This window comes from Nonomuraea zeae (genome assembly GCF_005889725.1).
Lineage (GTDB): Bacteria > Actinomycetota > Actinomycetes > Streptosporangiales > Streptosporangiaceae > Nonomuraea > Nonomuraea zeae.
The window spans coordinates 1-52,064 of sequence record NZ_VCKX01000052.1; the positions used below are offsets into that span (position 1 = coordinate 1).

The 52,064-nt window shown below is 72.1% G+C and carries 47 protein-coding genes; 27 read left to right on the top strand and 20 right to left on the bottom strand.

Features of this window, described 5'->3' with window-relative positions; genetic code table 11:
• Positions 1-45: 45 nt before the first annotated feature.
• The 8 genes from ETD85_RS18680 to ETD85_RS18715 all read right to left on the bottom strand — a co-directional run bounded on the left by ETD85_RS18680 (position 46) and on the right by ETD85_RS18715 (position 10,038).
• Positions 46-1,314, bottom strand: coding sequence for an MFS transporter (locus ETD85_RS18680; protein WP_240779228.1), 1,269 nt, complete (start codon positions 1,312-1,314; stop codon positions 46-48).
• Positions 1,315-1,399: 85 nt separating this feature from the next.
• On the bottom strand, positions 1,400-2,233 hold the full coding sequence (locus ETD85_RS18685; RefSeq protein WP_138691007.1) for an MOSC domain-containing protein: 834 nt from the start codon (positions 2,231-2,233) through the stop codon (positions 1,400-1,402).
• Positions 2,230-3,429: a Cmx/CmrA family chloramphenicol efflux MFS transporter gene (locus ETD85_RS18690; RefSeq protein ID WP_138691008.1), complete on the bottom strand. Its 1,200-nt coding sequence runs from the start codon at positions 3,427-3,429 to the stop codon at positions 2,230-2,232. Before ETD85_RS18690 ends, ETD85_RS18685 begins: the two co-directional genes overlap by 4 nt.
• Positions 3,430-3,481: 52 nt before the next feature.
• Complete coding sequence (locus tag ETD85_RS18695; RefSeq protein ID WP_138691009.1) at positions 3,482-4,054, bottom strand: TetR/AcrR family transcriptional regulator; 573 nt, start codon at positions 4,052-4,054, stop codon at positions 3,482-3,484.
• A 49-nt stretch (positions 4,055-4,103) separates the two neighbouring features.
• Positions 4,104-6,296, bottom strand: a complete 2,193-nt coding sequence (locus tag ETD85_RS18700; protein WP_138691010.1) for a serine/threonine-protein kinase — start codon at positions 6,294-6,296, stop codon at positions 4,104-4,106.
• 129 nt (positions 6,297-6,425) lie between these two features.
• A complete protein-coding gene (locus ETD85_RS18705) occupies positions 6,426-7,826 on the bottom strand; it encodes a YlbE family protein (RefSeq protein ID WP_138691011.1) in 1,401 nt (466 codons plus the stop codon).
• Positions 7,823-9,187, bottom strand: a complete 1,365-nt coding sequence (locus ETD85_RS18710; RefSeq protein WP_138691012.1) for an FdrA family protein — start codon at positions 9,185-9,187, stop codon at positions 7,823-7,825. Before ETD85_RS18710 ends, ETD85_RS18705 begins: the two co-directional genes overlap by 4 nt.
• Entirely contained in the window at positions 9,184-10,038 is an 855-nt protein-coding gene (locus ETD85_RS18715) for an oxamate carbamoyltransferase subunit AllH family protein (RefSeq protein ID WP_240779229.1), read from the bottom strand. Before ETD85_RS18715 ends, ETD85_RS18710 begins: the two co-directional genes overlap by 4 nt.
• A 130-nt stretch (positions 10,039-10,168) precedes the next feature.
• Between ETD85_RS18715 and ETD85_RS18720 the strand changes: the two genes are divergently transcribed.
• The 10 genes from ETD85_RS18720 to ETD85_RS18765 all read left to right on the top strand — a co-directional run bounded on the left by ETD85_RS18720 (position 10,169) and on the right by ETD85_RS18765 (position 20,654).
• Complete coding sequence (locus ETD85_RS18720; protein WP_138691014.1) at positions 10,169-11,770, top strand: PucR family transcriptional regulator; 1,602 nt, start codon at positions 10,169-10,171, stop codon at positions 11,768-11,770.
• An 11-nt stretch (positions 11,771-11,781) separates the two neighbouring features.
• The gene (locus tag ETD85_RS18725; protein ID WP_138691015.1) at positions 11,782-11,985 is read left to right on the top strand and encodes an RNA-binding S4 domain-containing protein; all 204 of its coding nucleotides are present in this window, start codon (positions 11,782-11,784) and stop codon (positions 11,983-11,985) included.
• A gap of 112 nt (positions 11,986-12,097) precedes the next feature.
• Positions 12,098-13,444 carry a uracil-xanthine permease family protein gene (locus ETD85_RS18730; RefSeq protein ID WP_206058395.1) on the top strand — a complete coding sequence of 449 codons (1,347 nt, stop codon included), beginning with the start codon at positions 12,098-12,100 and terminating at the stop codon, positions 13,442-13,444.
• A 143-nt stretch (positions 13,445-13,587) separates the two neighbouring features.
• Positions 13,588-15,018, top strand: coding sequence for a uracil-xanthine permease family protein (locus tag ETD85_RS18735; protein ID WP_138691016.1), 1,431 nt, complete (start codon positions 13,588-13,590; stop codon positions 15,016-15,018).
• Positions 15,015-15,887, top strand: a complete 873-nt coding sequence (locus tag ETD85_RS18740; protein ID WP_138691017.1) for an FAD binding domain-containing protein — start codon at positions 15,015-15,017, stop codon at positions 15,885-15,887. The genes ETD85_RS18735 and ETD85_RS18740 overlap by 4 nt, the downstream gene beginning before the upstream one ends.
• Positions 15,877-16,353: a (2Fe-2S)-binding protein gene (locus tag ETD85_RS18745; RefSeq protein WP_138691018.1), complete on the top strand. Its 477-nt coding sequence runs from the start codon at positions 15,877-15,879 to the stop codon at positions 16,351-16,353. Before ETD85_RS18740 ends, ETD85_RS18745 begins: the two co-directional genes overlap by 11 nt.
• A complete protein-coding gene (gene cutA / locus ETD85_RS18750) occupies positions 16,350-18,707 on the top strand; it encodes an aerobic carbon-monoxide dehydrogenase large subunit (protein WP_138691019.1) in 2,358 nt (785 codons plus the stop codon). The genes ETD85_RS18745 and cutA overlap by 4 nt, the downstream gene beginning before the upstream one ends.
• An 18-nt stretch (positions 18,708-18,725) precedes the next feature.
• The gene (locus tag ETD85_RS18755) at positions 18,726-19,733 is read left to right on the top strand and encodes a leucine-rich repeat domain-containing protein (RefSeq protein ID WP_138691020.1); all 1,008 of its coding nucleotides are present in this window, start codon (positions 18,726-18,728) and stop codon (positions 19,731-19,733) included.
• 32 nt (positions 19,734-19,765) lie between these two features.
• Entirely contained in the window at positions 19,766-20,185 is a 420-nt protein-coding gene (locus ETD85_RS18760) for a hypothetical protein (RefSeq protein WP_138691021.1), read from the top strand.
• Between the two features lie 46 nt (positions 20,186-20,231).
• On the top strand, positions 20,232-20,654 hold the full coding sequence (locus ETD85_RS18765; RefSeq protein ID WP_138691022.1) for a hypothetical protein: 423 nt from the start codon (positions 20,232-20,234) through the stop codon (positions 20,652-20,654).
• A 65-nt stretch (positions 20,655-20,719) separates the two neighbouring features.
• Here the strand turns inward: ETD85_RS18765 and cydB are convergent, their stop codons facing one another.
• From cydB to ETD85_RS18780, 3 genes are all read right to left on the bottom strand, one after another.
• A complete protein-coding gene (gene cydB, locus ETD85_RS18770; protein ID WP_138691023.1) occupies positions 20,720-21,604 on the bottom strand; it encodes a cytochrome d ubiquinol oxidase subunit II in 885 nt (294 codons plus the stop codon).
• A 10-nt stretch (positions 21,605-21,614) separates the two neighbouring features.
• Positions 21,615-22,958, bottom strand: coding sequence for a cytochrome ubiquinol oxidase subunit I (locus ETD85_RS18775; RefSeq protein WP_138691024.1), 1,344 nt, complete (start codon positions 22,956-22,958; stop codon positions 21,615-21,617).
• A 193-nt stretch (positions 22,959-23,151) separates the two neighbouring features.
• On the bottom strand, positions 23,152-24,072 hold the full coding sequence (locus tag ETD85_RS18780; RefSeq protein WP_240779230.1) for a polysaccharide deacetylase family protein: 921 nt from the start codon (positions 24,070-24,072) through the stop codon (positions 23,152-23,154).
• Positions 24,073-24,198: 126 nt separating this feature from the next.
• On the opposite strand from ETD85_RS18780, the gene ETD85_RS18785 reads away from it, so the two are divergent.
• Together ETD85_RS18785 and ETD85_RS18790 are read left to right on the top strand one after the other, a co-directional pair.
• Positions 24,199-24,900 (top strand): SRPBCC family protein, encoded by a 702-nt coding sequence (locus ETD85_RS18785; RefSeq protein ID WP_138691026.1) that lies wholly within the window; start codon positions 24,199-24,201, stop codon positions 24,898-24,900.
• A gap of 238 nt (positions 24,901-25,138) precedes the next feature.
• Positions 25,139-26,035: a hypothetical protein gene (locus ETD85_RS18790; RefSeq protein WP_138691027.1), complete on the top strand. Its 897-nt coding sequence runs from the start codon at positions 25,139-25,141 to the stop codon at positions 26,033-26,035.
• Between the two features lie 62 nt (positions 26,036-26,097).
• On the opposite strand, the gene ETD85_RS18795 is transcribed toward ETD85_RS18790, so the two are convergent.
• From ETD85_RS18795 to ETD85_RS18805, 3 genes are all read right to left on the bottom strand, one after another.
• A complete protein-coding gene (locus tag ETD85_RS18795; protein WP_138691028.1) occupies positions 26,098-26,493 on the bottom strand; it encodes a hypothetical protein in 396 nt (131 codons plus the stop codon).
• Positions 26,494-26,532: 39 nt separating this feature from the next.
• The gene (locus tag ETD85_RS18800) at positions 26,533-26,907 is read right to left on the bottom strand and encodes a hypothetical protein (RefSeq protein ID WP_138691029.1); all 375 of its coding nucleotides are present in this window, start codon (positions 26,905-26,907) and stop codon (positions 26,533-26,535) included.
• 129 nt (positions 26,908-27,036) lie between these two features.
• Positions 27,037-28,038 carry an ArsR/SmtB family transcription factor gene (locus tag ETD85_RS18805; RefSeq protein ID WP_138691030.1) on the bottom strand — a complete coding sequence of 334 codons (1,002 nt, stop codon included), beginning with the start codon at positions 28,036-28,038 and terminating at the stop codon, positions 27,037-27,039.
• 126 nt (positions 28,039-28,164) lie between these two features.
• Between ETD85_RS18805 and ETD85_RS18810 the strand changes: the two genes are divergently transcribed.
• Complete coding sequence (locus ETD85_RS18810; RefSeq protein WP_138691031.1) at positions 28,165-28,836, top strand: DsbA family oxidoreductase; 672 nt, start codon at positions 28,165-28,167, stop codon at positions 28,834-28,836.
• A 58-nt stretch (positions 28,837-28,894) separates the two neighbouring features.
• A complete protein-coding gene (locus ETD85_RS18815) occupies positions 28,895-29,299 on the top strand; it encodes a MarR family winged helix-turn-helix transcriptional regulator (protein ID WP_138691032.1) in 405 nt (134 codons plus the stop codon).
• A 34-nt stretch (positions 29,300-29,333) separates the two neighbouring features.
• Here the strand turns inward: ETD85_RS18815 and ETD85_RS18820 are convergent, their stop codons facing one another.
• The gene (locus ETD85_RS18820) at positions 29,334-29,942 is read right to left on the bottom strand and encodes a thymidine kinase (RefSeq protein ID WP_240779231.1); all 609 of its coding nucleotides are present in this window, start codon (positions 29,940-29,942) and stop codon (positions 29,334-29,336) included.
• 232 nt (positions 29,943-30,174) lie between these two features.
• On the opposite strand from ETD85_RS18820, the gene ETD85_RS18825 reads away from it, so the two are divergent.
• The 5 genes from ETD85_RS18825 to ETD85_RS18845 all read left to right on the top strand — a co-directional run bounded on the left by ETD85_RS18825 (position 30,175) and on the right by ETD85_RS18845 (position 37,147).
• Positions 30,175-32,175, top strand: coding sequence for a hydantoinase/oxoprolinase family protein (locus ETD85_RS18825; protein WP_138691034.1), 2,001 nt, complete (start codon positions 30,175-30,177; stop codon positions 32,173-32,175).
• Positions 32,168-33,976, top strand: a complete 1,809-nt coding sequence (locus ETD85_RS18830) for a hydantoinase B/oxoprolinase family protein (protein ID WP_138691035.1) — start codon at positions 32,168-32,170, stop codon at positions 33,974-33,976. The genes ETD85_RS18825 and ETD85_RS18830 overlap by 8 nt, the downstream gene beginning before the upstream one ends.
• 47 nt (positions 33,977-34,023) lie before the next feature.
• Positions 34,024-34,908 carry a Gfo/Idh/MocA family protein gene (locus ETD85_RS18835; protein ID WP_138691036.1) on the top strand — a complete coding sequence of 295 codons (885 nt, stop codon included), beginning with the start codon at positions 34,024-34,026 and terminating at the stop codon, positions 34,906-34,908.
• A 78-nt stretch (positions 34,909-34,986) separates the two neighbouring features.
• Positions 34,987-36,003 (top strand): NAD-dependent epimerase/dehydratase family protein, encoded by a 1,017-nt coding sequence (locus ETD85_RS18840; protein ID WP_138691037.1) that lies wholly within the window; start codon positions 34,987-34,989, stop codon positions 36,001-36,003.
• Positions 36,004-36,091: 88 nt separating this feature from the next.
• Positions 36,092-37,147, top strand: a complete 1,056-nt coding sequence (locus ETD85_RS18845) for a dihydrodipicolinate synthase family protein (RefSeq protein ID WP_138691038.1) — start codon at positions 36,092-36,094, stop codon at positions 37,145-37,147.
• A 17-nt stretch (positions 37,148-37,164) separates the two neighbouring features.
• On the opposite strand, the gene ETD85_RS18850 is transcribed toward ETD85_RS18845, so the two are convergent.
• Positions 37,165-38,370, bottom strand: a complete 1,206-nt coding sequence (locus tag ETD85_RS18850; protein WP_138691039.1) for a response regulator — start codon at positions 38,368-38,370, stop codon at positions 37,165-37,167.
• 74 nt (positions 38,371-38,444) lie between these two features.
• On the opposite strand from ETD85_RS18850, the gene ETD85_RS18855 reads away from it, so the two are divergent.
• The 5 genes from ETD85_RS18855 to ETD85_RS18875 all read left to right on the top strand — a co-directional run bounded on the left by ETD85_RS18855 (position 38,445) and on the right by ETD85_RS18875 (position 43,634).
• Complete coding sequence (locus ETD85_RS18855) at positions 38,445-39,581, top strand: DegT/DnrJ/EryC1/StrS family aminotransferase (RefSeq protein WP_206058396.1); 1,137 nt, start codon at positions 38,445-38,447, stop codon at positions 39,579-39,581.
• Between the two features lie 95 nt (positions 39,582-39,676).
• Positions 39,677-40,921 carry an ABC transporter substrate-binding protein gene (locus ETD85_RS18860; RefSeq protein ID WP_138691041.1) on the top strand — a complete coding sequence of 415 codons (1,245 nt, stop codon included), beginning with the start codon at positions 39,677-39,679 and terminating at the stop codon, positions 40,919-40,921.
• A gap of 19 nt (positions 40,922-40,940) precedes the next feature.
• A complete protein-coding gene (locus ETD85_RS18865) occupies positions 40,941-41,807 on the top strand; it encodes a carbohydrate ABC transporter permease (RefSeq protein WP_138691042.1) in 867 nt (288 codons plus the stop codon).
• Positions 41,804-42,670: a carbohydrate ABC transporter permease gene (locus ETD85_RS18870; protein ID WP_138691043.1), complete on the top strand. Its 867-nt coding sequence runs from the start codon at positions 41,804-41,806 to the stop codon at positions 42,668-42,670. The genes ETD85_RS18865 and ETD85_RS18870 overlap by 4 nt, the downstream gene beginning before the upstream one ends.
• Before the next feature lie 10 nt (positions 42,671-42,680).
• Positions 42,681-43,634: a dihydrodipicolinate synthase family protein gene (locus ETD85_RS18875; RefSeq protein ID WP_206058397.1), complete on the top strand. Its 954-nt coding sequence runs from the start codon at positions 42,681-42,683 to the stop codon at positions 43,632-43,634.
• Here the strand turns inward: ETD85_RS18875 and ETD85_RS18880 are convergent.
• The 4 genes from ETD85_RS18880 to ETD85_RS18895 all read right to left on the bottom strand — a co-directional run bounded on the left by ETD85_RS18880 (position 43,621) and on the right by ETD85_RS18895 (position 48,421).
• On the bottom strand, positions 43,621-44,490 hold the full coding sequence (locus ETD85_RS18880) for an NAD(P)-dependent oxidoreductase (protein WP_138691044.1): 870 nt from the start codon (positions 44,488-44,490) through the stop codon (positions 43,621-43,623). The two genes, ETD85_RS18875 and ETD85_RS18880, sit on opposite strands and share 14 nt — an antisense overlap.
• A gap of 193 nt (positions 44,491-44,683) precedes the next feature.
• Positions 44,684-46,666 carry a PQQ-binding-like beta-propeller repeat protein gene (locus ETD85_RS18885; protein ID WP_138691045.1) on the bottom strand — a complete coding sequence of 661 codons (1,983 nt, stop codon included), beginning with the start codon at positions 46,664-46,666 and terminating at the stop codon, positions 44,684-44,686.
• A gap of 109 nt (positions 46,667-46,775) precedes the next feature.
• The gene (locus ETD85_RS18890) at positions 46,776-47,492 is read right to left on the bottom strand and encodes an amidohydrolase family protein (protein ID WP_138691046.1); all 717 of its coding nucleotides are present in this window, start codon (positions 47,490-47,492) and stop codon (positions 46,776-46,778) included.
• Positions 47,489-48,421, bottom strand: a complete 933-nt coding sequence (locus ETD85_RS18895) for an amidohydrolase family protein (RefSeq protein WP_240779232.1) — start codon at positions 48,419-48,421, stop codon at positions 47,489-47,491. The genes ETD85_RS18890 and ETD85_RS18895 overlap by 4 nt, the downstream gene beginning before the upstream one ends.
• Positions 48,422-48,505: 84 nt before the next feature.
• Between ETD85_RS18895 and ETD85_RS18900 the strand changes: the two genes are divergently transcribed.
• Genes ETD85_RS18900 through ETD85_RS18910 form a run of 3 tightly spaced genes read left to right on the top strand, consistent with a single transcriptional unit; the run spans position 48,506 to position 52,039 of the window.
• Entirely contained in the window at positions 48,506-50,470 is a 1,965-nt protein-coding gene (locus ETD85_RS18900) for an NHL repeat-containing protein (RefSeq protein WP_240779233.1), read from the top strand.
• Between the two features lie 19 nt (positions 50,471-50,489).
• Positions 50,490-51,296 carry an amidohydrolase family protein gene (locus ETD85_RS18905; protein WP_138691049.1) on the top strand — a complete coding sequence of 269 codons (807 nt, stop codon included), beginning with the start codon at positions 50,490-50,492 and terminating at the stop codon, positions 51,294-51,296.
• Positions 51,293-52,039, top strand: a complete 747-nt coding sequence (locus ETD85_RS18910; RefSeq protein ID WP_138691050.1) for an amidohydrolase family protein — start codon at positions 51,293-51,295, stop codon at positions 52,037-52,039. Before ETD85_RS18905 ends, ETD85_RS18910 begins: the two co-directional genes overlap by 4 nt.
• The last annotated feature ends 25 nt before the right edge of the window (positions 52,040-52,064 follow it).

Here is a 52,064-nt window from a genome sequence, read left to right on the forward strand (position 1 = left end):
GTGTGAGGGCGGGTGGTGGTCGGGTGTGGAGTGGGGTCGGATGGGTCAGGCTGGGGTGCGGCGCCAGACGGCGGTGTGCCAGAGGCCGGCCGCCGCGACCATGATGCCGACGACCAGGCCGAGCACCCCGTAGCCCAGCACGCCCACGATGGCGCCAGCGACGATCGTGCCCGTGGCGCCGCAGACGTTCATCAGCAGGTCCGACAGACCCTGGACGGCCGCGCGCCGCTCGATCGGGACCGACTCCGTGACCAGGGCGGAGCCGGCCACCAGGCCGCAGGACCAGCCCAGCCCGAGCAGCACCAGCGCGGCCGTCACCTGCCAGACCCGGTGCCCCGCCGTGCCGGCCAGGGCGCTGGCGCTCAGGAGCAGCCCCATGCCGAGCACCAGCACCGGCACCTTGCCCGCCTTGTCGGCCAGCCAGCCCACCACCGGCGACAGCACGTACATGCCGGCGATGTGCAGGCTGATCACGAGGCCGATGACGTCCAGGTTCGAGCCGTCGTGGTGGAGCTTGACCGGGGTCATGGACATGACGGACACCATGGCCGTGTGGCTGGTCGCGATCATGATGAGCGCCCGGCGGGCCATCGGGGTGGTGCGCAGCGTCTGCCAGGCGGTCCGGATCGTCGAGGTCCGCCCGGTCACGGTGCTCTCGCCGCCGTCCAGCTCGCGGGCCAGCTTGAGCGGGTCGGGGCGCAGGAACACCATGATGATGGCCATCGCCACGGCGAAGGCCAGGGCGGAGAACGCGAACGGCCCCGCCTTCTCCACCATCCCCAGCCGCATCCCGATCTGGTCGGCGGGCTTGGCCAGGTTGGGGCCGGCCACGGAGCCGATCGTGGAGGCCCACACGACCAGGGACAGATGCCGGGCCGCGCGTCCCTTCGGCGACAGGTCGGTGGCCGAGTAGCGGGCCGCCAGGCTGCCCGCGCTGCCGCCGCCCACCAGCACCAGCCCGGCCAGCAGCAACGGCCAGTTGTGCAGGCTGATCGCGGCCACGGAGATCGCGCAGCCGCCGAGCGCCGCCAGGTAGGCCAGCGTCAGGCCCGCGCGCCGGCCGCCCCTGCCCGACGCCCTGGCCGTGGGCAGTGCCAGCAGCGCCGCGCCGAGCACGGTGGCCGTCCCGGCGAAGCCGCTGATCACCGTGGAGCCCGACAGCTCGTCCACGACCACCGAGCTGAGCGCCAGCCCGACGGCCACTCCCACGCCGCCGACGATCTGCGCCGCGGCCAGGACGCCCAGGGTGCGGCGCTGGATGACGGCAATACGGTCGGGGGCCGAGGCAGCGGGTTTCGTGGGGGCGCTGGTCACGGGTGAAGTCTCCCATAGCCCCCGACATCACCCCAAAAGGGACAACCGCCCTTTTTAATTGGGAATGAAGTTTTTTCGCGATATTTCAGAGAATGACGACTGGATCTCCCACCGCGATCCGGCCCGGCCCGTCCGGAATCAAGTTGATCCCGAACCACACCTTGCCGTCCCACTTGCGGTGTACGGAGAGGGTCCTGATGGGCTCCTTGCCCTTTGTGTAGGTTGCGGTGTCGACGGTGGTCAGCACGCAACGATCGCAGCCTTTGGTCACGCGGAACGTCACCTCGCCGATGCGCACCTGCTTCCACTCGTCCTCGGCGAACGGCGTGCCGACGTCGTCGATCACCACGTTCGGCCGGAACCTGCGCATGGGGAGCGGCGCGGGCACCTCCTCGCCGCGCTCCACGGCGCCCTCCGCGATCCAGTCGTTGAGCTGCGCGAGCGAGGCGTTCGACGTGAGCAGCAGCGGATAGGCGTCGGCCAGGCTCACCCGGTCCGCCGGCGTGCCGTAGGCGGGATCGACCGGGCGGCGCCGCGGGTCGTCGAGCCACTTGAGCCGGACCGGCCGCCCGGCCAGCTCCGACAGCCACCGCGCGGCGTCGTCGCCGCAGTCGGTGAGCTCCACCGGCGTGCCCCACACGTCCACGGTGGACATCGCGGACGCCGCGGGCATCTCGGACGCGCGGGCGATCCGCAGCGGCTCGGCGTGCGGGCCGGTCAGCGTCAGCGTGTCCCCGTCGAGCAGAGGGAGGCAGGCCAGCAGTCTCGGCTCGTCGCGGGCCGTGAGGACGGCTCCGCGCTCGTCGGCGACGAGGTAGCGCCGGTCGCCGGCCAGCCCCCAAGGCTGCACCTCAGCCTCGTGAACGTCGTGTCCCGCGGCGGACTTGACGGGGTAATAGTGGATGCTCGCGAGCTTCATACGGCCGACCGTATCCCAATCTCCTCCGCTGCTCCGGCGACTGCGGACGCCCTGCGCTGCAGGCCCGCGGACAGCGCGATCGTGCCGAGTGAGACGACGCCGATCGCGGCCCCGACCCAGGCGACGGACGGGTAGCCGAAACCCCCGCCGATGGCCAGCCCGCCCAGCCAGGGGCCGATGGTGATGCCGACGTTGAAGGAGGACACGTTCACGGCGGCGGCCAGCGTAGGGGCGTCCTTGGCGAGGGCGAAGACGCGGGTGTTCAGCGCCGGGTTGGTGGCGAAGCCGAACGCGCCGAGCAGGAAGATCAGCGGCACGGCCACCGCCGCGGCCGACGCGCCCATCGCCAGCGCCGCCGAGGTGACGATCAGGCCCGCGACCCCGGTGTAGAGGGACAGGAACGGCCGGGCGTCGGCGCTCCTGCCGCCGATCGTGATCCCGATCAGCGAGCCGGCGCCGTACAGCGCCAGCACCGCGGGCACCCAGGCGGACTCGATGCCCGTGGTGTCGACGAGCATCGCGCTCAGGTAGCTGAAGGAGGCCAGCAGCGCGCCGGTGGTCAGCGCGGTCGTGCCGTACGAGAGCCAGAGCCTGGGGGCGGCCATGGCGCGCAGCTCGGCGGACAGGCGCGGGGTGGCCGCGTGCTCCGGCCGGCCACCGGGGATGGTGGCCCAGACCCCGGCCGCGGCGAGCACCGACAGCGCGGCCACCGCCCAGAACGCGGCCCGCCAGCCGAGGTGCTGGCCGATGACCGTGCCCAGGGACAGCCCGAGGATGGTGGCGACGGTCAGCCCGCCGGCGACCACGCTCATCGCCTTGCCGCGGGCGTTCGGAGGCACCAGGCCGATCGCGGTGGTCGCCGCCACGGCCCAGAACCCGGCGTAGACGAAGGCGCCCGCCACGCGGGTGGCGAACAGCATGCCGTAGCTCGTGGTCAGCGCGCCCACGACGTGCGACAGGGCGAAGATCCCCATGAACGTCAGCAGCGCCGTACGCCGGGGCCAGCGCAACGTGACGACGGCGAGCACCGGCGCGCCGACCAGCATCCCCATCGCGAACGCCGAGATCAGCAGGCCCGCGTCGGGCACGGACACCCCCAGGTCGGCGGCCAGCTCCGGGAGCAGTCCCGCCAGCATGAGCTCCGAGGTGCCTTGAGCGAAGATCGCGAGACCCAGTATGTAGACCGCCAACGGCATGGCGCCCCTCCAAATTTTAGATTGATCAGTTCAAAACGAGGGCATGGAAAAGTCAGAAGACGCTCAGCGCGGTTCGCGCGATCGATTCGAGCGCGGGGCGGTCCGCGCCGCCGCGGGCGGCCACCCGCAGGCCGCTGACCGTGGCGACGACGAAGTGGGCCAGGGCCTGCGGGTCCTGCTCCGCGCCGAGCTCGCCGCGCGAGCGGGCCAGCTCGAACGCCTCCCGCAGCATCCGCAGCCGCCTGCCGTGGTCGCGGCGCAGCAGCTCCGCCACCTCGGGGTCGCGGGGGGCCAGCTCGACCAGCGAGTTGACCACCAGGCACCCGGCCGGGTCGCCGGGCTCGGGATCGACCGCCCACCACAGGACCGTGCGCACCTTCTCCCCGACCGGGAGGTCGCCGTCCATCAGCTCGGCGAGCGCGGCGTTGCGCTCGTCCATGTAGCGGCGCAGGGCCTTCTCGAACAGGTCGTGCTTGCTGGCGAAGGTGTTGTAGATGCTGCTGCGGCCCAGGCCGGTGGCCGTGCACAGGTCCTGGGTCGAGGTAGCTTCGTAGCCGGCGGTCCAGAACGCGCGCATGGCCGACTCGATCGCCCGGTCCTCATCGAACTTCCTCGGTCGTGCCATGCCCTGCAACGTAGCATATTTTGGACTGATCACCACAAAACGCGGAGGATCACGCCGTGTGGCGGAAGGTGTCCAGGAAGACCTTGCGGGTGTCGGCCTGGTCGTCCCACTTGAGCTCGGGCAGGTCGAACGTGATCTTGAACGCGGACTTGTCGTCGATCGTGACGTACCGGGTCAGCGCGTGCATCGGGACGCCGTTGGGCGTCGTGTAGGTGTACTCCCAGTCGGCCGACTGCCAGTTGCGGTAGTCCACGGCCTGGAGCTGCACCTGGATGTAGCCTTCCACGCCGCCCGCGGCCTCCTGCTTGCCCAGCTCGGCCAGCCCGCCGTCGGCCTGCGGCGTGGCCGGCTCCACCAGGATCCGCATGCCGGAGTCCTTGGGGCCGTTGAACGTGGCCTTGTCGCCCGAGGCGGCCAGTTTCCAGTCGGCGGGCACCGCGGCGGCGAACCCGGCCGGAGCGTGCTCCTTGTAGCCCTCGGGCGCGGCGACCGCCTCGGTGCGCTCGGGAGTCGTGACGCTCTCGGAGGAGAGCGGCGCGCTGACCGGCGTCACCTGGGGTGAGCCGCCCGACATGATGATCACGACGGCGCCCACGACGACGGCCACCGCCACGACGGCGCTGATGATCGTGAGCGGGGTCGGCCGGCCGTCGCGCGTCCAGGGGCCCTCGTCCTCGTCCGGCCTGCGCCTGCTCCGCCCCGTGCGCGGGGCCGCGTCGGGCAGCGACAGCAGGCGGTTGTGCCCGATGTCCTGCGCCAGGTCGCGCGACTGGTCGCGCAGGTCGTCGGCGGAGGCCAGCGGCCACGGCGTCGCGGCCGAGGAGGCGCGGCTGTCGGTGGTGAGCGGCAGGATCGGCTGGGGACGCGGGCCGGTGGGGGAGTCCAGGTCGTCGTGGGAGTCGTTCGCGATGCGGTGCGGCGCGGGCGGGCCGCCGAACGGCGGCTGGGCATGAGGCCCAGACGGGCTTCCCAGGGGATGTCCACCGGACGGGCTGCTCAGCGGGTGCCCACCTGACGGGCTGCTCAACGGGTGGCCGCCTGAGGGGCTGTTCAGCGGGTGCCCGCCGGGCGGCGGCATGGGCTGCGGGCCCGACGGGCCGCCGAACGCCTCGAAGCCGCCGGGTGGCTGCGCGAGCTGGTCGGTCCGGTGGCTGCCCGACGGGCTCGTCAGGCCGTCGTACGGCATCGAGTAGCCGCCCGAAGGGCTGCTCGCCGGGTCGTACGGCACGCGTACCGGGCCCGATGGCGTCTCCACGATCCGCGAGGGCATCGGCCCCGACGGGGTGTCCAGCGGCGGCAGCAGCCCGGCCGGCGTCGGGTCGGCCTGGCTGGGCAGCGTCTCGGGAGCGCGCGGCCGGGCGGAGCCGTGCGCGCGCAGGACGGCCTCCAGCATCTCGATGACCTGCGTCGAGGTGAGCCGCTCCGCCGGGTTCTTGCGCAGCAGGCCCTCGATCACCGGCATGAGCGAGCCGGCCCGCTGCGGCGTGATCGGCTCCTGGGTGAGCACGGAGCCGAGCACCGCGACGGGATCGGGCCCCTCGTACGGCGGTCGCCCCTCGACGGCGGCGTACAGGGTCGCGCCGAACGACCACAGATCGGCCGCCTGCGTGATCGCCTGCCCGGACAGGCGCTCCGGCGGGATGTACGCCGGCGAGCCCATGAGCAGCCCGGTCTGCGTGATCGTCACGTCGCCCTCGATGGCGGCGATGCCGAAGTCGGTCAGCACCACCCGGTCCGAGGTCAGCAGCACGTTGCCGGGCTTGATGTCACGGTGCAGGATCCCGGCGGCGTGCGCGTGCCTGATCGCGTCGAGCACCCTGATGCCGATCTCGGCCGCCTGGATCACCGGCAGCGGCCCGCTCTGGCGTACGGCCTGCTCCAGCGACCACGCGCGGACCAGCTCCATCACGATCCAGGGACGGCCGTCCTCCTCGACCACGTCGTGCACGGTCACGATGCCGGGGTGCGTCAGCCGCGCGGCCGACCTGGCCTCGCGCAGCATGCGCCGGTGCGCCACCTGCTTGCCGGCGTGATCGAGCCCGTAGGGGAGGATCAGCTCCTTGACCGCCACGTCCCGGTCGAGCAGGACGTCGTGGGCGTGCCACACCATGCCCATGCCGCCCCTGCCGACCGGCGACATCAGGCGGTAGCGCCTGCCTATCAGACGGCCCTGGCTCTGCGGAGCGCCGCTCGGGGCACCACCCTCCGGGCCGGGCCCGCTGAGCAAGCGGTCGGCTGCCATGATCCCGCCCCCATTCGCCTCATCCGTCACGTGCTACTACGAGATTATGAGGTTCGATACGATATCGGCGCGAAATCGGTAATGGAAGTTGGTGCCCGCTTACAATGCTCCTGACGTGCAGATATGTCGCTATTCAAATGGATCACTTACTGCGGCGGCGAGCGCCAGCAAAGCGCTGATGAACGCCTCAGGCGGCGGTTTGACCAGGCCCGCACCCACCTGTCCCGTTCCGGCGAGGCGGCCCGCGATGCCGGTGTTGACGACGGGCAGCACGCCTGTCCGCGCCACGAGTGTGATGTCGATCCCCACCGGCGTGCCGCGGAAGCCGAGACCGGGAATCTGGTAGGCCGGATGCTCGGCGAGCGTGATCTCGTACATGGAACGGGTGGCGCGCACGGCGTCGGCCACCTCGCCGCCGACGAACCGGACGATGGCCGGTGAGGCCGCCATCGCGAACCCGCCCAGCCCCGACGTCTCGGTGATCGTCGAGTCGCCGATGTCCGGGTTCGCGTCCTGCGGGCCGTACGAGCCGAGATAGAGCCCGTCGGGCACCCCCGCAGGCCCGGTGAACCAGCGCCCGCCCAGCCCTGACACCTGCACGCCGAAGTCGGTGCCGTTCCGCGCCATGGCGACGACCATGGAGGAGCCGGGGATGTCGCGGGCGGCGTCGGTGCTGACCTTGGCCGCGGCCATGCCGGCGTTCAGGAAGAAGTGGTCGTTGCCGTTGATGAAGCGCAGCACCTGCGCGGCGGCGTCGGGAGCGGCCTCGACCACGTCGGGGGCCAGCTCGCGCAGCAGCAGCGAGGTGGCGGCGCGGTTGCGGTTGTGCAACTCGTCGCCCATCTGCAGCGCCTGCGCCATCAGCGCGCGCAGGTCGATCGGCCCCGTGCGCTCCAGCGTCGCCGCCAGGGCCGGCCCGAGCACCTCGTCCATCCAGCGCAGCCGCTCCAGGACCTCGGGCCCGTACGCGCCGTACCTGAGGACCTTGCCCAGCCCCTCGTTCAGCGAGCAGTACGCGGTGCCGCCGTGCTCCTCGTCACGCACCTCGAACAGCCACATCGACGGGCTCACCACGCCGGCCATCGGGCCCACGGCCCCGTGCTCGTGGCAGGGCCGCAACGCGATCGCGCCCGCCGCCAGCTCGCGCTCCGCGTCCCGCGCGTCGCCCGCCAGGCCCTCCAGCAGCATCGCGCCGATCAGCGCGCCGCGCATCGGGCCCGAGGCGCGCTCCCACTCGATGGGCGGGCCCGCGTGCAGGAACGTCCCGTCGGCCAGCACCTCCGACGCCCGCCGCACCCCGACCAGGTGCGGGCGCGCGGAGGTCAGCCTGCGCACGGCCAGCTCGTCGGCGGCCTGCCTGCGCGGGTCGGCGAGCACCGTGGCCAGGGCCTCGGCGGTGCCGGGCAGCGGCGGCCGCCAGGACACCGGCGTCGTCGGCACGGCCTGCGCCTTGAGCGCCTCGTCGAGCAGGCCGGCGCCGACCGTGATGACGCGGGGCCCGGCGGACAGCAGCGGAGAGGACCGGGTCACATCAGGCTCCTGGCGTGCCGTGCGGCCTGGGCGTTGGAGGTGAAGACGGCCGCGCCCGCCTCGCGGAAGGCGGCGGCCTGGCGGTGCAGGTCCTGGGGATCGCCCTCCGTGCCGACGAGGGCGACCACGACGGTGGCGGGGGTGCGGGCGACGGCGTGGGCGAGCGAGGCGGCGGGGTCGGGGTCGGCGCCGTGGCCCAGCACGACGTCCATGAGCACCACCTCGGTCTCCCTGGCGCGGGAGAGCGCCTCCACGCGCAGCGTCGGGTCGATCATCGGATGCGCCCTGCCCCTGGTGTACGCGTCGTCCCCGTAGTCGACGAAGTCGCCCTGGCCGGCGACCGCGCCGACGATCCGGGCGGCCTCCACGCTCAGCGTCCCCCCGGCGTACAGACCTTTGATCGTCTTGTGCGGCGCGCTCCTGCCCGTCCAGGCGGGCCAGGCCGGCCACTCGGGCACGGGCCTGCCCAGCGCGCGCAGCGCCTGCTCGGCCGCCTCGGTCAGGTCCGGCGCCCCTTCCTGGAGCAGCGCCCGCACCACCGGGGTACGCAGCCGCTCCTCGGCCGCGCGCACCGTCCGCGCCACCTCGGGGGAGGGCGGCTTGGAGACGAGCACGATCAGCTCGGTGGCCGGGTCCTCGTCGAGCAGGCGCAGGGCGTGCAGCGTGGACAGGCCGCCGACCTCGGCCGACAGGTCCCTGCCGCCCACCCCGAGCACGTGGCTGACGCCCGTGTCCGCCCAGTCGAGCAGGCAGGTCACCTGCTGGGCGCCGGTGCCGGAGGCGGCCACCACGCCGACGGGGCCGGGCGCGAGGACGTTCGCGAAGCCGAGGCCCACGCCGCCGATCACCGCCGTGCCGCAGTCGGGGCCCATCACCAGGACGCCCTTCTCCTCCGCCAGCTCCTTCAGCCGCCGCTCCCGCGCCACGGAGACGCCGTCGCTGAAGATCATGACCGGCAGCCCGGCCTGGATCGCGTCCAGCGCCTCGGCGAAGGCGTGCTCGCCGGGGACCGAGACCAGGACCAGGTCGGCCGGGGTCCCGGAGGCCCGGGCGGCCGAGAAGGTGGTCAGCGGCGGCTGCTCCGACGCGGTCTCCTGCGGCTGGAACCCGCTCAGCCGCCGGTCCGCCTCCGCCACGGCCGCCTCCGGGTCGCCGGCCCGCAGAGCGATCAGCAGGTCGCCCGAGCCGGCCTCGGGGACGGTGAAGCCCAGATCCCTGATGACGGAGACGTTCAGCTCGGTGGCCATCGCGACCATGGCCGCCTCCACGCCGGGCAGCTCGGTCAGCGCGCGGCTGACCCGCATGAGGGTGACCGAGTCGTAGTACGCGCCCCTGCGTACCAGGACCAGCTCCCGGCTCATCGGGGCCCGCTCAGGGACAGGACCGCGGCCAGGCCGATGCCGACGCCCTGGGCGAGGTCCGAGCCCGAGGTGTGGCCCAGGCGGTGCAGGCGGCGCAGGGCTGGTTCGAGTGCCTGCCGGCCGGTGATGCCGCGCAGCACCGCGATGACCTCGGGGCTGGCCTCGCCCCTGGCCGCGCAGTGCAGGAGCGTGGCCGACAGGGGAGTCGTCCGCGTGCGCGCGTCGAACGTGACGGTCGCCGCCAGCCAGTCGGCCAGCCAGATCGCCCGGTCCGCGCCGGCCGCCGCGCCCAGGTGCCGCAGCGTCACCAGCAGCCCGGCCAGGACGTCGTCGCCGCTCGGCGTGAGCCCGGGCCCCAGGCCCACGAGCTGCTCCGCCGCCGTCACCGCGCCGAGCAGCCAGCCTTCGGCGCAGCTGCCGGCCAGCATCTCGACCGCCCCGTTGCCGGACAGCCCCGGGTCCGGGGGGTCGCCGAGGCAGGCGGCGGCGTGTTCGAGGCGGGCCCGGTCGGTCCGGCCCAGCGGCGGGGCCGGGTCCCACCAGCGGCGCACGCTCAGGCTGAGTGAGCCCAGGTCGATGGCGCGGTCGCCCACCGAGGCGTCGTCACCCACCGTGACGTGCGGCAGCGGGCCGGCCAGCAGCACGGAGTTGGGCAGCCGGGTGGCCGCGCCCGTGATGACGGCGAGCACCGAAGGCTCCAACTCGGTCCTGACCTCCAGGTACACCCCCGCGGGGAACGCGGCGAGCACGCGCGCCGGGCGACGGGACCCCTCCAGCACGGGACGGACCGCCGCGCTGGCCGCGCCCGTGACGTGGATGCGGGCACGCCGCGCATGAGTACTGACGGTCACCGGACCTCCCATCCGACCTTGGACCTGACCGTAGAACGGGCCGGGAACCCTCCGTACGGGTAAATTTGCCAACAGTCAGCGGGAAGGTTGGCTCTTCCTGACAGACGGCTTCTGGGGTCACAATTTCCCCATGGAGCCCCCAGTCCGTCTCGCGAGCACCGGAACGATCATTCACGGAGTGTCCGTCGGAGAGGTGCTCGGCGTCTCGACGCTCGCGGACGCCAGGCTCATCGCGGGGGAGAGCGGGCTGGGCCGCATCGTGCAGCGGCTCAACGTCATGGAGGTCCCCGACATCCTGGCCTGGGTCAAGCCGCACGAGCTGTTGCTGACCACCGGCTACCCACTGCGCAACACGCCGCAGTCGCTCGGCCGGCTGGTGGCCGACCTGGACGAGCGCGGGCTGGCCGCGCTGGCGATCAAGCTGGGCCGGTACGTGGACGAGCTGCCCGGCGAGATGGTCGAGCAGGCCGACCGGCTCGGCTTCCCGCTCATCCTGCTGCCGAACGACGTCGGCTTCGACGACATACTCAACCAGGTGCTCACCGACATCCTGAACCGGCAGGCCGCCGTGCTGGCCCGCGCGGAGGAGGCGCACCGGGCGCTGGTCCAGGTGGTGCTGGCCGGCGGCGGGCTGAACGAGGTCACCGCCGAGGTGGCGCAGCTGCTCGACGTGTCGGTGGCGGCCGTGGACGGCTCCGGCCGGGTGCTGGCCACCGCTGGGGCCGACGGCCACGTCGCCGTGCTGCGCGAGTCGATCACCCGCGAGGGGCCGCCGTCGTCGCCCGCCGGGGGGCGGCTGCGGGCGTTCGCGTCGGTGCCCGTGCTGGCCGGCGGGCACCATCACGGCAGGATCGTCGCCTACAGCGCGTCGGGGGCCATCAGGGACAGCGACGTCGGCATCCTCGAGCGCGCCGCCACCGTCGCCGCGCTCGTGGTCACCCGGCAGGAGGCGGTCAACGCCGTCGAGAGCAAATACCGGGCCGACTTCCTGCGCGACGTGCTCACCGGGCGGGCGGGCACGGCCGAGCGGGTGACGACCAGGGCCAGGGCGTTCGGGTGGGACCTGTCGCGGCCGGTGACGGTGCTGGTGGCCGAGCTCGACCCGGAGGGGGACGAGCGCAGCGCGCAGGACCGGCTGGTGGCGTGCTGGACCGCGGCGATGCGGCGGCACGACCCGCGCGGGGCGGTGGCGGGGTTCTCGCACGAGGTGGTGGCCGTGGTGGACGCCTCGATCGACGCGACGAGGGTGGCCAAGGACGCCGCCTCGGCGTTCGCCGACGTGCCGCCCGCGACGTTCTCGACCGGGACGTCGCGGCCGAGCCCGCGGGCGGAGACGCTGCCCGAGGCGTACTCGCAGGCGCTGAAGGCGGCCAGGGTTGGGCGGCAGCTGCACGGCCCCGGCGCGGTGGCCCACTTCGACCAGCTCGGGGTCTACCGGCTGCTGTCCCTGGTGAACGACACCGAGGAGCTGCACGCGTTCGTACGGGAGACGCTGGGCCCGCTGGCCTCCGACGACGACGCCGAGAACGCCGACCTCAGGCGCACCCTCCAGGTGCTCCTGGAGACCAACCTGAACGTGGCGGAGACGGCCAGGCGGCTGCACTTCCACTACAACACGCTGCGCTACCGCATCGGGAAGCTGGAGCGCCTGCTCGGGAACTTCACCGACGACCCGCACCTGCGCCTCAATCTGACCCTGGCCCTGCACGTGCTGCGCATGCGGGGCATCTAGGCTTTGGAGTCGTGGACTTCGAACTGCGCTCCGAATACATCCCCCTGTGCGACCTGCTGAAATACTGCGGGATCACCGAGACCGGGGGCATGGCCAAGCACCTCGTGGCCGAGGGCATGGTCATGGTGGACGGGGAGGTCGAGCTGCGGAAGCGGGCCAAGATCCGGTCGGGCCAGGTCGTCAGCGGCGAAGGGTTCTCGATCCGGGTGGAGTGACGCGCCCCTACTCGCCGCCCACCGCACCGCGGCTGATCGCCACCCTCTATTGTGCTCTCCGACATCTGATGGGGAACATACCCGCTGGTCAGGCGGGAGATAGAGGTGGTTCGTGGCGTTCGGGTGGAAGTTGCACGGCGATGGCAAGCGCCTGACGCCCGGAGAGGTGGTCAAGCCGGACGAGCGGCTGAGCTGGCCCCGGATGGTGGGGTTCGGGGCGCAGCACGTGATCGCGATGTTCGGCGCCACGTTCGTCTTCCCGCTGGTCATGGGGCTGGACGCGAACCTCGCCGTGATGATGTCCGGCGTCGCGACGATCCTCTTCCTGCTCATCGTGCGCGGGAAGATCCCGAGTTACGTGGGGTCCAGCGCCTCCTTCGTGGGCGCGGTGACGGCCATCAGGGCGGCGGGCGGCGGCGACGCGACCGTCACCGGCGCGCTGCTCGCCGTCGGCCTCGTGCTGGCCGTGTGCGGATACGTCATCCACCGGCTGGGCGTGCAGGTCATCCACCGGATCTTCCCGCCGATCGTCACCGGCGGCGTGGTCATGCTCATCGGCTTCGGGATGGCCTACGTGGCGGCGGACGTCTACTGGCCGAAGGACCCGTGGGTGGCGCTGCTGACGATGGCGGCGACGTTCGTGTTCATCGGGCTGCTGCGCGGGTTCCTCGGGCGGATCGGTGTCCTGCTGGGCCTGGTCTTCGGGTTCGTGCTGTCGTGGGTGTGGGACCTCGTGGGCGGGAAGATCTCCGCGCCCGACGCCGCCGGCAACGTGACCGAGCACTTCCGGGTCAACCTGGACGGCGTCGCCGCGGCCGACTGGATCGGGCTGCCCAGCCTGCACGGGCCCGTCTTCGAGGTCTCCGCCATCGTGCTGGTGCTGCCCGTGGTGATCGCGCTGATCGCGGAGAACGTCGGGCACGTCAAGGCCGTCGGGGAGATGACGGGCGCGGACGTCGACGCCTACATGGGGCGGGCCGTGCTGGCCGACGGCGTCGGGACCGTGGTGGCGACGTCGGTCGGCGGGGCGGCCACGACCACGTACGCGGAGAACATCGGCGTCATGGCGGCCACCAAGGTCTACTCCACGGCCGCCTACTACATCGCCGGGATCATCGCGATCCTGTTCGGGCTGTGCCCCAAGTTCGGGGCGCTGATCGCCGCCACCCCCGACGGCGTGCTCGGCGGGGTGACGACCATCCTGTACGGCATGATCGGCCTGCTCGGCGCCAAGATCTGGATCGAGAACCGGGTCGACCTGTCCGACCCCGTCAACCTGCTGCCCACCGGAGCGGGGATCATCCTCGCCGTCGGCCCCGTCGCGTTCCCGATCACCGGCACGTTCGCGCTGAGCGGGATCGCGCTCGGCACGATCGTCCTGCTGCTGGGCTACCACCTGCTGCGGGCGGGCCGCCGCCGCGAGGAGGCACACCCGGAGACGCCCTCACCGGAGGGCTGAGCCCCATGTGCGTGAGGGTTCCTCTGGTCCGGGGCGCAGATTTGGCAGATCATGCCCGTGTAGGAGCGTGCCGGCGGTCCTAATGTGCCCGCAACGGAACGTGCCGCCGGCCCGTTGCAAGGCCCAGTACAAGAGGGGCTCTCATGGTTGTGGGATGGACCAAACACGGTGACGGCAAGCATCTGGCCCCCGGCGAGGTGGTCAGGCCCGACGAGAGGCTGACCTGGCCCCGGATGGTGGGGTTCGGGGCGCAGCACGTGATCGCGATGTTCGGCGCGACGTTCGTCTTCCCGCTGGTCATGGGGCTGGACCCGAACGTCGCCGTGATGATGTCCGGCGTCGCGACGATCATGTTCCTGCTGATCGTGAAGGGGAAGGTGCCCAGCTACCTGGGCACCAGCGCGTCCTTCGTGGGCGGGGTGTTCGCGATCAGGGCCGCGGCCGGCGGCGACGTCGCGAACGCCGACGCGCTCGTGACCGGCTCCATCCTGGTCGCCGGGTTCGTGCTGGCGCTGGCCGGGCTGGCCATCCACTTCCTCGGCGTGCAGATCATCCACCGCATCTTCCCGCCCGTGGTCACCGGCGCGGTGGTGATGCTGATCGGGTTCGGGCTGGCGTTCGTGGTGGCGGACGTCTACTGGCCGCAGGATCACTGGGTCGCGCTCGTCACGATGCTGGTCACGTTCCTGGTGATCGTGCTGTTCAAGGGGTTCATCGGGCGGATCGGCGTGCTGGTCGGGCTGGTGACCGGGTTCGTGCTGTCGTGGGTGCTGGACCGGACGGCGGGGCAGATCACCTCCGTCCTGCCCGGCGCCAACCTGCGGGACGCGGCCGGGGCGGCCTGCCCGGCGGAGGGCACGTACTGCGTGGCCACCGCGTTCCCGCACGACCGGGTGAGCTTCGACGCCGTGGCCGACGCCCCGTGGTTCGGGCTGCCCAGCTTCCACGCCCCCGACTTCAAGACCTCGGCCGTGCTGCTGGTGCTGCCCGCGGTCATCGCGCTCATCGCGGAGAACATCGGGCACGTCAAGGCCGTCGGCGAGATGACCGGGACCGACGTGGACCCGTACGTGGGCCGCGCCGTGCTGGCCGACGGCGTCGGCACCATGGTCACCAGCGCGGTCGGCGGCTCGCCCACGACCACGTACGCGGAGAACATCGGCGTGATGGCGGCCACCAAGGTCTACTCGACCGCCGCCTACTACATCGCGGGGATCATCGCGATCCTGTTCGGGCTGTGCCCCAAGTTCGGGGCGCTGATCGCGGCGACGCCCGGTGGCGTGCTGGGCGGCGTCACGGTCATCCTGTACGGCATGATCGGCCTGCTCGGCGCCAAGATCTGGATCGAGAACCGGGTGAACTTCGCCGACCCGGTCAACATGGTTCCGATCGGCGCGGGAATCATTCTCGCCATCGGACCTGTGCAGCATCTCATCGGGGGCGACTTCACCCTCGAAGGCATCGCGCTCGGCACCATCGTCGTGCTGGGCGGCTATCACCTGCTGCGCGCGATCGCCGGTCGCGCCGAAGAGCCGGCGCCTGTCCCGGAGCCGACGAGGAGCGATCCCGGGTGAAGCCGCCGCCCTTCGAGTACCACGCGCCCCGCGACGTCGGCGAGGCGCTGCGGACCCTCGCCGAGGTGGGCGGGAAGGTGCTGGCCGGGGGGCAGAGCCTGATCCCCATGCTCAACATGCGGCTGGCCGCGCCCGGGCATCTGGTCGACATCAACCGCGTCGCCGGCCTGGAGTCGATCGCCGCGACGCGCGGCGGGGTCGAGGTGGGCGCGCTGGTCAGGCACGCGCAGGCGGAGCGCTCGGGCGCGCACCCGCTGCTCGCGCGGGCGCTGCGGCTGGTCGCGCACCCGGTGATCCGCAACAGGGGGACGGTGGTGGGCAGCCTCGTGCACGCCGACCCGGCCGCCGAGCTGCCCGCGGTGCTGGCCGTGCTGGACGGGCACGTCCGCCTCGCCCGCTGGGACGGGTCCGCCGAGGTGGTGCGCGAGGTGGCCGCACGAGACTTCTTCACCGGGCCGATGGAGTCGGCGGCCGAGCCGGGCGAGCTGGCCGTGTCGGCCTTCTTCCCCGCGCTGGGCCCGCGGACCGGCGGCGCGTTCGAGGAGGTGGCCAGGCGGCACGGCGACTACGCGCTGGCCGGCGTCTGCGCCGTGGTCACGCTGGACGAGGACGGCCAGGTCGAGGCCACCAGGGTCGCCTGCGTCGGCGTCGGGCCGACGCCGGTCGTCGTGGACCTGAGCGGCGCGTGCGCGGGCACGCCCGCGCACGCCGCCGAGTGGGGTGCGATGGCCCAGATCGTGCGGTCGTGGACCGAGCCGGACGACGACGTCCACGCCTCGGCCGCCTACCGCGGGCACCTGGTGGGGGTGCTCGCCGAGCGGGCGCTGCGCAACGCGGCGAGAGAGGGGGCGGCGGCCCGTGGAGCATGAGATCACGCTCGTCGTGAACGGCACGGTCAGGCGCGTACGCGTGCCGGCGCGGCGGCTGCTGTCCGACTGCCTGCGCCACGACCTGGGCCTGACCGGCACCCACGTGGGCTGCGAGCACGGCGTCTGCGGCTGCTGCACGGTGCTGCTCGACGGCGAGCCGGTGCGCTCGTGCCTGACGTTCGCGGTGACCGTGGACGAGCGCGAGATCACCACCGTGGAGGGGCTGGCCGACGGCGAGCGGATGTCGCCCGTGCAGCGGGCCTTCGCCGAGTGCCACGGGCTGCAGTGCGGGTTCTGCACGCCCGGGTTCCTGTGCACGGTGACCGCGCTGCTGCGCGACAACCCGGCGCCGACGCACGAGGAGGTGCTCGAAGGGATCTCGGGCAACCTGTGCCGCTGCACCGGCTACCAGAACATCGTCAAGGCCGTACACCGGGCCGCCGAGCTGCTGGCGGAGGAAGCATGACGACCAGGCTCTTCGGCGAGCCCGTGGCGCGGCGCGAGGACCCCCGGCTGCTCACCGGGCAGGGGCGCTTCCTCGACGACCTGGGACAGGACGCGCTGGCCGCGGCGTTCGTCCGCTCGCCGCACGCGCACGCCCGCATCCGCGACATCGACGTGACGCCCGCGCTCGACGTGCCCGGCCTCGTCGCCATCTACACGTGGGAGGACCTGCCCGAGCGGGCCGGCCGGGCGCTGCCGCTGCTCATCCCGCATCCCGCGCTCACCCACGGGCGCACCGCCTACCCGCTGGCCAGGGACGTCGTCAGGCACGTCGGCGAGCCGGTGGTCATGGTCGTGGCCGCCGACAGGTACACCGCCGAGGACGCCTGCGGGCTCATCGAGGTCGACTACGAGCCGCTCAAACCGGTCGTCGGCCTGGCGGAGGCCGTCCAGGGCGCCCAGCTCGTGCACGAGGACGTGCCGGGCAACGTGGGCGCGCACCTCGTGCAGGAGGTCGCCGCGGCCGACGGGCGCGGCGCGCGGGAGGCCATAGAGACCGCGCCGCACACGCTCGCCTTCCGGCTCGACATCGAGCGCAGCGCCAGCATGCCGCTGGAGGGACGCGGCGTCTACGCCCGGTGGGACGGCCGCGACCTGCGGGTCTACTCCAGCACCCAGACCTCGACCAGCGTCAGGATGGCCGTGGCCGCCGCGCTGGGGCTGCCGCTGACCCAGGTCGAGGTGATCGCGCCCGACGTGGGCGGCGGGTTCGGGGTGAAGATCGTGCACCCGTGGCCCGAGGAGGTGCTCGTCCCGTGGGCGGCCATGACGCTCGGGCGCGAGGTCAAGTGGGCCGAGGACCGCCGCGAGCACTTCATCTCCTCGGCGCACGAGCGGGCGCAGATCCAGCACGTCCGGGTCGGCTTCGACGACGACGGGCGGGTCCTGGGGCTGGACGTGACGATCCTGCACGACCACGGGGCCTACACGCCGTACGGGATCATCGTGCCCATCGTGACTTCCACGCAGTTGCTCGGGCCGTACCGGATCGGGGCCTACCGCGTCGAGTTCACCGCCGTCTACACCAACACCGTGCAGGTCACGCCGTACCGGGGGGCCGGGAGGCCGCAGGGCGTGTTCTGCATGGAACGGACGATGGACAAGATCGCCCGCTATCTGGGCAGGGACCGCACCGCCGTGCGCGAGGTCAACTTCATCGGGCCGGAGGAGTTCCCGTACGACCAGGGGATGACGTTCCAGGACGGGCGGCCGCTGATCTACGACAGCGGGAACTACCCCGAGATGCTCCGCATGCTCAAGGAGCTGATCGGCTGGGACGAGCACGTCCGGCGGCCCGGCAGGGGGATCGGCATCGGCTGCTACGTCGAGGGCACCGGCGTGGGCCCGTACGAAGGCGGGCACGTGCAGATCACCTCCGACGGCCGGGTGCACGTGTCCACCGGGCTCACCTCGCAGGGGCAGGGGCACGAGACCGTGTTCGCCCAGATCGCCGCCACCGAGCTGGGCGTGCCCGTCGAGCGCGTCAGCGTGGTCACCGGCGACACCCGCAGGTTCGGGTACGCGGTGGGCACCTTCGCCTCCAGGGCCGCCGTCGTCAGCGGCAACGCCATCGCGCTGGCCTGCCGGAAAGTGCGCGACAAGGCGCTGCGCATCGCGGCCGAGGCGCTGGAGGCGGACCCGGCGGACCTGGACATCGCCGACGGGATGGTGCACGTGGCCGGCACGCCGTCCGCCGCGATCCCGCTGTCCACGGTCGCGGTGCTGGCCAACCCCCTGCGCTACGCCTTCGACGAGGAGACGGCCAAGGCCACCCAGTTCGCCGGCACCGCCGACCCCGGCCGCCCGCCGGTCGCCGAGGGCGAGGAGCCGGGGCTGGAGGGGCGCGACTACTACTCGCCGATCAGGGCCACGTTCGCCTCGGGGATGCACGCGGCGATCGTCGAGACCGACCCGGAGACCGCCGAGATCAAGGTGGTCCGGTACGCGGTCGTGCACGACTGCGGCCGGCTGATCAACCCCATGATCGTCGAGGGCCAGATCCACGGCGGGGTCGCCCAGGGCATCGGCGGCGCGCTCTACGAGCGCATGGTGTACGACCAGCACGGCCAGCTGGTCAACGCCTCCTTCATGGACTTCCTCATGCCGTACGCCACCGAGATCCCGCACATCGAGACCGCCCACCTGGAGACGCCCTCCCCGCTCAACCCCCTCGGCATCAAGGGCGCGGGGGAGGCGGGCGTGATCCCCGTCTCCGCGGTGATCGCCTCGGCCCTGGAGGACGCGGAGGGCATCGAGATCGACCGCATGCCCATCTCCCCGTCCGAGCTCTTCGCGTTGCGTGCCGGCATGCAGTGACATGGGATGATCGTCGGCATGCGTGCCCCCGCCGCGGGTCTGACCGCCTTCCCCGCCGTGCCCGACGACGTCCGGCTCATCGACCTGGCCTGGAACGAGCTGACCGAGGTGCCCGCGTGGGTGGCCGGGCTGGCCTCGCTGGAGGAGCTCAGGCTCGACGGCAACCGCCTGCGCGCGCTGCCCGATCTGCCGGGCCTGACCGCGCTGCGCGCGCTGCACCTCGACGGGAACGAGCTCACCGCCCTGCCGGCCCTCCCGCCGGGCCTGACGACCCTCTTCGCGTACGGCAACCGCCTGGCCGCGCTCCCTGACCGGTTCGGCCCCGGGCTCACGCACCTGGCGGCCGGTGGCAACGGGCTGAGCGCCGTGCCCGCCGCGCTGTGGAAGTCGACCGGCCTGGAGTCGCTCAACCTGGCCGAGAACGCGCTCACCGAGATCCCCGCGGCCATCGGCGGGCTGACCCGGCTCCGCATGCTCGACCTGGGCCACAACCGGCTCACGACGATCCCTCCGGAGCTCGGCGACCTCGGCCTGACCGACTACCTCTACCTCAGCGACAACCTGTTCACCGAGGTCCCCGACTCGATCGGGCGGCTGGACCGGCTGGCCTACCTCAATCTGACCGACAACCGGCTCATCCGCCTGCCGGAGTCGATCGGGCGCATGGCCGGGCTGGTGGAGCTGCGGCTCTACGGCAACCGGCTGGAGTCGCTGCCCGAGTCGATCGGCGGCCTGGCCCGGCTGCGGGAGCTGCACGCGCAGGGCAACCGGCTGTCCCGGCTGCCCGCCTCCATCGCGGAGCTGGCCGAGCTGCGCGTGCTCGACCTGCGTAACAACGTGCTGCGCGAGCTGCCGGAGACGCTGCCCGCCGGGCTCAGGCAGCTCGATCTGCGCAACAACCGGCTGCGGGAGCTGCCGGCGCAACTGCCGCCGCTGGAGAAGCTCGACCTGCGGTGGAACAAGCTCGACGGCGAGCCGGAGGTGCTGCGGCGGCTGCGCGAGCGCGGCTGCGTCATCCTGCGCTGAACCGGGGTGGCCGGGGCTGCGTACCTTCGCACATGACGACATTTCCACGTCTGGCCGCTTTCGCGCTGCTGGCCGGGCTGGTCGCCGCCTGCTCATCCGCGGGCTGGGGCGACTACGTCGCAGCAGGCAAGGACCAGAAGAACGTGAAACCGCTCACCGTCGAACAGCTCTCGACCATGGTCGGCTGCAAGCCGAAGATGCAGGTCGAGGCCTCTGAGCTCCGTACCGGGTACTGCAAGACCTCGGACGGCGAGTTCTTCGTCAACACCTTCGCCACGGAAGCGCTGAAGGACGAGTGGATGGATCGGGCTCCCGAGTACAACCCGCACCTGGTCGGCCCCCAGTGGACGGTCCTGGGCCCGCTGAAGGTGCTCAAGGCGCTACAGGAGCGGCTCAACGGCGACCTGCACCTGACCGATCACAGGACCTCCCAGATGCAGACGGCGAACTAACCGTTTCGCGCTGAACCGGGGAGGCCGGGGCTGCGTACCTCCGCACATGACGACACTTCCACGTCTGGCCGCTTTCGCGCTGCTGGCCGGGCTGGTCGCCGCCTGCTCCTCGGGGAGCGGGGGCGGCTATGTCGCAGCAGGCAAGGACCAGAAGGTCAACGCCGCGCCCCTGACCGTCGAGCAGCTCTCCGCCAAGGTCGGCTGCTCGCCGCGCATGCAGGTCAACGCCGCGGAGATCCGCACCGGGTACTGCAAGACGCCGGACGGCGAGTTCTTCGTGACCACGTTCAGGAACCAGGCGGGCAAGGACGCCTGGATGGACGCCGCACCCGAGTACAACCCGCACCTGGTCGGCAACCTCTGGACGGTCCTGTCCAGCCGGAAGGTGCTCGACCTGCTCAAGGAGCGGCTCGGCGGCGACCTGCACCTGACCGACCACCGCACCAAGAAGATGCAGGTCGTCGGCTAGCGTGACGCGGGCGGCGGGGCCGCGGGGGCCCCGGCCACCGGCCCTCGCGAGGTGCGGCGGGCCCGTCAGCCGGCGGGGACGGCCCGGACCCGCTTCCTGAACACCCAGTACGTCCATCCCTGGTACACCAGCACGAACGGGAGCGCGATCAGCCCGATCCAGCTCAGCATCGTCAGCGTGTACGACCCCGAGGCGGCCTCGGCCAGCGTCAGCCCCGGCAGCGGCCGGGCCCGCAGCTCGATGAACACGGCAAGCGTGGTCAGCACGATCGCGCCGGCCGTGGCCGCGAACGCCCAGCCCTCCCTGCGCCGCCAGATCAGCGCCGTGGCCGCGGCCAGCCCCGCCATGGCGGCCAGCGCGGGCAGCGTGCCCAGGTTCGACAGGGCCAGTACGGCCACCGGGATGACCACGGCCCCCGCCGTCATGGCCACCGTGCGGGCGCGGCGGCGGACCCGCCCGGTGGTCTTCAGCGTCAGGAAGACCGCGCCGTGCAGGGCGCACACGGCGAGCGTGAACGCGCCGCCGGCCAGGGCCGCGAGCGCGCTGCCGAACAGCAGGTCGGCGAAGACCGCGCCCCACAGGAACGCCGGCAGCGCGCTGCCGATCACGATGCCCAGGTCGCACCAGCGCGGGTCGCGGACCTTGCCGCGCCACTCCAGGCCCACGCCGCGCACGATCAGCCCGACCAGGATGAGCGTCACGGGCAGGTAGAACGCGCTGAACACGCCCGCGTACCAGGCGGGGAAGGCGGCGAACATGGCGCCGACGGCGGTGATCAGCCACACCTCGTTGCCGTCCCACACCGGGCCGATGGTCTCCAGGCTCTGCCGCTGCTCCGCTGAGCTCCTGCTCACGACCGGCGCCAGCATCCCGACGCCGAAGTCGAAGCCTTCCAGCACGAAGTAGCCGGTCCAGAGGAAGGCGATGAGGACGAACCACAGATCGATCATGTCCACTCCTTCAGTACATCAGCGACGGTTCGCGCTGCTCGGCCGCGGGGACGGGGTCGCGTTCCTCGGCGCCCTGGCGTACGTGCCTGGCCAGCAGCACGACCTCGGCGACGGCGAGCCCGCCGTACAGGAGCGTGAAGATCGTCAGCGAGGTGGCCACCTCGGCCAGGCTCACGCCGGGCGAGACGCTGGAGGCGGTCAGCAGCTCGCCGGCGACCGTCCACGGCTGGCGGCCGATCTCGCTCAGCAGCCAGCCCGCGATCACCGCGAGCAGCGGCAGCGGCAGGGCGAGCAGCATCGCCCGCGACAGCCAGGACGGGAACGGCCGCTTCCGGCGGGTGAGCCAGAGGCCGAGCACCGACAGGCCCACCGTGGCCAACCCGAAGACGATCATGATGCGGAACGACCAGAACACCACCGCCTGGTCCGGCCGGTAGTCGCCGGGGCCGAACTGCTGCTCGAAGCGCCGCTGCAGGTCCTCGGTGCCCTGGACGGTGGCGTTGGGGTCGTTGGTGGACAGGAAGCTGAGGAGGCTCGGGATCTCCAGGCCGGGGACCACGCTGAACGGCGCGCCGGCCGTGTCGCGCTCCAGGCTCTCGGCGGAGGCCAGCTTCATGGGCTGCTGCTCGTACATGAGCTTGGCCGACATGTCGCCGGTGCCGGCGACGACCGCCCCCGCGATCGCCGTCATGACCAGCGCGGCCCGCGCGGCGCCGCGCCACATGCCGGCGTGCGTCTTCAGCAGCTGGTAGCCGCACACGGCCAGCACGAACCCGCCCGCCACGACGAACGCCGCCGCGATCACGTGGGGGACCTGGGCGATCGCGGTGGAGTTGGTCAGCACGGCCCACAGGTCGGTCATCCTGGCCTTGCCGTCCACGACCTCGTAGCCGACGGGGTGCTTCATCCAGGCGTTCGCCGCAAGGATGAAATATGCCGACAAATTGGAGCCAATGGCGGCCGCCCAGATGCACGCCAGGTGCACCTTCTTCGGCAGTCGCTCCCAGCCGAAGATCCACAGCCCCAGGAACGTGGACTCCATGAAGAAGGCCAGCAACGCCTCCATGGCCAGTGGCGCTCCGAAGACGTCGCCGACGAACGTGGAGTATTCGCTCCAGTTCATCCCGAACTGGAACTCCTGCACGATGCCGGTGACCACGCCCATCGCAAAGTTGATCAGGAACAGCTTGCCGAAGAACTTGGTCAGCCTGAGGTAGTGCTCCTTGCCCGTGCGGTGCCAGGCCGTCTGGAGGCCGGCCACGAAGATGCCCAGACCGATGGTCAAGGGCACGAACAGAAAGTGGTAGACGGTGGTCACCCCGAATTGCCACCGCGCCAGATCAAGTGCGTCCATGTTCCCCGCCGACTCCTGAGCTCTACAAGCTGTAGTTTATCTACTTGAAGTAGTACTACACGTTGTAGAGCAACGGGATGCGACCTTGGTCACATCCCTTCCCCTTGGCTCCTGCGTACCGAGGATCCCGTGCGCGGAGGGCCCGCCGCGTCACCCGCCGGGCTGATTCCCCCGTACGCCGGGGGACGGACTTCTAGCGGGGTGTGGCGGCGTCCAGGTAGGCCTGGAGGTTGCCCAGCTCGTAACCCCTGCGCTTGATCTTGGCGACCAGGATGCGGAAGTCCCTGGCCAGGTTGGGGCGGAAGTGCAGGAGCAGGATGTCGCCCGGGCGCAGCTTCTTGTCCGGCACCTGATAGGCGATCTTGCCGCCGGGCTGGACGGTGGCGGTCCAGAGCAGGATCGAGGACACGCCGCAGCTCTTCGCGGCCTTCAGCGTGTCGGTGTTGTAGTTGCCGAACGGCGGCCGGAACAGCGTCGGCCTGGTGCCCAGCTCCTTCTTGACGAGCTGGGCCGAGCCGCAGATCTCGCGGCGCTGGGCGTCGTAGCCGAGCAGGCGGAGGTTGGGGTGGGTGAGGGTGTGGTTCTCGACGGGCACGCCGGCGTCCCGGAGTTGCCGGAAATATCCCCATTTTCCGGCCCCGACGTATCGGGCGGGGCCGCCTGACTCGTCCGGGGTGCCCTTGGCCTCCACGGCGTCGCGCATGGCGAAGGCGGTGATGGGGATGCGCTGGTCGCGTACCTGGCGGACGAAGCCGGGGTCCTGCTCCCAGCCGTCGTCGATGGTCAGGAAGACGACCTTGCGCTTGGTGGGGATGGAGCTGATCACGGGCGGGAGCGGGCCGGTGCGGCCGATCGGGCGTACCTCGCCCTTGCGCGGGCGCGCGCCGGGCGGGCCCTGGGGAGCCGGCGTCCCGAGGGTGCTCGTCGGGGTCGCGGTGGTCGAGGGGGAGCCGGACGTCTCGGCGGCCCCGGTCGTACCGGCCGGCGAGCAGGCCGACACCAGCGCCACCGCGAGCGCGCCCGCCGCGCCCGCCAGCCGCCTCCCCACCCGCCGGGCCGCGCCCGGCTGTTGTTCCGCGCGTGACGGGAGGGCCGCGCGGCTCGCCGACGTCACCTGCTGATCTTCGCTTGGCCCCCTGCGCATGGAGCACCATCTTGCCAGCCTTGATCCGCAAGCCAGGCCCGCGCTCTGGCAGGTGTTGCCCTTATCCCCCTGGTCGGACCTGCTTAGAGTGGCCACATGAAAGTGGCGGGCAGCGCCGTGATCGGCGTTCAGAGGGACCGGGTGTGGGCGGCGTTCCAGGATCCGGCGGTGCTGGTGCGCACCATCCCGGGGTGCGAGCGGCTGGAGGAGACGGGGCCGGACACGTACCGGATGACGGTCAACGCGGGCGTGGCCTCGATCAAGGGCGTCTACCAGGGCGAGGTCGCGCTGACCGATCCGCTGGCGCCGGACTCCTTCACGCTCAAGGCGCGCGGCCAGGGCGCGCCGGGGACGGTGGACGCCACCGTCCTCGTACGGCTGAGCGAGACCGACGGCGGCACCCAGGTGGACTACGAGGCCGACGCGGTGATCGGCGGCATGATCGGCGGGGTCGGGCAGCGGATGCTGGGCTCGGTGGCCAAGCGGACGGCGGGGGAGTTCTTCGCGGCGGTCGAAGAGCACCTGCGCGCCCCGGCGGCTCCCGCCGCTGAGGGCGACCTGGCCGTGGCGTTCCCCGGCTCTCCCGGCGCCTCCGCCGAGAGCGGCCCGGCCGGTGCGGTCCAGGGGCGTCCCGAGGCCGGTGCGGCGGCTGCGGTGTACGAGCGGCCGCCCAAGCAGCGCACCGAGACGCGTCCGTGGGTGATGCTGGCGTCGTTCGGCATGGGCGCGGGGGTCGCGCTCGCCGGAGCGGCGGTGGGCTGGCTGTTCGGACGCGGATCCCGGCACCGCCACTCCTAGGACGCGCGCCGGGCCCCGGCTTCCGAGGGCGTGGGGCCCCGGTTTCCGAGGGCGTGGGGCCCCGGTTTCCGAGGGCGTGGGGCCCCGGTTTCCGAGGGCGCGAGCCACCTGGGGATGAGTCGCGAAGTCCGGCCCGGACGGCATATGCCGTGCCGCTCGAAAATTCGGGTGATCAGGGCATTTTGGCGTGGCGTTCAGGACTCTCGCGGAAAAGGATCTCCAGGCGTAGCGTGGCTGTATGCGGCAGGCACACGCTGAAGACGCGCGGACGGAAGCCAGGCGAGTCGTACGCAACCTGCTGGGCGAGGAGCGTCCGACAGCCGACACACTGATCGGCGCGGTGCGGCCGGTGCTCGGGGTCGAGCGGACCGGCCGCACGCTGGAGCTCGCGCTCGGCGCCTCGCTCACCAGGCGCTCGGCCGAGCTGGCCGCCATCGCCGCCCTGCTGGTCGGCACCCGCGAGCTGGGCGAGGAGTGGTGGACGCGGCCCAGGGGCGGCAAGCTGCCGCCGCCTGACGAGGTCGTGCGCACGGCCGTGGCGATCGAGCCGTGGACCGACCTGACCGCGCTGGAGATGCTGGCCGCGTGGATCTCCGACGACGCCGCCGACCATCTCTGGGGTCAGCCCGTCGCGCAGGTCGATCTCAACTCCTGGCAGGCCGAGGACCGCTTCGAGCTGCCGCCGGGCGTGAAACCCGGGCAGCGGCTCGTCGTCCACTTCGACGCGGGAGGACGGCTCGACGCGGTCGTCACCCGGCGGGCCGACGAGGACCTCGGGTCCAACCTCGACTTCCACTCCCTGCGCTACTCGCGGCCGGCCGAGGCCCAGTGGAGCTGGGGCGTGGCGGCAGGGCTCGGGCCGCACCGGCTGCCCGGCGAGGACCCCGACCCCTACGCCCGCGAGGTGCCATCGGCGGCCGTGGGCATCCTGCGGGCCTGGGCGATGCGCCACGGGGCCTCCCGCGAGCAGCTCGGCGAGCGGTGGACGACGGTCGGAGACGTGGTGGCCGCCATCGAGCGGGTCGACTGGATGTGGCGCAGCGGCGAGTGGTTCGGCTGGTGGCGCGGCGCGTCGGCCCTGGTGGACGACTCGGCCTACCTGCCGTACCGGCTGGAGGAGCTGGCCGCCGGCTGAGCGCCCGCCCCGGCGGCCGGCCCCCGCTCCGGCCGCCGGCTGAGCCCCCGCGTCGGCGGTCGTCAGGGTTTTCCGCCGGCGTCCACCCGGCACTTGGCCATCCCGATCGGCGGGTCGTCCTTCGTGTGCACGTTGTTGGCGCCCAGCCAGCCCCACTTGCCGTACGTGTCACCCTGCGCGTAGTACCAGATGTCGTTCTCGCCGGCGTGCGGGGTGCCGCGGGCCCAGCACTTGAAGACGCTCGGGTTGCTGAGCAGGTTGTCCCGGAACCCCACCGGTGACGGCTTACCCTTCCAGCCCGCCCAGAGCTTGACCGGGGCGTCGTTGCCGCAGATCAGTTGCCTGTCGCTCCGGACGCCACAGGTCGCCCGGGCGCCGGCAGCGCCGGCCGCGGGGACGGCCGGGGCCGCCGCCGCGAGGATGGTGATGGTCACGAGCACCGCATGGCGCAGCTTCACAGCACAGACCTCTCTTCGTTCGAACGGTTCCCGGGTCACTCAGCAGAACTTGACGGTGTACTCGCGGAGCTTCTCGCCCTTCATCTCCCAGTACACGTACTCGCCCGCGCCGACGACCTTCCTCCGGTCGCGCAGCACGGTGGTCGTGAACCAGAACGTGACCGCCGGGCAGACCCACACATAGGTCGTGCTGCCGCAGTTCTTGTAGTAGAGGACGAAATTCCGGGCGCCGGGCTTCAGCGACGGGTCCCCGCTGGTGTAGCAGGGCGGCCGCTTGAGCAGGGCGCCGGCGCTGGTGCCGGTGCCGGTGGCGGCGGCGGCGGCCGGTGCCGGCAGCAGGGACGCGGCCGCGAGCAGGATCCCGGCCGCCGCGGCCGGTCCCCGTCCCCCTGCGAAGAATGTGCGCTTGCCCATCGTCGACCTCCATCGATCAGGCCCCGCCGGCCCCCCGGCGGGCGTCCCCGTGCAGTCTGCGGGGCCCGTCCCCGTGCGCTGAAGCCCTTGCGCCCACGCGCAAAGCCTTGCGGCGGCCACTCCGCCCTGCTATCCGCTGTCGCCTCTGAAGAGGGCCTCGCCCAGCCGCGTGCGGCTGTGCAGCACCCGCTGGCCCCGCCGGACGGTCCTGATCAGCCCGGCCTTGCGCAGCGCGGTCGCGTGCCGGCTGGCCGCCGACGGGCTGACCCCGAGCGCGCCCGCCAGCGCGGTGGTGGTGAGCCCCTCGTCCACCACGTTCAGCGCGGCGGCCCTGGTCGGGCCGAGCAGGTCCGACAGTACGTCCAGCCGGCCCTGCGCGCCGTCCGGCAGCTCCCAGAGCGCTTCCCGGCGGACGGGGTAGACCAGCACCGGGGCCTGGTCGCGATCGGCCAGCGTGATCAGGTTGTGCACCCCGAAGAGGGTCGGGATCAGCAGCAGCCCCCTGCCGTTCAGGTGCAGGTCGGCGTCCACCGCGTAGTCCACGCTCAGGACCGGCGACCGCCAGCGCGCCGACGGGTGCAGGCCGGCCAGCAGCCGTTCCACGCCGCCCGCGGCGAGCTCCCGCGTTCGCCCCGCCAGGTCGGCGCCGACGGCCGCGGCGAGCTCCCGCTCGTACGGCGCGAGCACGGCGTCGTGGTAGCGGCGCACCGCACGGCCGAGCCGGTCGAGCGCCCCCGGCCGCCCGTCCGCCAGGTCGCCGAACCAGGACGGCGGCCGGCGGTGGAGAGCCGCCAGCTTCCCGACCTCCGCGCGGATCCGCGCGACCGGGGTGGACAGCACGGCCTCCAGTCCTTCACCGACGCAGGAGCGCTGCCCGGCCGGGGTGAGGAAGTCGGGGAAGTACGCGGCGGCCGGCCCGAGCCGGGCCAGCCCGCGCACCACGGGCTCCAGCCCCTCCGCGCTCACCGTGCCGCCGGCCCGGCGCCGCCACCCGGCGAAGAAGGGGGTCCGCTGGGCCGGGAACGCGATCTGGTGCACGCTCAGCACCAGCTCCCACATCGCGTCGTACCCGGCGGCCAGGCGTACCCGGGTCAGATCCTCGCGCCCGAAATGGATGCGCAGGGTCTCCATCCGCTCACCTCCACGGCGAGGCTAGATCGAGCGGGTTTCGATTCGCTTCATACCGGGGCCGGCGCCCGAAAGCGCGGCAGGTGGAGGCGGGGAATCGGCGCCGGGGGCGGCGGGTTGACCCCAGGTATGAAGGTGGAGATTTTCTCTGATGTCGTGTGCCCCTGGTGTTACATCGGGCATGTCAGGTTCGCGCGGGCGGCCGAGCGGTTCCGCGCCAAGGGCGGCACGATCGAGGTGACGATGCGGCCGTTCCAGCTCAACCCCGACGCCCCGGTGGAGGGCGAGCCCCTCATCCCGGCGCTGGAGCGCAAGTTCGGGCCGAACGCCCGCCAGATGACCGATCGGGTCGTCTCCGCCGCCGCGGGCGAGGGCCTGGAGATGGACTACGAGCACGCCGTGAGCGCCAACACGCTCCAGGCGCACCGGCTGATCGAGGTCGCCTCCCGCCAGGGGCGCGGCGAGGAGATGGCCGAGCGGCTGTTCCGCGCGTACTTCGCCGAGGCCCAGAACGTGGGCGACGCGGGGGTGCTCGCCAAGCTGGCCGCGGAGGCCGGGGTCGAGGACGACGGCGCGGGGGACGAGGAGGTGCGCGAGCAGCTCGGCAGGGCGCGGGCGCTCGGGATCACCGGGGTGCCGCTGTTCCTGTTCGAGGGCAAGTTCGCGGTCTCCGGCGCGCAGCCCGAAGACGCCTTCGCGGCCGCGATCGACGAGGTGGCGGAGCGCACGGGGCAGACGCCGATCACCCAGCTCGCGGCCCCGGCGGACGGGTGCGACGACGACGGCTTCTGCGCCGTCTGAGCGGGTCGGCAGAGGCACGCTCGCGGGAGCGGCGGCGCCGGGGTGGGAGAATCGTGAGGTGTCGAGACCTCGCCTTGGTTACCTGCTCAAGCATGCCGGCCTGCGCCTGGCGGAGCTGACCGGCCCGGCGCTGGAGCCTTACGGCATCGACGGGCGCGAGCTCGCGGTCCTGTCGGTGCTGGGCACGCCCGAGCCGCTGTCGCAGCAGGAGGCGGCGCAGCGGCTGGGGATCGACCGGACCACGATGGTCGCCCTGGTGGACGCGCTGGAGCGCAAGGAGCTGGTGGGGCGCCGGCCGCATCCCGGCGACCGGCGCAAGAACATGGTCGAGCCGACCGAGCGCGGGCGCGACACCCTGGAGCGGGCCGCCCGCGCCGTGGACGCGGCCGAGGAGGCGTTCCTCGCCGGGCTCCCAGGGGACGACGCGCGCCTGCTGCGGGACCTGCTCGGCCGCCTGGTGTGACGCATCTCCCAGGCTGCCACGAGGCGGGGGCCCGCTACGCGGTGCCTTCGCCGAGCTGTCCCGACCGGTGGTGGCGGCGGCAGAGGACCTGATAGCGCACGGGCGAGGCGTCCGTGTCGCCGATGACCACCTGCTCGCCCGTACGCGCCAGCGCCCCGCCCACGACCCGCGCGTTGAGCTGCCCGGGCCGCCCGCACCAGCACAGCACCTCCACCTGCAGCCGGCACACCTCGTCGGCCAGCTCGAACAGCCGTTGCGCCGCGGGGAACATCACCGACCTGAAGTCGGAGGCCAGCCCGAACGCGTAGACGTCGATGCCGTGCTCGTCCACCAGGTCCGCGAGCTGCTCGATCTGCTCGACCGAGTAGAAGCACGCCTCGTCGCAGATCAGGTAGTCGACCCGGGCGTGCCCGGTCACCAGGCGGACGAGATCGAGGGAGTCCTCCACCTCGATGGCCTCCAGCCCGAGCCCGATCCGGCTGGTGATCTTCGGGCCGCCGGAGCGGTCGTGCTTGGTCAGCACGAGGCCGCGCCGGCCCTGGCGGCCGTGGTTGTAGTTCATCTGGAGTGCCAAAGTGGACTTCCCGCAGTCCATGGGGCCGAAGTAGAACTTCAGTACGGCGTCCCTGGCGCCAGACGGCACGGCAGACAAGGCAGACGATTGGGTCACGGGCCGCCAGCTTAGTGGCTTGGCTTGTTCCATGACCTCGTGGGACATTTCTCCCCTGGAGTTATCAGGAGGAACCGTGGTCACCGACACCCCATCGCCGCCAAGCAGGTCAGGTCGCATGAGATGGTGGTGCCTCGGCCAGATGCCGTCACAGAGAACGCGCCCCGAGTCATCGACGCTCGGCCGTCGCCGAAGCTGAGGAGCCATGCGTAGCGTCCGTATCGGAGTGGACACCGGAGGCACCTTCACCGACGTCGTGGCGGTGGACGAGCAGTCCGGTGAGATCTTCACCACCAAGACACCCTCGACCCCCGCCAACCCGGCGGACGGGTTCGTCGCCGGCATCGAGAAGCTCGGCGACCTCGACGTCAGCTCGATCGTGCACGGCACCACCGTGGCCACGAACCGGCTGCTCGAGGACCGGATCGAGAATCTGGGTTTCATCACGACAGAGGGCTTCGAGTTCGTCCTGGAGATCGCCAGGCAGAGCGTGCCCGACGGCTACGGCAACTCCTACTTCTGGGTCAAGCCGCCCAGGATCGTCCCCGTGCACCTGGTCAAGACCGTCGGCGGGCGGCTCGACCACCTGGGCGCGGAGGTGCGGCCGTTCTCCGAGGAGCAGGCCACCGAGGTGGCCCGCTGGTTCAAGAGCAAGGGCGTCACCGCGATCGGGGTCTGCTTCCTGCACTCCTACGCCAACCCGGAGCACGAGCGCCGGATGCGCGAGGTGCTGTGGCGCGAGCACCCGCAGGCGGTGATCTCGCTGTCGAGCGACGTGCTGCGCGAATACCGCGAGTACGAGCGCTCGGTCACCACCCTGGTGGACGCGGCCGTCAAACCGGCCATGCGCGGCTACATCGCCAGCCTGTCCAACCGGCTCGGCATGCCGTTCTCCGTCATGAAGTCCAACGGCGGCGTCCTGTCGGCCCGCGAGGTCGTCAACCAGCCCATCAGCACCGTCCTGTCGGGTCCCGCGGCCGGGGCGCTCGGCGCCGCGCTCATCGCCTCCACGGCCGGGCACCCCTCGGTGATCACGCTGGACGGCGGGGGCACCTCGACCGACGTGGCCGTGGTCGTGGACGGCGAGCCTTCCATCACCACCGAGGGCTCGGTCGGCCGCTACCCCTGCAAGATCCCGATGATCGACATCGTCACGGTGGGCGCGGGCGGCGGCTCGATCGCGTGGATCTCGCCCGAGGGCACGCTGAAGGTCGGGCCGAAGTCCGCCGGCGCCGACCCGGGGCCGCTCTGTTACGGCAGGGGCGGCACGGAGGTGACGGTGACGGACGCGCACGTGGTGCTCGGCCGGATCCCTCCCCACCTGCTGGGCGGGGAGATCCCGCTGGACGTGGACGCCGCTCGCACCGGCATCCAGGCGCTGGCCGACAAGCTCGGCCTCACGCCCGAGCGGACCGCCACCGGCATCCTGGAGATCAGCGCGTTCAACCAGAGCAACGCGATCAGGCAGCTCACCGTCAAGCGCGGGCTGGACGTGCGGGACTTCCCGCTGGTGACGTTCGGCGGGTCCGGGCCGCTGCTGGCCTGCCGGCTGATCGACATCCTCGGCCTGCCGGCCGTCGTCGTGCCGCGCGACCCCGGCAACGTCTCCGCGTTCGGGCTGCTCACGGTGGACGTCAAGAACGACTACGTGCGCACGTACGTCACCCGCGAGCTCTCGCTCGGCAAGGCGGCCGAGATCTTCCACGACCTGGAGCATCAGGCGGGCGAGGCGCTCGACCGGGAGGGCTTCGACGACCCGGTGTACCTGCGCAGCGCCGACCTGCGGTACTACGGCCAGGCGTACGAGGTCCGCGTCAGCGCCCCCGCGGGGGAGATCGACACCGACTGGCAGGCCGAGGTGGTCGAGCGCTTCCACGAGGCCCACGAGAAGCTCTACGGGTACGCCTACCGCGACGACCCCCGCCACGGCGTCGAATGGGTCAACCTGCGCGTCTCCGGCATCGGCCCGATCAACCGCCCGGCCATCCGCCCCCTGGAGAAGGCCGGCACGGGCGCCACGTCGGTCCGCCCCGTCCACTTCGACGAGACCCGCGACACCCCGATCCACCAGCGCGCGGCCCTCGGGCCCGGCGCCAAGGTCGAGGGCCCGGCCGTGATCGAGGAGTACGGCTCGACCATCCCCATCCACCCCGGCTTCACCGCCACCGTGGACGCCTACGGAAACGTGGAGGTCAGACGTGACTGATCCCATCCTCGTCGAGATCGTCGAGGGCACCCTGGCCTCCGTGGAGAAGGAGGTCGAGACGGCCATCGCCCGCACGGCCCGCTCGCCGATGATCCGCGACGCGCACGACTTCCGCGCCGGCATCCACGACGTGCGGCTGCGCAAGCTGACCGGCCGCTCCTACAGCGCGCTCGTCCAGCCGGTCGTGCGCGACTTCCCGGTCGAGACGATGCGGCCGGGCGACGTCTATTTCCACAACGACGTCTACCTCTCCGAAGGCGGCATCGGCCACCTGCCCGACCTGTGCGTCACCGTGCCGGTGTTCCACGAAGGGGAGGTCGTGGCGTTCGTGCAGGCGTTCGGCCACCACGACGACATCGGCGGGAGCGTGCCCGGCTCGATGCCCTCGCACGCCAGGTCGGTCTTCGAAGAGGGCCTGATGGTGCCGCCGATCAAGCTGTGGGACCAGGGCGTGCCGAACGAGGCCGCGCTGCGCATCATGACCCGCAACTCCAGGATGCCCGACTCGCTGTCCGGCGACCTGGACGCCGAGTGCTCGGCCTGCATCATGGGGGCGCGGCGGCTGGGCGAGCTGTTCGAGCGCTACGGCAGGCAGGCCGTCGAGGAGTGCTTCGACGCGATCATCGGCAAGACCACCGAGACGTTCCGCAGGGAGCTGCTGACCAAGATCCCCGAGGGGACGTACGTCTGGGAGGACTACGCCGAGCACGACGGCGTGGACGAGCCCAGGCTGCACGCGCAGCGCATCACGCTCACGGTCGACCACGCCGACGACAGCCCGCTGACGATCGACTTCACCGGCACCTCGCCGCAGGCCAAGGGCCCGATCAACCACGCGGGCGACTACGCCGACGGCGTGTTCCTGAAGAAGTGGCTGGCCCCCATCCTGCGCAACCTGGCCGACACGCCGGAGCGGATGGCGGAGCTGGACGTCAACGAGGGCGTCGTGCCGCTGATCAAGATGGTCTTCCCGGAGAAGGGCACGCTGCTCACCCCGGTCTTCCCGGCCCCGACCAACGCCCGCACGTTCGTGATCCTGCGCCTGCTCGGCGTGCTCGCGGGCGTCCTGGCCAAGGCGACCGGCGGGCGCATGCCCGCCGACCAGGAGACCATCCGCTACACCGGCGTCTACGGCGCCGACGGCGATGGCTCGCCCTACCTGATGCGCGAGGTCCTGGGCGGCGGCTCCGGCGGCCGCTGGTACGCCGACGGCGAGGACACCATCCACGTGGTGCCCGACTCGCGCAACATCCCCGTGGAGTTCGCCGAGGCCCGCTGGCCGTTCAGGGTGGAGCGGCTGGCGCTGGCGTGCGACTCGGGCGGTCCCGGGATGTACCGGGGCGGCCTGGGCTACGACAAGCACATCAGGATGCTCAGGGACGCCTCGTACATGTCCATCGCCGACCGCTCCATCCTGTCGTGCTGGGGGGTCAACGGCGGGCTCGCCGGCCGGCCGTTCCGGGTGGAGATCGCGGGCAAGGAGATGGAAGGGCTCGTGGACGACCTCCCGGTGCAGGCCGGGGAGCTGATCAGGATCCGCACCACGGGTGGCGGCGGCTGGGGCTCGCCCTACGACCGCGACCCCCGGTCGGTGGCCGCCGACGTGCGCGACGGCAAGGTGTCGATCGCGGGCGCGCTCGGTGACTACGGCGTGGTCCTCGACGGCGACCGCATCGACGAGCGGGCCACGGCCGAGCTCCGCGCCAACCTGCGCCCGCCGGCCGACCGGTTCTTCGACCGGGGGCCCGGATACGCCAAGCTGTCGGGCGGCCGGACGTTCGCGGAGGTGGACGAGCTGTAAAGGGCTGCCATGATGGTCTCCTTTTCCGATGAGAAGGGGAGACGATCGTGCGTGTTGCTCTCGCCGGGCTCGCCACCAGCCACCCGTACACCGATGCCCGCACCCTGACCCGGCACGCCGAGCTGGTGGTGTGGGAGCAGGATCCCGAGCGGCTGCGGCGCTTCACAGACGAGCACCCGGGGGCCAAGGTGGCGGGCAGCCTCGATGAGGCGCTGTCCACCGGCCCCGACGGCGTGGTGCTGACCGTGCCCAACCCGCAGGTGCCCGAGGCGCTGGCGCGGGTGCTGGAGACCGGCGTGCCGTGCTTCGTGAACAAGCCGGCCGCCGCCTCCCGGGCCCAGCTCGACGCCCTCGACCGGCTGGAGATCCACGAGCGGGTGCTGTCGAGCTCGGTGCTGCGCTTCGCGCCCGCCTTCGCGGGGATCCGGATCGATCCGGCGGAGCTGCTGGCCGTGCGCGCGACCGTACGCCATGACGTGGGGATCTGGGACACCGGCTACAACGCCTGGCAGGACACGCCGGGCGAGGGCGGCGGGACCATGGTGACCATGGGCGTGCACGGCGTGGAGCTGCTGGTGGCGCTGCTCGGCCCCGACGTGCGGCTGGCCGGCGCGGCGGGGGCCAGGCGGCACTACACCAACCTGCGCTCGGAGGACACCGCCGTCATGGCGCTGCAGTGGGGGAGCGGCGTCACCGGGACGGTCGAGATCCTCGGCGTCTCCGAAGGCGAGTCCTACACCCTCACCCTGCACCGGCGCGACGGCTCGGAGACCATCGTGATCGAGAGCGGCGACGACCCGCTCAAGGGGCTCGGGTACGAAGGGACGATCGACGCGTTCCTCTCGATGCTGGCCGGCGCGCCCAGCCCGGTGCCGTGGGAGCAGACCCGGGCCATCCTGGAAGTGCTGGTCCGCGCCCGAGAAAGCGCCTGACCTCAGCCGCCCCGTTGACAGCCGAAGTCTGAGACAGTTACGGTCTGGACCGTAAATAACAGACGGAGGAGAACGCGCGTGCGGACGACAGCGGAACTCGAGGAGCGGCTGGCGCGGCCGAGCGCCGGGCTCGTCGAGGATCTGAGCAGGCTCGACGGCGACATCATGATCCTGGGCGCCGGCGGCAAGCTGGGGCCCAGCCTGGTGCGCCTGGCACTGAACGCCACCAGGGCCGCGGGGCCCGAGCGGCGGATCATCGCCGTGTCCCGGTTCTCCGAGCCGGGGCTCGCCGAGGCGCTCACCGAGGAGGGCGCCACCGTGGTGGCGGCCGACGTGGCCGACGAGCGGGCACTGAAGGAGCTGCCGGCAGCGCCGAACGTCGTCTTCCTGGTCGGCGCCAAGTTCGGCACGCAGGGGCGCGAGCACGCCACCTGGTTCACCAACGCCTACCTGCCCGGACGGGTGGCCGACCGGTTCAGGGACGCCAGGATCGCCGCCCTGTCCACCGGGAACGTCTACCCGCTCGTCCCCGTCACGAGCGGCGGCAGCACCGAGGACTCCGCGACCGGGCCGGTCGGCGACTACGCGATGAGCTGCCTGGGCAGGGAGCGGGTGCTGACGCACTTCTCCGAGACGTACGGGACGCGCCTGTCGCTCATCCGCCTCAACTACGCGGTCGAGCTGCGCTACGGCGTGCTCGTCGACCTGGCGCAGAAGGTGCTGGCCGGAGAGCCGATCGACCTGTCCACCGGGCAGGTCAACGTGGTCTGGCAGGGCTACGCCAACGAGGTCACGCTGCGGTCGCTGGCCCTGGCCGACACGCCGCCCGCGATACTCAACGTCACCGGCCCCGAGCTGATCTCCGTCCGCCAGGCCGCGCTGGAGCTCGGCGCCGCGCTCGGCAAGGAGCCGGTGTTCGCCGGGGAGGAGGCGCCGACCGCGCTGCTGTCGAACGCGGGGCGCTGCCACCGGCTGTTCGGCTATCCGGAGCTCACCCCGTCCGAGCTCATCGAGCACACCGCCCGCTGGGTCTCCGAGGGCGGGCCGCTGCTCGGCAAGCCCACCAAGTTCGAGCGCCGCGACGGCCGCTTCTGACCCGCGCGCCGTTTCCGGCCCGCATGCCACATCCGGGACCCGGGCCATTCCGGCCCGCGTGCCACATCCGAGAGAAGGGGGACCTCACGTGCTCAGCACGGCTCCAGAGGCGCAGACGTCCGTGCGCGACCTGTTCAGGCGCGGCCTGGTGATCCCGGCGCATCCGCTGGCGCTCACCGAGGACAGGAAGCTGGACGAGCGCCGCCAGCGGGCGCTGACCCGCTACTACGTCGAGGCGGGTGCGGGCGGGCTGGCGGTGGGCGTGCACACGACGCAGTTCGCCATCCACGGCACCGGCCTGCTGGCGCCCGTGCTGGAGCTGGCCGCGCGCACCGCGGCGGAGTTCGAGCGCGAGGTGGTGCTGGTGGCCGGGGCGACCGGGCCCACCGAGCAGGCGGTCGCGGAGGCGGAGCTGGCCAGGTCGCTCGGATACCACATGGTGCTGCTCAGCCCGTACAGCGAGCTGGACGAGAACGCGCTCATCGAGCGGGCCAGGGCCGTGGGCGAGGTGCTGCCGGTGATCGGCTTCTACCTGCAGCCGGCGGTGGGCGGGCGCACCTTGTCACGAAATTTCTGGACAAGGTTGGCGGGCATCGAGTCCGTCGTCGGCATCAAGGTCGCGCCCTTCGACCGGTACCGGACGCTGGACGTCCTGCACGGCGTCGTACGCGCCGGGCGGGCCGGCGAGGTCGCGCTCTACACCGGTAACGACGACCACATCCTGGCCGACCTCATCACCGGCCACCGGGTCGTGGTGGACGGGCGCGAGGTGGAGGTCGAGTTCGTCGGCGGCCTGCTCGGCCAGTGGGCCGTGTGGGTCCGGCGGGCCGTGGAGCTGCTGGAGGAGGCCAAGCTGGCGCGCGCCGGCGACGACGCGGCCGTGCGGCGGCTGCTCACCCTGGACGGGCACCTGACCGACGCCAACGCGGCCATCTTCGACTCGGTCAACGGCTTCCACGGCTGCATCCCGGGGATCCACGAGGTGCTGCGCCGCCAGGGGCTCCTGGCGGGGCGCTGGTGCCTCGACCCGGCCGAGGAGCTGTCCCCGGGGCAGCTCGGGGAGATCGACCGGATCTGGGCCGCGTACCCGTGGCTCCGGGACGACGACTTCGTCTCGGACGGGCTCGACCGCTGGCTCTCCTGACCGTGGCGGGTGGCCGGTCAGAGGGTGAGGCGGTAGAGGGTCAGCGGACGGCCGCTGGAGCCGCTGGTCAGGTTGCCCGTGCGCTCGGCCAGCCCGGCCAGCTCCAGGCGGTGGAGCATGCGGCGGGCCGTGCGCTGCTGGACGGCCAGGCGGTCGGCGATCTCCCGCGTCGTCAGCGGCTCGTCGCCCGCCGCGGCCCGCGCCTCCAGCAGCTTCTCCAGCGTGGGCACCGACAGCCCGACCCGGCGGGCGATGACCGACAGGTTCTGGCTGCCCGCCGGCGTGGCCGTCACCGACTCAAGGACGATGTCGGTGTCGGCCCGCAGCGACAGCACGGCCGCCACGTCGCCGATCCGGCGGGCTCTGGCCAGCGCGCGCCGGGCCAGGCTCTCCGCCTCCGCCGCGCTGCGCCCGAGGCCGAAGCCGACGCGTACCACGTCGTTCTGGGCGGCCAGCCGGGCCAGCATGGGCAGGCCCGTGAAGCCGCCGGTCGCGTCGTGCAGCGGCCCCCGGGTCGTCACCAGCAGGTGGGTGCCGCCGCGGAAGGCGGCCAGCGTGCCGCCCAGCGCCGTGGCCTCGCGCAGCAGGCCCTCCTCGTTGGCCACCTCGATGAGCCCGAGCGCGATCTGGGCGTCCTCCTGGGCCTGCCCTTCCGCGGTCAGCAGGAGCTGGCGCAGCGCCACCCGTACGGAGTGCACGGAGGGCACCAGGCGCAGCACGTGCAGCTCGTCGCGGAGCGCCTCGTGCACGGAGCTGAGACAGGTGATCACCGCGTGCGCCTGGCCCTTGCGGTGGAAGGAGATCGCCCGCTTGGAGGTCATCTCCGGCCGGTAGGGGAGCGTGCGCAGCTCGCCGGTCGGCAGCCCCGCCTCGGCGAACGTGGCGTTGACGTCGGCGGCGGGCAGCGTGTCGATCGACAGCCGGGTGACGTCCTCGCCCTGGTGCTGGAGGCGTACGAGGGCGTTGAGCAGCGTCGCGCCCGAATAGTCCACGAACGCGGCGGGCCTGGTGAGGGCGTCGGCGGCCCGCGAGAGCATGTAGGGCACGATGCCCGTGAACAACCAGCCCTCGACGGCGGAGGCGTGCGCCTCGACGATCGCGGGCGCCTGCGACTCATGGTCGTAGTCGAGGCGCAGCGCGTTGACGCCCGGCTGCTCCTCGCAGACGGCCGCGACGTCGTCGACCAGATCGTGCGGGCCCACGACTCCGATGACGATTCCCACGCACGCCTCCTTCTCGCTCATTTCGGTCAAGACCGCAATAATAACTTGTGAGGTACCCCGTGAAGTTCCCGTCCATGGCAGAAGCCGACGGCCGCACGCTCGGCGACGAGGAGGTGGCCGCCGCCGAGCGGGTGATCCGCTCGGGCATGCTCAACTCCGTCTGGGGCACCGAGGCGCGGGCGCTGGAGGACGAGCTCGCCCGGATGTACGGCGCCCGCCACGCCATCACCTGCAGCTCCGGCACCGCGGCCCTCCATCTGTCGGTCGTCGCCGCCGCGCCGGATCCCGGGGACGAGATCATCACGACACCGATCACGGACTTCGGGACCGTGGCCCCCATCTTGGCGCAGAACGCCATTCCTGTCTTCGCCGACGTCGATCCGGCGGACGGCAATCTCGATCCGGCGGCCGTCGCGGCGCTCATCGGCCCGCGGACCAGGGCGATCATGGCGGTCCACCTGTTCGGCGCGCCCGCCAGGGTGCACGAGCTGCGCGAGCTGGCCGACGAGCACGGGCTCGCGCTGATCGAGGACTGCGCGCAGGCGTGGCTGACCGAGCTCCCGGGAGGCGCGCTCGCGGGCACCGTCGGCCAGGTGGGCTGTCTCAGCCTCCAGCAGTGGAAGCACATCACCTGTGGCGACGGCGGTGTGACGATCACCCAGGACGACGAGCTGGCCAGGCGGATGCGGCTGTTCTCCGACAAGGGGTGGGACCGCGCGGCCGGGCGCTCGCACGCCGCGTTCGGGCTCAACTACCGCATGACCGAGCTCCAGGCGGCCGTGGCGCGCGCTCAGCTCGCCAAGCTGCCGGGCGTGCTCGCCGCCCGCCGCCACACCGCCGCGCTCCTGCTCGACGCGCTCAAGGGCCTCCCAGGGGTACGCCTGCCACACCCCGGAGGCCACGCCTGGTGGCTCTTCCCGATCGTGTGCCCCGACGGGGACGCCCCCGAGCTGGCGGCCCATCTGGCGGCGGCCGGGATCCCGGCGCGGGCCGGCTACCTCGCCGAGCCGCTGAACAGGGCGCCGGTGTGGGAGGCGGACATCTACGGCTCCTCCCGCTACCCGCTCGACGGCTACGAGCCGAACGCCTGCCCGCAGGCCGAGCGCCTGGTGGACCGTACGTTGCTGGTCATCGACTGGAACGAGAACTACACCCCGGCGCACGTCGAGTTGATCGCCCAGGAAATGATGAAATTTCGGGCTTGCCCGTAGGCGGCTAGTTACGTTCATGTATCAGGCATTGACCGGGCCAAGACGCGCTCACTAGGTTTCGGTCAGGACCGGTATTAGTCGAAAGGAAGCCGCCCATGAAGAAGGCAGCGGCAGTCGGCCTCGTGGCCGCCCTGAGTCTCGCGGCCGCCGGGTGCGGATCCGACAGCGGCTCGGACAAGAGCACCGTGACCCTCTGGATGTATCCCGTCATCGGGGACCAGGCCAAGAACCTGGCGTTCTGGGGCAAGGTCGAGAAGGACTTCGAAGCCAAGAACGCGACGATCGACCTCAAGATCGACCAGCAGCCCTGGGAGGGTCGTCAGGAGAAGGTCACCACCGCCCTGGTCTCCAAGAAGGGCTTCGATCTGGTCGTGCTCGGTCCCGACCAGATCCCGCAGTACGCCCAGCAGGGCACGGTCGAGCCGGTGGACGACATCGTCGCCCCGGCCAAGGCGTCCTTCCTGCCGAACTCCCTCACCGCTCTGACCGTCGACGGCAAGCTCTACGGCGTGCCGATCTACCAGACGATCACGGCGCCCATCTACAACAAGAAGCTGTTCGCCGAGGCGGGCGTCGAGAAGGTGCCGGAGACGCTGGCCGAGCTCAAGGAGGCCGCTCCCAAGCTGGCCGCCAAGAAGGTCGCCGTCCTCGACTACCCGGGCAAGCCCGAGGTCAGCCTCAACCAGAGCTTCTACCCGATCCTGTGGGCCAACGGCGGCTCCGTCTTCGCCCCTGACGGCAAGACCGTCGCGTTCAACGGCGCGGAGGGCGTGGCGAGCCTGCAGTACCTGCTCGACCTCAAGGCCGTCGGCGGCCTGCCGGAGAACGTCGCCAGCAAGGGCAACGACATCGAGGGCGGCGCGCTCGCGGCCGGCAAGACGGCCATGTACCACGCGGCCACCGCCGGCCAGGTCGACCAGCTGGCCACCGCCATCGGCGCGGAGAACGTCGGCGTCGGCCTGCCGCTCGAAGGCTCCAAGCGGGTCGCGTTCGGCATCCCCGGCGCCCTCGTGCTGGCCAAGCACACCGAGGACAAGGACGCGGCCAAGAAGGTCGCCACGTTCCTGTCCTCGCCTGAGGTGACGGCCGCGCTGGCCAAGGAGTCCGGCTTCTTCCCCGCGCGGACCGACGTGACGGTGCCGGACCAGTCGGAGACGTCCAAGGAGTTCGCCAAGGCACTGCAGTACGCCTTCCCCGGCGACACCCACCCGAAGGCCCGCCAGGTCATGGGCCTCATCGGCCCGCACATCCAGGCGGCGCTGCTGGGCAAGGAGGACGCCAAGACCGCGCTCGACGCGGCCGCCAAGGAGGCCAACACGCTGCTCGGCAGCGGCGGCTGAGCGAGAAAGGAATCACCTGGTGCGTCATCGCCTGCGTGACCCGGTCACCGGACTGCTGTTCGTGCTGCCGGTGCTCGTGCTCTTCCTGATCTTCCGGATCTTCCCCTCACTGGGGGCGGCGGGCATGAGCCTGACGAACTGGAACATCGGCGGCGAGTGGGAGTTCATCGGCGCGGACAACTACGCCCGGCTGCTCGACGACGTGAACTTCTGGCTGAGCCTGCGGGTGACGATCGTGTACGTGGTGATCTACGTGCCGCTCACCCTGCTCGTGGCGCTGGGCACGGCGTTGCTGCTCAACCAGGTGGTCTTCCTGCGCGGGCTGTTCCGCGGCATGCTCTTCCTGCCCTACGTGACCAGCTTCGTGCTCGCCGGCATCATCTGGCGCTGGATCTACGAGTTCGACGGGCTGATCAACGGCCTGCTGGCCAAGGCCGACCTCGGCCCGGTCGCGTTCCTGGAGCAGTCGTCGGTGGTCCTGCCCGCACTGGCCGTGGTGTCGGTGTGGAAGGGCTTCGGCTACTCGATGCTGATCCTGCTGGCCGGGCTGAAGTCGATCCCGTCCTCCTACCTGGAGGCGGCCAGGGTGGACGGGGCGAGCGCCTGGCAGCGGTTCAGGCGCATCACGCTGCCGCTGCTCAAGCCCACGATCTTCTTCGTCGTGGTGATCGAGACGATCAGCGCGTTCCAGACGTTCGACACCGTGTACGTGATGACCGGCGGTGGCCCGGCCCGGGCCACCTACACCCTCATCTACGGCATCTACGACCACGGCTTCAGGTCATTCGACTTCGGCTATGCCGCCACGTGGGGCATGGTGCTGTTCGCGATCGTGCTGATCGTGTCGCTGGTCCAGCGCCGCTTCCTGGATCGGGGGAACACATGACGATCACCGCGTCCCGTCCCGTCACCGAGGTCAAGGCGCCGCAGAGGCCCCGCCGCCCGTGGTGGCGGGGCAACTGGCCGCTGGCGGCGCTGCTCGCGGTGCTGTCGGTGCTGACCGTCAGCCCCTTCGTGGCGATGTTCATCGTGGCGCTGTCGCCGGCGGGCCGGCCCACCGTGCCCACGCGGTGGCCGGAGTCGCTCACGCTGGACAACATCACGGCGGTGCTGTCGTCGTCCGGCTTCGTCGGCTGGACGGTCAACTCGCTGATCTACGCCTTCGTCTCCGTGGTGATCATCCTGCTCACCTCGTCCATGGCCGGGTACGCCTTCGCCAAGAAGCGCTTCCCCGGCCGGGAGGCGATGTTCTGGACGTTCCTCGCCACCATGATGGTGCCGTTCCAGGCGACGCTCATCCCGACGTTCGTGCTGGTCAACAGCCTGGACGGGGTGGACACGTTCTGGGGGCTGATCGTCCCGACGCTGGCCAACTCGCAGGCCGTCTTCCTGATGCGGCAGTTCATCCTGGGCCTGCCGGACGAGCTGTTCGACGCGGCCAAGGTGGACGGGGCCTCCGAGTGGCGGGTCTACTGGACGATCGTGCTGCCGCTGACCAAGCCGATCCTGGCGACGCTCGGCGTGTTCGTCTTCCTGTGGCACTGGAACGACTTCCTGTGGCCGCTGGTCGTCGGGCAGAGCGACGCGACCCGCACGCTGACCGTGGGGCTGACCACCTTGCGGACCGAGGAGCTGCAGCTGTCCGTGCTGATGGCCTCGACGGCGGTGTCCGTGGTGCCGTGCCTGCTGGTGTTCTTCCTGCTCCAGAGGTATCTGGTCAACAGCATCGCGATGACTGGGCTGAAATAAGCTCTGTCGGGTGGATATTTCGGCACAAAACCTCCGGGACCGGCTCCGGGGCGCGCTGATCGCCGCCGCGGCCACGCCCATGACCGAGTCGGGCGAAGTCGATCTCGACGTGGTCTCGCGGTACCTCGCGGGACTGGTGGCCGACGGCGCCACCGGCCTGGCCGTCCTCGCGCACACGGGACGCGGCCCGTACCTGGCGTCCGAGACCCGCGCCGCGGTCATCGAACGCGCGGTCGCGCTGGGCGTACCGGTGCTGGTCGGCGTGGGCGGCGGCCCAGACCCGGACGGGGAGTCGCGGTCCGGGCGGGAGGCGTCGCGGTCCGGGCCTGAGATGTCGCGGTCCGGGCCTGAATCGTCCGGGACGGCGGAGCAGGCGCGGGTGGCGGCCGAGCTGGGCGCGGACGGCGTGCTCGTGTTCCCCTCCGCGGGCGACCGGGTGGCGCTGCACGACGAGGTGTGGCGCGCGGCCCGCCTGCCGATGATCGCCTTCGACCTCTACACCCTCCCGTGCCCGGCCGGGACGATGCGCGCGCTCCTGGAGCATCCGGGCGTCGCCGGGCTCAAGACGGCCCTGCTGTCCGACGCGATGGGCTGCCAGCGCGCCATCGAGCTCACCCGCCGCGCGGGCCGGCTGGCGATCACCGGCGAGGACCGCATGTTCGGCCCGTCGCTGCTCTGGGGCGCGCAGGCGGCCCTGGTCGGGATCGCAGCGGCGAGCGTGGGCGTGACGGCCGCCGTCATGGAGGCGTACCGGGGATCCGACCTGCGCGCCTTCGAGGAGGCGTCGGGGCGGCTCGACCGGCTCGCGGCGGCCACGTTCACCGAGCCCATGGAGGGGTACGTCCGGCGCATGCTCTGGCTGGCGGCCACCGAGGGCCGCATCCCCGAGTCGTTCGCGCACGACCCCTACGGCCCGCCCCTGCCGGAAGGGGAGCGGGCCGTGGTGGTCGCTAGCTCCCGCTGAAACTGGCGTGGTAGGTGGCGGCCATGTCCTCGTCGCCGTGTCCCTGCGACTCGGCGCGGCGCAGGCGCTCGCCCGCCGCCGCGACCACGTCGAGCCGGACCCCGGCCGACTCGCCCGCCTGGGTGATCAGCCGGGTGTCCTTCTCCGCGTTGCGGACGGTGAAGCTGGGCTCGAAGTCGCCCTCCAGGATGGCCCTGGACTTGGCCTGGAAGTACGGGCTGTCCATCGGCCCGCCCGTCACCACCTGGCGCACCAGGTCGGGGTCGAGCCCCAGGCCACCGGCCAGGGCGAGCGCCTCGGCCACGACGGCGGTCAGGGAGATCCCGTAGCTCACCGTGGCCATCTTGAGCCTGGTGCCCGCGCCGCTCGCGCCGTCTTCGGCGAGCCAGAGCGTGCGCTGGCCGAGCGCGGCGAAGACCGGCTCCAGCGCCTGCCTGGCCTCCTGCGGCCCGGCGGCCAGGATGACCAGCTTGCCCTGTTCGGCCGGTTGCCTGGTGCCCTGGACGGGGGCGTCCACGAACGTCAGCCCGTGCTCGGCGGCCAGCGCGGCCAGCCGCCCGGCCGCCGCGACGCCGACCGTGCTCATCTGGGCCCACACCTGCCCGGGGCGCAGGCCGGGGGCGGCGGCGCTCAGCGCGGCGTGCACGGCGTCGCCGTCGCTCAGCATCGTGATCAGCACGTCGGCGCCCTCGACCGCCTCGGCGGGAGAGCCCGCGACCCGCGCGCCCTCGGCCTCAAGGGGCCGGGCCTTGTCCTCCGTACGGTTCCAGACCCGGACGTCCAGGCCGGATCTGAGCAGATTGCGGGCCATGGGCGCACCCATGAGCCCGGTCCCCAGCACCGTGACTGTAGCCATGACCTCACCCTACGATCCGCCGATCCGGCACCCTCAGGCTGGGGCGGGTGATCGCAGGGTGAGCCGGCGGCGCCGGCCCGGGGCGATGTCGCGGTGTGATCCGGCGATGTGGCCGCGCCGGCCGGGGTGGGAGCGGGCGGTGGGGCCGTCTCGGCCGGGGCGCCGTTCGTGGCGCCCCGGACCGAGGGGCGGGTCAGCGGCCGGAGATGGCGACCTTGACGAGGTCACGGCCGCGCAGGGCGAACAGGGCCCGGTGCGAGGGGTCGAGCGCCAGCTTGGGCTCCCCGCCGAACCACTGCCCGGCCAGCCCCTCCACGATCGCCACCGCGGTGAACGCCTCCAGGTCGATCTTGTAGATCTTGTCGCCGTCGGTGCAGTACGCGACCCGGCCGGTGACGTACAGCTCGCCGCCCTTCGCCCCGACCTTGAGCGTCCTGGTGACCTTCTTGCGCCGCAGGTCGAACTCGAACACGTCGCCCGTGCTCGCCATGCCGTACAGCATCGTGGTTCTGCCGAAGGACAGCGAGGAGATCTGGCGGGCGTTCGGGATGGGCTCCACCTGCCACAGGAGCTTCCGCTTGACCAGGTCGAACGCGGCCAGACGGGCGGTCGTCGTGACCGGCGGCAGGCCGAGGCCCTCCTGGATCAGGGTGCCGAGGTAGGCGACGCCGCGCCGGGCGACGACCGAGTAGACGGTCTGGCGCTCCACGATCGGGCGGTACGTCGTGTACGTCCCGGTGCGCGGTGAATACAGGGAGAGCGCGCCGTTCATGTGGCCCGGCTCCGGCTGGGTGGGCATCACGATCAGGCCGGTCGCGGCGTCGTAGGCCAGGTCGCGCGGGCGGTCCTGCTGGTTGCCGGTGCGCGCGACCAGCTCGGCCTCGCTCTGGCCGGCGCGGTGCGCGTACAGGGCGGCCTGGGTGTAGACGCCCAGGTACGTGGTGCCGCCGACGGTGAGCAGCGTCTTCGGCTCGCCCGCGATGCCGAGCCTGGTGACCTGGCCCGTGGCGAGGTCGTGCAGGTCGGCCCCGCCCTTGCCGCCGACGTAGACCCGCTTGCCGTCGGAGTGCACGGACATCGGCTCCTCGGGGGCCGCCTTGAAGCCGCGCTGGACGAGGTTGACGTAGTCGAGCGAGCCGGTCGCGGGGTCGTAGACGAAGACCGCGCTGTCCTGGATGCCGTAGATCCGGCCCTCGTGGGCGAGCAGGCGGTGGGTGAGCGCCTCGAAATACGGGACGCCGAGCACCTCCAGCTGCTCCGTGGCCAGGTGGTAGCGGTAGAAGGTGCCCGACGGGCGGCCGGCGAAATAGACGTACCCGTCGTGGATCAGCACCGAGACGATGTACTTCTCGCCGGCGGCGGTGGCCTTGACGACCTTGTAGTTCTGCGGCGCGGCCTTCTCCAGCACGATCAGCTCGGCCAGCGAGTTCATGCCGCCGGCCAGGTGGGTGTCCGACATGCCCATGCTGGAGACCCAGTCGCGGTCGGCCACCTCCTGCGGGAGGAGCTCGCGCTTCTCGCCGGTCGCGCGGTCGATCGCGATGAGGTGCGCGTTGGCGCCGACGCCCGCGTAGACGTGGGTGGCGTCGGCCTGGATGCTGCGGACGTACGCCTCGCCGGGGGCGGGCTGGCCCAGGTCGCGGCTGGTGCCGGTGGCCGGGTCGTACTCCCATACGCGGCCGGGCTCCGACGTGCCCAGGTAGACCTTGCCGTCGGGGGAGGAGGCCATGGTCCAGATGTAGTGGTCGGGGTATTCGGCGACCTTGGTGACCTGGCCGGTGGTGGTGTTGAGCCGGTACAGGTCGGATCTGGCGTGGGTGCCGACGTAGACGTCGGTGCCCACCTTGCACATCGCCCAGATGCCGACGCCGGTGGGGATGTCGAAATGGGCCGTGACCGAATCCTTGGCCAGATCGTACGCGCCGACCACGTTGGGCGACAGGCCGCGCGAGCCCGCGTACAGCACGCCGCCGACGAACTCGCCGTTGCCGAGCGGGCTGGCCACACTCGCCGGGCCCAGGTCGGTGAGCGTGCCTTCCGGCGGCTGAGGTGCACCGCGGCCGGTGGCTGCGGCGTCGGTGGCGGGGTCGGTGGCGGCGTGGGCGGGGTTGGCCGTGAGGGCGGCGGCCGCTGTGGTGGCGGCGGCCGCCAGGAGGAAACGGCGGCGGGGGATCATGCGCGGGCTCCCTTGTGAAGTTTTGCCGCACGCTATAACGGACGGGGCCGTAATGTCTAGATCGCCCCGCACCGCACCCACGCCCACGGCGCCCGGCGGGCAGGGGCGGCTAGAGCTGGAAGAGGGCCGTCGCGTTGCGCCAGGCGACGCGTTCGGCGAGCTCGCCGGTGAGGCCCGCCGCCGCGACCGCTCCGAACGCCGACGACGGGTCGATCAGGGTCGCGTCGGTGCCGAAGAGGAGCTGGGCCGGGTCCACGGCCGACACCACCTCGGCGATGCGGCCCGCCGGGGCGTGCGACCAGCAGGGCTCCAGGTAGAGGCGATCGCAGGCGCGGGCCGCCTCGATGGCGTACCTGAACCCGTCCGCGCCCATGTGCCCGGCGATCACCCGCAGGCCCGGGATGTCCAGGCAGAGGCGGGCCAGGTCGAGGACGGAGGTGCCCCAGGTGTGCACGAGCGCCGGCCGGCCGGTCTCGGCGACCAGCGTCAGGGCGTCGCGCAGCTGCGGGGACCCGACCGGCGAGCCCGTGTAGTCAGTGTGGATCTTGACGCCCACGAACTTGCCGCCGGGCAGGTACGCGCGCAGGTCCGCCTCCGCCTCCCGCAGCCGGCGCGGGTTGACGGTGACGTAGCCGAGCAGCCGCTCCTGCGTCTCCAGGTACGCCGCCAGGGCGCGGTTGCCCGCCTGGGCGTCGTAGATGACGGCCTCGGTGGCGGACACGATCGCCCGGTCGATGCCGTAGCGGTCCATGGTGGCGAGGTTCGCCTCGGCCACGTCCATGGTGAAGAACCACGGGCCCCAGTGGGCGTGCACATCGATGATCACGACGCCGGCCTCCTCGTGGCCTCGGCAGCGGACGATTCGGGGGACGATTCGGGGGACGGTTGGGGGGACGGCTCGTGGGATTCTTCGGCGGACTTCCCGGTGGACTTTTCGGTGGACGTTTCGAGTGACAGGAGCCTTCGCGCGTTGCCGCCGGCCACGGCCTCGACCTCCGCCGGCTTCAGGCCGCCGGTCGCCAGGCGGAGGAGGGGGACGAGCGGCTCGTAGTGGGGCGTGCGGGAGCCGTACAGCAGGCGGTCCGCGCCCAGCTCGGCGGCGGCCAGCTCCAGCGCGTCGGGCGAGTTGAGCAGGCGGGTGGAGGTGTGGAAGCCGGGCTCGTCGGCGGCGGCGACGAGGAAGTCGCCCAGGTGGTAGAAGTGCGTGTCGAGGAAGACCACGCTGGCCCCGGTGCCCGCGAAGGGCTGCCAGAACCGGCGCACGTCACCGCCGGTCAGCACCGTCAGCCCGAGCCGGGCCGCCCGGCGGGCGACATGGCGGACCGAGGGGAAGCCGGCCTCGACCCCCTGCTCGTCGGGGAACAACCGGACGGCCCGCACGCCGGCCTCCGCCAGCCGGTCCATCTCGCGCGCCGCGCCGACCGGATCCCGCAGGTCCACCGCCCCGACGGGAACGACCTCTGGGGGAGCCGCACCCGGGTCGTGCCCAGCGCCGCTCTCCGCAGGGGACGCGGCGAGCGCGAGCAGCTCGTCGTTGCCCGAGCGCACGTCGAACAGCCCCGCCCGCAGGCTCGCCACCGCCGCCGCCCCGATCCGATGCTCGCCCAGCGTCCGCAGCACCGACGCGGGCGTGCCGGGCGGTCCGTCGCGGTCCGGGTACGCCCCGAACAGCGCGTCCACGTCCAGCGTCACCTCCAGCCCGCCCACCAGCCGCCATGCGTCAAAGGGGATACCGGGCCCATCCTTAATCGTCATGCCCGACATCATGCCATTGACGAATTGCGCGCATAAGATTACGGTCGGGGCCAAAATTGAGCAGTAATGAACGTGAGGTGCCCCGTGCTCCGATCCATCCTGATCGTCCTGGCGGCCGTCTTACCAGCTTTGTTCACGGGACCGGTCGCCCAGGCGGCGACCTGCGACGCGCCGGCGGTGGAGCGGTTCGGCCCGGCGTCGGTGACCGGCGCGATCGTCGGCGCGGCCGTGCACGACGGCCACGCGTACGTCGTCACCAGAGGACTCAAGCCGCCCGTCCTGGCCGAGATCGACCTGGCCACGCGCAAGGTTGTCAGGAGCGTCACGCTCCCTGACGGCCCCGCCACCGGAGAACCGGAAGGCGGATGGGCCACGGCGGTGTCCGGCGGGAAGATCTACGTCGGCACGTACCCGGTGCCCGACCTCTACAGCTTCGACCCGGCCACGGGTGAGGTGCGGCATCTGAGGACGTTCGGGAAGAACGGCGGGTTCGTCTGGAGCCTGGCCGCCGCGCCCGACGGCACGCTCTACGCGGGCACCTACCCCGACGGCCGGGTGTGGGAGTACGTGCCCGCCACCGGCGCGGTGCGCGACTTCGGCGTGCTGGCCCAGGGCGAGCGCTACGTCCGCGCGGTCGCCGCCGACGCCGACTACGTGTACGCGGGCCTGCTCGACAAGGGCAAGCTCGTCCGCATCACCCGCGCGACCGGCGAGACCAAGGAGCTGGCGGCCGGCCCGACCGGCATCGGCTCCATCACCCTGCACGGCGACCGCGTGCTGGCGGCGAGCGGGGGCACGCTGATCGACGTGCGCGCGGACGGCACCGACGAGCGTCGCGTCACGCTGGAGAGCGGCACGCTCGACGTGCTGACCACGGCCGCCGACGGCACCGTGTACACCACCTCCCGCCCTGACGGCGCGGTCCACCGCTACCGTGCGGGCGACACCGCGTTCACCAAGGTCGCCGACCCGCCGTCCGCCGGCGACGAGACCAGGCGGCTGCAGCTGATCGACGAGAACACCATGCTCGGCTTCGCCGGCAGCGGCGGCATGTGGTGGCTGGACCTGCGCACCGGCACGTCCGAGTTCGTCGACCTGATCGAGGCCGGGCTGCCCAGCGGCTCCGAGCGCCCGCAGAGCATGCTCCTCGTGCCCAACCGCGCACTCTACGTGGGCGGCCACTTCTCGATGGAGGTGCGCGACCTGCGCACGGGCGAGCGGCGCAGATTCCGGATGCCCGGCGAGCCCAAGGACCTCGTGCGGCACGGCAACAAGATCTACGCCGCCATCTACCCCAGCGGCCAGATCGTCTCCATGGACATCCGTACCGACGAGGTCCGCAGCGTCGGCTTCCTCGGGCACGGCCAGCAGCGTCCCTGGGACATCGAGTACGACGCCGTCACCGGCAAGCTGGTCGTCGCCAGCGCCCCGCTCGGCGCCAAGCTGAACGGCGCCCTGTCCGTCATCGACCCCCGCACCGGCCACATCGACGTCTACGAGGGCGTCATCCCGGACCAGAGCCTGATGAGCCTCTCGCTCGACCCGCGCGGCGGCGTCGTCTACCTGGGCGGCGACGTGCTCGGCGGCGGCGGTACCCCGCCGGTCAAGACCTCCGCGTCCGTCGCCGCGTTCGACCTCAAGACCCGCAAGGTGCTCTGGCAGGTGGACCCGATCGCCGGACACCGGACGTTCCAGGACATCAAGGTCCAGGACGGCCTGCTGTACGGCGTCTACAAGCGCGACTCGGGCACCTGGATCGCGATGGACCTGGCGACCAAGCAGGTGGTCAGGCAGGGCAAGCTCTCCGGATACGGCGAGCTGACCACGCACAGGGGCCGGGTGTTCGTCTCCACGTTCTTCGGCGGCGGCAACGCCTACGAGCTGGGCACCACGGAGAAGCTGCTGGCGACCGGGCTCGGCGACGAGTGGTACACCAACCCGCAGCTCCACTTCGAGCCCGGCTCCTGGCGGGCGTGGGCGCTGGTGGGCCGGGACCTGGCGCGGATCAGGCTCGACCCGCGCTGCCCGGCCTTGACCGTCACTCCGTAACCCCGTTAGATTTCGGTCTGTGCCGAAATCTGTTTTCGACGCCCACCGGCTCATCGGTCCCGTGCCGTTCGACGACCTGCCACAGGATCCACGGCCCGAGATGGACCGGTTGGGCATCGAGCGCGCCTGCGTGACCCACACGCTCAGCCTCTACTCCGACGCGCGAGCGGGCAACGACGCCCTGCTCGCGCTCGGAGACCCCCGGCTCGTCCCGGTGCCCGTGGTGGTGCCGGGAGACCCCGGGCCGGGGTCGCGGGAGGCGGCACGGGACCTGCGGCCGGCGGCGCAGGAGTCGGCGGCACGGGACGCGCTGGCGGTGGCGCCGGAGCCGGTGCCACGGGACGCGCTGGCGGCGGCGCAGGAGGCGGTGGCGGCCGAGGTGGCGGCTTGGGGCGTGCGGATGATTCGGCTCTGCCCGGAACGCCACCGCTTCGACCTCACGGGACCGGCTGCCCTGCGCCTGCTGGCCGCCGTCGCCCTACCGGTGGCGATCGACCTGGACGAGACCTCGCCCGCCCAGCTCCGCCACCTCGCGGAGCGCCTGCCCGACCTGCGGATCCTCGTGCTCAACACCGGCTACCGCCGGCTGCGCGCGCTGGCCGAGCTGATGGCGGTGGCACCCAACGTGTGGGCCGAGATCGGCACCGTCAACACCCAGGGCGGCGTCGAATGGCTGGCCGAGAGGTTCGGGGCGGGTCGGCTGGTGTTCGGGACGGGGGCTCCGGTGTCCGACGACTGCGGCCCGCGCTTCCTGCTCGACCACCTCGACCTGCCCCCTGAGGACGTCGGCCGGATCGCGGCCGGGTCGCTGGAGGCGCTGCTGTGATCCTCGACGCCCACGGCCACGTGGGAACCTGGCCCGACTTCCTCATCCCGCAGCCCACAGCCGAGCACCTCGTGTCCGTCATGGACCGGATCGGGGTCACCGCGATGGGCATCAGCCACCTGCTCGGCGTCGGCCCGGACGCCGTGCGCGGCAACGAGCTGGCCATGGAGATCGCCGCGCGCTTCCCCGGGCGCTTCGGCGTCTGGCAGGTCTACAACCCGCACCACCGCACGCCGCTCGTCACCGACGGCGTCTGGGGCGTCAAGCTCCATCCCGACGTCCACCAGTGCCGCCTGGACGATCCCCTGTACGAGCCGGTCTGGCGGCTCGGCCTGCCGGTGCTCGCGCACGGCCAGACGGACTCGGTGTGGAGCGATCCGGCCCAGTTTGCCGCCGTCGCGGCCCGGCATCCGCACGTGCCGCTGCTCATGGGGCACGTGGGGCTCTGGCCGTACGGATTCGGCCGCGCGGCCCGGCTCGTGGCCGATCATCCGAACGTGTTCCTTGAGACGTGCGGCTCGAAGATGACCGGCCGCTGGCTCGCCAAACTGGCCGCGCTGGCGGGGGCGGAGCGGGTGCTGTTCGGGTCCGACTCCTGCTTCCTCGACCTGCGTACGGGCTACGGCCGCGTCGTCCTGGCACCGCTCTCCGACGAGGACCGCGCCCTGATCCAGGGCGGCAACCTGGCCCGCCTGCTCGGCCTGGCGCCTCCTGACGAGCCCGCACGACCTCCCGCCCGCTGACCCGCCTGCACGATCTCCCGCCCCC

What these genes read in the sequence shown, in the direction of transcription:
- ETD85_RS18685 (WP_138691007.1), bottom strand. Translation starts at nt 2,233, where the DNA reads ATGAAGCTCGCGAGCATCCACTATTACCCCGTCAAGTCCGCCGCGGGA.
- ETD85_RS18690 (WP_138691008.1), bottom strand. Translation starts at nt 3,429, where the DNA reads ATGCCGTTGGCGGTCTACATACTGGGTCTCGCGATCTTCGCTCAAGGC.
- ETD85_RS18695 (WP_138691009.1), bottom strand. Translation starts at nt 4,054, where the DNA reads ATGGCACGACCGAGGAAGTTCGATGAGGACCGGGCGATCGAGTCGGCC.
- ETD85_RS18700 (WP_138691010.1), bottom strand. Translation starts at nt 6,296, where the DNA reads ATGGCAGCCGACCGCTTGCTCAGCGGGCCCGGCCCGGAGGGTGGTGCC.
- ETD85_RS18710 (WP_138691012.1), bottom strand. Translation starts at nt 9,187, where the DNA reads ATGAGCCGGGAGCTGGTCCTGGTACGCAGGGGCGCGTACTACGACTCG.
- ETD85_RS18720 (WP_138691014.1), top strand. Translation starts at nt 10,169, where the DNA reads ATGGAGCCCCCAGTCCGTCTCGCGAGCACCGGAACGATCATTCACGGA.
- ETD85_RS18735 (WP_138691016.1), top strand. Translation starts at nt 13,588, where the DNA reads ATGGTTGTGGGATGGACCAAACACGGTGACGGCAAGCATCTGGCCCCC.
- cutA (WP_138691019.1), top strand. Translation starts at nt 16,350, where the DNA reads ATGACGACCAGGCTCTTCGGCGAGCCCGTGGCGCGGCGCGAGGACCCC.
- ETD85_RS18755 (WP_138691020.1), top strand. Translation starts at nt 18,726, where the DNA reads ATGCGTGCCCCCGCCGCGGGTCTGACCGCCTTCCCCGCCGTGCCCGAC.
- ETD85_RS18760 (WP_138691021.1), top strand. Translation starts at nt 19,766, where the DNA reads ATGACGACATTTCCACGTCTGGCCGCTTTCGCGCTGCTGGCCGGGCTG.
- ETD85_RS18765 (WP_138691022.1), top strand. Translation starts at nt 20,232, where the DNA reads ATGACGACACTTCCACGTCTGGCCGCTTTCGCGCTGCTGGCCGGGCTG.
- cydB (WP_138691023.1), bottom strand. Translation starts at nt 21,604, where the DNA reads ATGATCGATCTGTGGTTCGTCCTCATCGCCTTCCTCTGGACCGGCTAC.
- ETD85_RS18775 (WP_138691024.1), bottom strand. Translation starts at nt 22,958, where the DNA reads ATGGACGCACTTGATCTGGCGCGGTGGCAATTCGGGGTGACCACCGTC.
- ETD85_RS18785 (WP_138691026.1), top strand. Translation starts at nt 24,199, where the DNA reads ATGAAAGTGGCGGGCAGCGCCGTGATCGGCGTTCAGAGGGACCGGGTG.
- ETD85_RS18790 (WP_138691027.1), top strand. Translation starts at nt 25,139, where the DNA reads ATGCGGCAGGCACACGCTGAAGACGCGCGGACGGAAGCCAGGCGAGTC.
- ETD85_RS18800 (WP_138691029.1), bottom strand. Translation starts at nt 26,907, where the DNA reads ATGGGCAAGCGCACATTCTTCGCAGGGGGACGGGGACCGGCCGCGGCG.
- ETD85_RS18805 (WP_138691030.1), bottom strand. Translation starts at nt 28,038, where the DNA reads ATGGAGACCCTGCGCATCCATTTCGGGCGCGAGGATCTGACCCGGGTA.
- ETD85_RS18810 (WP_138691031.1), top strand. Translation starts at nt 28,165, where the DNA reads ATGAAGGTGGAGATTTTCTCTGATGTCGTGTGCCCCTGGTGTTACATC.
- ETD85_RS18825 (WP_138691034.1), top strand. Translation starts at nt 30,175, where the DNA reads ATGCGTAGCGTCCGTATCGGAGTGGACACCGGAGGCACCTTCACCGAC.
- ETD85_RS18855 (WP_206058396.1), top strand. Translation starts at nt 38,445, where the DNA reads ATGGCAGAAGCCGACGGCCGCACGCTCGGCGACGAGGAGGTGGCCGCC.
- ETD85_RS18860 (WP_138691041.1), top strand. Translation starts at nt 39,677, where the DNA reads ATGAAGAAGGCAGCGGCAGTCGGCCTCGTGGCCGCCCTGAGTCTCGCG.
- ETD85_RS18870 (WP_138691043.1), top strand. Translation starts at nt 41,804, where the DNA reads ATGACGATCACCGCGTCCCGTCCCGTCACCGAGGTCAAGGCGCCGCAG.
- ETD85_RS18880 (WP_138691044.1), bottom strand. Translation starts at nt 44,490, where the DNA reads ATGGCTACAGTCACGGTGCTGGGGACCGGGCTCATGGGTGCGCCCATG.
- ETD85_RS18885 (WP_138691045.1), bottom strand. Translation starts at nt 46,666, where the DNA reads ATGATCCCCCGCCGCCGTTTCCTCCTGGCGGCCGCCGCCACCACAGCG.
- ETD85_RS18895 (WP_240779232.1), bottom strand. Translation starts at nt 48,421, where the DNA reads ATGACGATTAAGGATGGGCCCGGTATCCCCTTTGACGCATGGCGGCTG.